57 protein-coding genes (2 of these 57 cut by a window edge) are annotated in these 54245 nt (G+C 73.7%); 35 read left to right on the top strand and 22 right to left on the bottom strand.

Annotated features, from left to right (window positions below; genetic code table 11):
* The 7 genes from ACH34Q_RS37515 to ACH34Q_RS37485 all read right to left on the bottom strand — a co-directional run.
* Positions 1 to 308: the beginning of a GvpL/GvpF family gas vesicle protein gene (locus ACH34Q_RS37515; RefSeq protein ID WP_395987926.1), read on the bottom strand. 511 nt of this gene lie to the left of the window's left edge; 308 of the gene's 819 nt are visible here — the first part of the coding sequence; it begins with the start codon at positions 306 to 308; its stop codon lies beyond the left edge, outside the window.
* Complete coding sequence (locus ACH34Q_RS37510; protein WP_395987925.1) at positions 305 to 778, bottom strand: gas vesicle protein; 474 nt, start codon at positions 776 to 778, stop codon at positions 305 to 307. The genes ACH34Q_RS37515 and ACH34Q_RS37510 overlap by 4 nt, the downstream gene beginning before the upstream one ends.
* A 7-nt stretch (positions 779 to 785) precedes the next feature.
* Entirely contained in the window at positions 786 to 1055 is a 270-nt protein-coding gene (gene gvpO, locus ACH34Q_RS37505; RefSeq protein ID WP_395987924.1) for a gas vesicle protein GvpO, read from the bottom strand.
* A 2-nt stretch (positions 1056 to 1057) separates the two neighbouring features.
* A complete protein-coding gene (locus tag ACH34Q_RS37500) occupies positions 1058 to 1369 on the bottom strand; it encodes a gas vesicle protein GvpG (protein WP_395987923.1) in 312 nt (103 codons plus the stop codon).
* 1 nt (position 1370) lies between these two features.
* Positions 1371 to 2168, bottom strand: a complete 798-nt coding sequence (locus ACH34Q_RS37495) for a GvpL/GvpF family gas vesicle protein (protein WP_395987922.1) — start codon at positions 2166 to 2168, stop codon at positions 1371 to 1373.
* The gene (gene gvpJ, locus ACH34Q_RS37490) at positions 2165 to 2596 is read right to left on the bottom strand and encodes a gas vesicle protein GvpJ (RefSeq protein WP_395987936.1); all 432 of its coding nucleotides are present in this window, start codon (positions 2594 to 2596) and stop codon (positions 2165 to 2167) included. Before gvpJ ends, ACH34Q_RS37495 begins: the two co-directional genes overlap by 4 nt.
* Before the next feature lie 225 nt (positions 2597 to 2821).
* Positions 2822 to 3145, bottom strand: coding sequence for a hypothetical protein (locus tag ACH34Q_RS37485; protein WP_395987921.1), 324 nt, complete (start codon positions 3143 to 3145; stop codon positions 2822 to 2824).
* 234 nt (positions 3146 to 3379) lie between these two features.
* Here ACH34Q_RS37485 and ACH34Q_RS37480 point away from each other — a divergent pair, with 234 nt between their 5' ends.
* Both ACH34Q_RS37480 and ACH34Q_RS37475 read left to right on the top strand, forming a co-directional pair.
* Positions 3380 to 4585, top strand: coding sequence for a hypothetical protein (locus tag ACH34Q_RS37480; protein WP_395987920.1), 1206 nt, complete (start codon positions 3380 to 3382; stop codon positions 4583 to 4585).
* A 298-nt stretch (positions 4586 to 4883) separates the two neighbouring features.
* Complete coding sequence (locus tag ACH34Q_RS37475) at positions 4884 to 6341, top strand: benzaldehyde dehydrogenase (RefSeq protein WP_395987919.1); 1458 nt, start codon at positions 4884 to 4886, stop codon at positions 6339 to 6341.
* A gap of 91 nt (positions 6342 to 6432) precedes the next feature.
* Here the strand turns inward: ACH34Q_RS37475 and ACH34Q_RS37470 are convergent, their stop codons facing one another.
* On the bottom strand, positions 6433 to 7026 hold the full coding sequence (locus ACH34Q_RS37470) for a TetR/AcrR family transcriptional regulator (protein WP_395987918.1): 594 nt from the start codon (positions 7024 to 7026) through the stop codon (positions 6433 to 6435).
* Positions 7027 to 7108: 82 nt separating this feature from the next.
* Here ACH34Q_RS37470 and ACH34Q_RS37465 point away from each other — a divergent pair, with 82 nt between their 5' ends.
* The 5 genes from ACH34Q_RS37465 (at position 7109) to ACH34Q_RS37445 (ending at position 11786) form a co-directional block, all read left to right on the top strand.
* Positions 7109 to 8152, top strand: a complete 1044-nt coding sequence (locus ACH34Q_RS37465) for a saccharopine dehydrogenase NADP-binding domain-containing protein (protein WP_395987917.1) — start codon at positions 7109 to 7111, stop codon at positions 8150 to 8152.
* Between the two features lie 5 nt (positions 8153 to 8157).
* Complete coding sequence (locus ACH34Q_RS37460; protein WP_395987916.1) at positions 8158 to 9039, top strand: NAD(P)H-binding protein; 882 nt, start codon at positions 8158 to 8160, stop codon at positions 9037 to 9039.
* 165 nt (positions 9040 to 9204) lie between these two features.
* Positions 9205 to 10113, top strand: a complete 909-nt coding sequence (locus tag ACH34Q_RS37455; RefSeq protein WP_395987915.1) for an alpha/beta hydrolase — start codon at positions 9205 to 9207, stop codon at positions 10111 to 10113.
* A gap of 87 nt (positions 10114 to 10200) precedes the next feature.
* Entirely contained in the window at positions 10201 to 10548 is a 348-nt protein-coding gene (locus tag ACH34Q_RS37450; RefSeq protein ID WP_395987914.1) for a YciI family protein, read from the top strand.
* Positions 10549 to 10550: 2 nt separating this feature from the next.
* On the top strand, positions 10551 to 11786 hold the full coding sequence (locus ACH34Q_RS37445) for an RNA polymerase sigma factor (protein WP_395987913.1): 1236 nt from the start codon (positions 10551 to 10553) through the stop codon (positions 11784 to 11786).
* A gap of 7 nt (positions 11787 to 11793) precedes the next feature.
* On the opposite strand, the gene ACH34Q_RS37440 is transcribed toward ACH34Q_RS37445, so the two are convergent.
* From ACH34Q_RS37440 to ACH34Q_RS37430, 3 genes are all read right to left on the bottom strand, one after another.
* Positions 11794 to 13467 carry a glycerol-3-phosphate dehydrogenase/oxidase gene (locus tag ACH34Q_RS37440; protein WP_395987912.1) on the bottom strand — a complete coding sequence of 558 codons (1674 nt, stop codon included), beginning with the start codon at positions 13465 to 13467 and terminating at the stop codon, positions 11794 to 11796.
* Positions 13468 to 13548: 81 nt separating this feature from the next.
* Positions 13549 to 15066, bottom strand: a complete 1518-nt coding sequence (gene glpK / locus ACH34Q_RS37435) for a glycerol kinase GlpK (RefSeq protein WP_395987911.1) — start codon at positions 15064 to 15066, stop codon at positions 13549 to 13551.
* Positions 15067 to 15106: 40 nt separating this feature from the next.
* On the bottom strand, positions 15107 to 16069 hold the full coding sequence (locus tag ACH34Q_RS37430; RefSeq protein ID WP_395987910.1) for an MIP/aquaporin family protein: 963 nt from the start codon (positions 16067 to 16069) through the stop codon (positions 15107 to 15109).
* Positions 16070 to 16352: 283 nt separating this feature from the next.
* On the opposite strand from ACH34Q_RS37430, the gene ACH34Q_RS37425 reads away from it, so the two are divergent.
* A complete protein-coding gene (locus ACH34Q_RS37425) occupies positions 16353 to 17120 on the top strand; it encodes an IclR family transcriptional regulator (RefSeq protein ID WP_395987909.1) in 768 nt (255 codons plus the stop codon).
* A 27-nt stretch (positions 17121 to 17147) separates the two neighbouring features.
* Entirely contained in the window at positions 17148 to 18683 is a 1536-nt protein-coding gene (gene glpK / locus ACH34Q_RS37420; protein WP_395987908.1) for a glycerol kinase GlpK, read from the top strand.
* Between the two features lie 45 nt (positions 18684 to 18728).
* Here the strand turns inward: glpK (ACH34Q_RS37420) and ACH34Q_RS37415 are convergent, their stop codons facing one another.
* On the bottom strand, positions 18729 to 19442 hold the full coding sequence (locus tag ACH34Q_RS37415) for a hypothetical protein (RefSeq protein ID WP_395987907.1): 714 nt from the start codon (positions 19440 to 19442) through the stop codon (positions 18729 to 18731).
* Between the two features lie 79 nt (positions 19443 to 19521).
* Positions 19522 to 20289 carry a hypothetical protein gene (locus ACH34Q_RS37410; protein WP_395987905.1) on the bottom strand — a complete coding sequence of 256 codons (768 nt, stop codon included), beginning with the start codon at positions 20287 to 20289 and terminating at the stop codon, positions 19522 to 19524.
* Positions 20290 to 20444: 155 nt separating this feature from the next.
* On the opposite strand from ACH34Q_RS37410, the gene ACH34Q_RS37405 reads away from it, so the two are divergent.
* The 7 genes from ACH34Q_RS37405 to ACH34Q_RS37375 all read left to right on the top strand — a co-directional run bounded on the left by ACH34Q_RS37405 (position 20445) and on the right by ACH34Q_RS37375 (position 26207).
* Positions 20445 to 21455, top strand: a complete 1011-nt coding sequence (locus tag ACH34Q_RS37405; protein WP_395987904.1) for an AAA family ATPase — start codon at positions 20445 to 20447, stop codon at positions 21453 to 21455.
* The gene (locus tag ACH34Q_RS37400) at positions 21452 to 22525 is read left to right on the top strand and encodes a DUF58 domain-containing protein (RefSeq protein WP_395987903.1); all 1074 of its coding nucleotides are present in this window, start codon (positions 21452 to 21454) and stop codon (positions 22523 to 22525) included. Before ACH34Q_RS37405 ends, ACH34Q_RS37400 begins: the two co-directional genes overlap by 4 nt.
* Positions 22522 to 23469, top strand: a complete 948-nt coding sequence (locus ACH34Q_RS37395) for a VWA domain-containing protein (RefSeq protein ID WP_395987902.1) — start codon at positions 22522 to 22524, stop codon at positions 23467 to 23469. The genes ACH34Q_RS37400 and ACH34Q_RS37395 overlap by 4 nt, the downstream gene beginning before the upstream one ends.
* 28 nt (positions 23470 to 23497) lie before the next feature.
* Positions 23498 to 24112: a class I SAM-dependent methyltransferase gene (locus tag ACH34Q_RS37390; RefSeq protein ID WP_395987901.1), complete on the top strand. Its 615-nt coding sequence runs from the start codon at positions 23498 to 23500 to the stop codon at positions 24110 to 24112.
* Complete coding sequence (locus ACH34Q_RS37385) at positions 24109 to 24660, top strand: TrmH family RNA methyltransferase (RefSeq protein WP_395987900.1); 552 nt, start codon at positions 24109 to 24111, stop codon at positions 24658 to 24660. Before ACH34Q_RS37390 ends, ACH34Q_RS37385 begins: the two co-directional genes overlap by 4 nt.
* 57 nt (positions 24661 to 24717) lie before the next feature.
* Positions 24718 to 25524: a glycerophosphodiester phosphodiesterase gene (locus ACH34Q_RS37380; protein WP_395987899.1), complete on the top strand. Its 807-nt coding sequence runs from the start codon at positions 24718 to 24720 to the stop codon at positions 25522 to 25524.
* A gap of 113 nt (positions 25525 to 25637) precedes the next feature.
* Positions 25638 to 26207, top strand: coding sequence for a type II toxin-antitoxin system prevent-host-death family antitoxin (locus tag ACH34Q_RS37375; protein ID WP_395987898.1), 570 nt, complete (start codon positions 25638 to 25640; stop codon positions 26205 to 26207).
* Here the strand turns inward: ACH34Q_RS37375 and ACH34Q_RS37370 are convergent.
* A complete protein-coding gene (locus tag ACH34Q_RS37370) occupies positions 26204 to 26497 on the bottom strand; it encodes a type II toxin-antitoxin system Phd/YefM family antitoxin (protein ID WP_395987897.1) in 294 nt (97 codons plus the stop codon). The two genes, ACH34Q_RS37375 and ACH34Q_RS37370, sit on opposite strands and share 4 nt — an antisense overlap.
* 90 nt (positions 26498 to 26587) lie before the next feature.
* Between ACH34Q_RS37370 and ACH34Q_RS37365 the strand changes: the two genes are divergently transcribed.
* From ACH34Q_RS37365 to ACH34Q_RS37355, 3 genes are all read left to right on the top strand, one after another.
* Complete coding sequence (locus ACH34Q_RS37365) at positions 26588 to 27232, top strand: ClpP family protease (protein ID WP_395987896.1); 645 nt, start codon at positions 26588 to 26590, stop codon at positions 27230 to 27232.
* The gene (locus ACH34Q_RS37360) at positions 27232 to 27846 is read left to right on the top strand and encodes an ATP-dependent Clp protease proteolytic subunit (protein ID WP_395987935.1); all 615 of its coding nucleotides are present in this window, start codon (positions 27232 to 27234) and stop codon (positions 27844 to 27846) included. The genes ACH34Q_RS37365 and ACH34Q_RS37360 overlap by 1 nt, the downstream gene beginning before the upstream one ends.
* Before the next feature lie 327 nt (positions 27847 to 28173).
* On the top strand, positions 28174 to 28518 hold the full coding sequence (locus tag ACH34Q_RS37355; protein ID WP_395987895.1) for an RNA polymerase-binding protein RbpA: 345 nt from the start codon (positions 28174 to 28176) through the stop codon (positions 28516 to 28518).
* Positions 28519 to 28597: 79 nt separating this feature from the next.
* Here ACH34Q_RS37355 and ACH34Q_RS37350 read toward each other — a convergent pair whose 3' ends face one another.
* The 3 genes from ACH34Q_RS37350 to lnt form a co-directional block, all read right to left on the bottom strand.
* Positions 28598 to 29095 carry an FxsA family protein gene (locus tag ACH34Q_RS37350; RefSeq protein ID WP_395987894.1) on the bottom strand — a complete coding sequence of 166 codons (498 nt, stop codon included), beginning with the start codon at positions 29093 to 29095 and terminating at the stop codon, positions 28598 to 28600.
* A 73-nt stretch (positions 29096 to 29168) separates the two neighbouring features.
* Positions 29169 to 29918, bottom strand: a complete 750-nt coding sequence (locus tag ACH34Q_RS37345; protein WP_395987893.1) for a polyprenol monophosphomannose synthase — start codon at positions 29916 to 29918, stop codon at positions 29169 to 29171.
* Between the two features lie 5 nt (positions 29919 to 29923).
* Positions 29924 to 31597, bottom strand: coding sequence for an apolipoprotein N-acyltransferase (lnt, locus tag ACH34Q_RS37340; RefSeq protein ID WP_395987892.1), 1674 nt, complete (start codon positions 31595 to 31597; stop codon positions 29924 to 29926).
* 246 nt (positions 31598 to 31843) lie between these two features.
* On the opposite strand from lnt, the gene ACH34Q_RS37335 reads away from it, so the two are divergent.
* The 12 genes from ACH34Q_RS37335 (at position 31844) to ACH34Q_RS37280 (ending at position 42934) form a co-directional block, all read left to right on the top strand.
* On the top strand, positions 31844 to 32773 hold the full coding sequence (locus ACH34Q_RS37335; protein WP_395987891.1) for a phosphate/phosphite/phosphonate ABC transporter substrate-binding protein: 930 nt from the start codon (positions 31844 to 31846) through the stop codon (positions 32771 to 32773).
* Positions 32770 to 33627: a phosphonate ABC transporter ATP-binding protein gene (phnC, locus tag ACH34Q_RS37330; protein WP_395987890.1), complete on the top strand. Its 858-nt coding sequence runs from the start codon at positions 32770 to 32772 to the stop codon at positions 33625 to 33627. The genes ACH34Q_RS37335 and phnC overlap by 4 nt, the downstream gene beginning before the upstream one ends.
* The gene (locus tag ACH34Q_RS37325; protein WP_395987889.1) at positions 33624 to 35273 is read left to right on the top strand and encodes a PhnE/PtxC family ABC transporter permease; all 1650 of its coding nucleotides are present in this window, start codon (positions 33624 to 33626) and stop codon (positions 35271 to 35273) included. The genes phnC and ACH34Q_RS37325 overlap by 4 nt, the downstream gene beginning before the upstream one ends.
* Positions 35274 to 35391: 118 nt before the next feature.
* Entirely contained in the window at positions 35392 to 36111 is a 720-nt protein-coding gene (locus tag ACH34Q_RS37320; protein WP_395987888.1) for a GntR family transcriptional regulator, read from the top strand.
* Entirely contained in the window at positions 36108 to 36593 is a 486-nt protein-coding gene (gene phnG / locus ACH34Q_RS37315) for a phosphonate C-P lyase system protein PhnG (protein WP_395987887.1), read from the top strand. The genes ACH34Q_RS37320 and phnG overlap by 4 nt, the downstream gene beginning before the upstream one ends.
* Positions 36590 to 37228: a phosphonate C-P lyase system protein PhnH gene (gene phnH, locus ACH34Q_RS37310; protein ID WP_395987886.1), complete on the top strand. Its 639-nt coding sequence runs from the start codon at positions 36590 to 36592 to the stop codon at positions 37226 to 37228. The genes phnG and phnH overlap by 4 nt, the downstream gene beginning before the upstream one ends.
* Complete coding sequence (locus ACH34Q_RS37305; protein ID WP_395987885.1) at positions 37228 to 38322, top strand: carbon-phosphorus lyase complex subunit PhnI; 1095 nt, start codon at positions 37228 to 37230, stop codon at positions 38320 to 38322. Before phnH ends, ACH34Q_RS37305 begins: the two co-directional genes overlap by 1 nt.
* The gene (locus ACH34Q_RS37300) at positions 38319 to 39242 is read left to right on the top strand and encodes an alpha-D-ribose 1-methylphosphonate 5-phosphate C-P-lyase PhnJ (protein ID WP_395987884.1); all 924 of its coding nucleotides are present in this window, start codon (positions 38319 to 38321) and stop codon (positions 39240 to 39242) included. Before ACH34Q_RS37305 ends, ACH34Q_RS37300 begins: the two co-directional genes overlap by 4 nt.
* A complete protein-coding gene (locus ACH34Q_RS37295; RefSeq protein WP_395987883.1) occupies positions 39242 to 40090 on the top strand; it encodes an ATP-binding cassette domain-containing protein in 849 nt (282 codons plus the stop codon). The genes ACH34Q_RS37300 and ACH34Q_RS37295 overlap by 1 nt, the downstream gene beginning before the upstream one ends.
* 2 nt (positions 40091 to 40092) lie before the next feature.
* A complete protein-coding gene (locus ACH34Q_RS37290; protein ID WP_395987882.1) occupies positions 40093 to 40857 on the top strand; it encodes an ATP-binding cassette domain-containing protein in 765 nt (254 codons plus the stop codon).
* Entirely contained in the window at positions 40854 to 42089 is a 1236-nt protein-coding gene (locus tag ACH34Q_RS37285) for an alpha-D-ribose 1-methylphosphonate 5-triphosphate diphosphatase (RefSeq protein ID WP_395987881.1), read from the top strand. The genes ACH34Q_RS37290 and ACH34Q_RS37285 overlap by 4 nt, the downstream gene beginning before the upstream one ends.
* On the top strand, positions 42086 to 42934 hold the full coding sequence (locus ACH34Q_RS37280) for an inositol monophosphatase family protein (protein ID WP_395987880.1): 849 nt from the start codon (positions 42086 to 42088) through the stop codon (positions 42932 to 42934). The genes ACH34Q_RS37285 and ACH34Q_RS37280 overlap by 4 nt, the downstream gene beginning before the upstream one ends.
* A gap of 404 nt (positions 42935 to 43338) precedes the next feature.
* Here ACH34Q_RS37280 and ACH34Q_RS37275 read toward each other — a convergent pair whose 3' ends face one another.
* The 3 genes from ACH34Q_RS37275 to ACH34Q_RS37265 form a co-directional block, all read right to left on the bottom strand.
* The gene (locus tag ACH34Q_RS37275; protein ID WP_395987879.1) at positions 43339 to 43734 is read right to left on the bottom strand and encodes a hotdog domain-containing protein; all 396 of its coding nucleotides are present in this window, start codon (positions 43732 to 43734) and stop codon (positions 43339 to 43341) included.
* Positions 43735 to 43747: 13 nt separating this feature from the next.
* Positions 43748 to 44572, bottom strand: a complete 825-nt coding sequence (locus ACH34Q_RS37270; protein WP_395987878.1) for an OAM dimerization domain-containing protein — start codon at positions 44570 to 44572, stop codon at positions 43748 to 43750.
* Between the two features lie 89 nt (positions 44573 to 44661).
* Complete coding sequence (locus ACH34Q_RS37265; protein WP_395987877.1) at positions 44662 to 46260, bottom strand: lysine 5,6-aminomutase subunit alpha; 1599 nt, start codon at positions 46258 to 46260, stop codon at positions 44662 to 44664.
* A gap of 156 nt (positions 46261 to 46416) precedes the next feature.
* Between ACH34Q_RS37265 and ACH34Q_RS37260 the strand changes: the two genes are divergently transcribed.
* A complete protein-coding gene (locus tag ACH34Q_RS37260; protein WP_395987876.1) occupies positions 46417 to 48471 on the top strand; it encodes a hypothetical protein in 2055 nt (684 codons plus the stop codon).
* Positions 48472 to 48528: 57 nt separating this feature from the next.
* Here ACH34Q_RS37260 and ACH34Q_RS37255 read toward each other — a convergent pair whose 3' ends face one another.
* Together ACH34Q_RS37255 and ACH34Q_RS37250 are read right to left on the bottom strand one after the other, a co-directional pair.
* Entirely contained in the window at positions 48529 to 49860 is a 1332-nt protein-coding gene (locus tag ACH34Q_RS37255; protein ID WP_395987875.1) for a DUF2252 domain-containing protein, read from the bottom strand.
* A 51-nt stretch (positions 49861 to 49911) separates the two neighbouring features.
* Positions 49912 to 50955, bottom strand: a complete 1044-nt coding sequence (locus ACH34Q_RS37250) for an L-erythro-3,5-diaminohexanoate dehydrogenase (RefSeq protein WP_395987874.1) — start codon at positions 50953 to 50955, stop codon at positions 49912 to 49914.
* 205 nt (positions 50956 to 51160) lie between these two features.
* On the opposite strand from ACH34Q_RS37250, the gene ACH34Q_RS37245 reads away from it, so the two are divergent.
* The 3 genes from ACH34Q_RS37245 to ACH34Q_RS37235 all read left to right on the top strand — a co-directional run.
* A complete protein-coding gene (locus tag ACH34Q_RS37245) occupies positions 51161 to 52528 on the top strand; it encodes a KamA family radical SAM protein (protein ID WP_395987873.1) in 1368 nt (455 codons plus the stop codon).
* A gap of 97 nt (positions 52529 to 52625) precedes the next feature.
* Entirely contained in the window at positions 52626 to 53858 is a 1233-nt protein-coding gene (locus ACH34Q_RS37240) for a cytochrome P450 (RefSeq protein WP_395987872.1), read from the top strand.
* 12 nt (positions 53859 to 53870) lie between these two features.
* Positions 53871 to 54245, top strand: partial view of a DUF3616 domain-containing protein gene (locus ACH34Q_RS37235; RefSeq protein ID WP_395987871.1) — the beginning only. 708 nt of this gene lie beyond the right edge of the window; the window shows 375 of its 1083 coding nt (coding positions 1–375); the start codon lies at positions 53871 to 53873; the stop codon falls past the right edge of the window.

The raw sequence follows: 54245 nt of genomic DNA, 5'->3' as shown, positions 1-54245 counted from the left end.
ACGCGGCCGTCGTCGCGGTACAGGGTGGCGATCCGCACGGGTGCGGTCGGCGCGGCGCGGGCGGCGCGGTCGACCACGTCGTGGTGGGCGCGCGCGGTGTCCTCCAGGAACCTCAGGTCCTCCAGGTTGGCGCGCAGCGCCTCCTCGCCGTACTGGTCCAGGCGCACGGTGCTGACCAGCGCGGTCAGGCCCGCGGCGGTGATCTCGCGGACGGGGGCGCCGGCGACCCCGGCGGCGCCGTCCAGCGCGGCCGGGTCCAGGCCGCGCGCCACGCCGTACAGGTACACGGCGGTGCCGTCGGTGCTCACTTGTCTCCGGCCTTTCGGTTGCGCGGTGTGCGGGCTGCCTCGGTGTCGCGGGCGGCCGCCTCCTTCTCACCCTGCTCGCCGACGGCGCCATCGGATGTGGCGGGGTCGAGGGCGCGGGCCTCCAGGGCGTCCAGTCGCTCGCGCAGCCGCCGGTTCTCCTCCAGCAGCGCCTCCTCGGAGGAATCGGCGGTGGAGACGGCCTCGGTCGTGCGGGCGCGCGAGGACAGCGACGGGTCGTGCTCCCACCAGTCGATGCCCATCTCCTTGGCGCGGTCGACCGAGGCGACCAGCAGCCGCAGCTTGATGGTCAGCAGCTCGATGTCCAGCAGGTTGACCCGGATGTCCCCGACGATCACGATCCCCTTGTCGAGGATGCGCTCCAGCAGGTCGGCCAGGTTCGCGGCGGGCGGCGCGCCCGCCGCCGACGTGCGGGCCGGATTGCGGGCCCCGGTCCAGGAGATGTCGCTCACGTGTCGTTCAGTCCTTTCCGGCTCGTCCCCGCGGGTAGCGCCTGACCCTGCGGTAGGAGACCAGCTCGCCGTCGCCGTCGACCTCGGCCTCGTAGACGGCCAGGATGTCGGCGGAGTCGGGGATGCGGTGGGTCTCGACGACCTCGACGGTGACGCACCAGCCGTCGCCGTCGCCTTCGCCGGTGCGGTGGATGCCGACGACGCTCTCGGCATTGCGGCCGGTCATCTCGGTGACGTGGTGGACGGCGCGCTTGGCGGCGTCGGCGGCCGACAGCATGCTCAGCCCCCTCCGCCGGTGTCCCCGGGCGGGCCCGCCGGCCCGGGGACACCGGCGGGCCCTGCCGGACCCATCGGGCCGGCCTGGCGGCGGTGGTGGGTGAGGCGGTCGATCAGCTCCTCCTCGCGCGCGGCCGCCTCCTCCTCGGTGATCTCACCGGCGGCGACCGCGTCGGCCAGGTCCTGCATCTCGGCGGCGATACGGCCCGGGTCGTACAGCCGCGCCTCGGCCTGCTCCTGCAGGACCTCGGCGATCCACACCACGCCCCGCACCGGCGCCAGCGGCAGCGTCACCAGCCCGGTGAACAGGCCCACCTCAGGCCTCCGGGACGAAGTCGTAGGGCGGCAGCGGCCCGATGAGGCGGACGGTGATCCGGTCGGCGTGGGCCTGGGCGAGCTCCTGCACGGCGCGTTCGAAGTCGGCGTGCCGGTCGCGCTCGACCAGGAACGCCGCGTCCACGACGTCCTCCTCGCGGGCGGGCGGCTTGCGGACCAGCGCCTCGGCCGCGGGCGCGAGCGCCTCCAGCAGCGTCTGCCCGTCGTGCTCGCGGCGCGCCTCCAGCGACTGCGCGATCAGCTCGCCGAGCCGGACCCGCTCGTAGTAGGCGGCGTCGGCGGCGTCCTCGGGGACCTCGCGCAGCCGGGCGCTGAGCTCGGCGATCTGCGGATCGGCGGCGATGACCTCGCGCAGCACGGTGTCCTGGACGTAGGTGCCCTTGACGCGCAGCTCCACGCGGCCGTCCAGCTCGTCCACCACCTGCGACAGGCGGTCGGCGTTGGCGGCCAGCAGTTCCTTCTCCACCGCCTCGGGCCCGGCGAGCGCGGCACCGAACCGGAACGGCAGGATCACGGTGCCCGCCTCCAGCAGCGCCTCCAGCACCCTCTGATGGGCCAGCAGGTCCGCGCGGGCGCCCAGCGGGCGGTCGGAGGGCAGGTCGCTGGTCACGGCGGCGCAGCGCTCATGGGTGACCAGCGCGACGGGCCGCTCGTCCAGGCCTGTGAGGCCGGCGGGCAGCGCGGCGCCGGCGCGCGTGACGCCGTACACGTACTGCGCGGCGGCCGGTGCGCCGGTCCCCTGCCGGGGCGTGTCGCCGGGGGTCTGCGGGGTGGTCATTCGTCGTCCTCCTTACGGGCCGAGCGGCGCCGCGACGGCTGCTTTTCCTTGTCCTTGTCGTCTCCCTCGGAGGAGCCGAACGTCTCCTGGAGCTTCTCCTGCGCGCCCGACAGGGCGCCCTTGGTCTTCTTGTTCGCGCCGGACTCGGTGATGCCGCCGACCATCTCCGGCAGCCCCTTGGCGGTACCGGTGTTGGTCAGGTCGAGCCGGTTGCAGGCCTCGGCGAAGCGCAGGTAGGTGTCGACGCTGGCGACCACGATCCGCACGTCCACGGTGAGGATCTCGATGCCGACCAGCGCGACACGGGCGTACAGGTCGATGACCAGGCCCTTTTCCAGGATCAGGTCGACCACGTCGGCGAGCCCGCCGCCGTGGTTGCCGCCACCGCCCTGCTGCTGGTAGGTGGTGCCGGAGGTCTGCTGGGCGATCGGCCCGCTCATGTCATCCCACTCCTTATCCGGATTGCTCGCTTTTCTCCCGATTCGCGGTCAAGCCCGATCCGTACCCCCGCGCACCGCCCTAAACAGGGCACCAAGAAACGGTCCCGCACAAGGCAAGGGAGCCCGGGCCGCGACATCGATGCCCGCGGCCCGGGCTCCCCTGCGATCAGTGACGACCCGCGCGCCCGCCGAACGCGGCCGCGCGGCCCGCCGTCAGCGCCTGCGCATCAGGCGGCGCCCGACGATGACGGCCACACCGGCGGCGGCGACCGCGGGCGCCGCGCGCAGCAGCTTGCCCAGCGTCATCACCTTGGTCAGCTTCGCGACCTGCCCCGGCACGGCGGCCACACTCCCGGCGGCCTTCCGGGACGTGTCACCGGCCTTGCCGGCGACATCCCCGGCCTTACCGGCGGTCTTACCTGCGGCGCCCTTGGCCGCTCCGCCGGCCGACCCGCCGGCCTGAGCCGCACCATCCTTGGTACGAGCGGCGCCCTGCTTCACCTTGCCGGCGCCATCGGGAATCGAGGGGGTTGGCATGGGGGGTTCCTTTCACTGGTGACACTTCCAAAGCCGGCGGCCCCACAGCACAGGCAGGACCTCCCGGCGAAAAACTCGGCTCGCCTCCTTGCGGCTCTACCCCGCCCGCCTCGGGCAAACATCCCGCCCGGCCCGGCGCGCACCAACAGCCCCGGCCCCAAGGGTTGAAAGCGGGCCCGCGCACACGGCACCCTGTGGGGTCCACGCCACCAAGGCCGCGAGAGGACAACCGAGATGGCGCCAGGCCCACGCGGACCCCGCCTGGCCCTCATCACCGCAGCCGTCCTCACCGCCCTGGCCCTCACCCCCCTGCTCGGACCCTCCGCACCCCCACGCCCCACCGACGCGCCACCACCAGCCCGCCTGCTCTCGCGGTACGAGACCGCCGCCCCCGGCAACCACATCAACCGCGACTGCGGCTACTCCATCCCGCTCCCCGACCGCACCGGCCACACCCTGTGGCTGTTCTGCGACTCGGTCTGGACCGGCACCGACCGCGGCCTGCTGCTGGGCGCCACCGCCGCCACCGCCGCCTACCGCCCCGGCCGCGTCCCCACCGGCCTCACCGAACTGCCCGCACCACCCGCGCCCCCGGCCACCACACCCGGCGACCACCCGCCCCAGGCCATGCTCCGCACACCACCCGGACTCGTCCTGCCCGGCCCGCAGGTGCTCCCCGGCACCCTCGGCGCCCCGCCCGCCGGCACCGGCGCCCGCTGCCACATCCCCGGAAACGCCTACAGCGCCTCCTGGATCTCCGGCGCCGCCCGACGCCCCGGCACCTCCACCCTCCTCATCGCCTACACCGACGTGTGCGTACGCGACGACGCCATCAGCACCCAAGGATTCGGCCTCGTCGAATACCACCCCGCCACCAACGCCCTGGGCGGCCAGTCCCGCGTGTTCGCCGTCCCCGGCGGCCTGCCCTTCCAGCACAACCTCGGCTCACCGCTCTTCTGGCGCGGCCACCTCTACCTGTACGGGTCGATCTGCGACCGCGAGGCCTTCGGCGTCTGCCAAGGCGGACGCGTCACCCTCGCCCGCGTCCGCGCCGACCCCGGCGCATGGACCGACCCATCGGCCTACCGGTACTGGACCGCTCGCGGCTGGACCCCCGACGCCTCACACGCCCAGTCCGTCCTGCACGGCGCCACCCCCAGCGGCGTCGTCCACGCCGCCGACTACACCACCCTGGGCAAGGGCTACGCGCTCATCGAGCAGCACGGCGTCAGCGGCGACTTCCGCGTCTGGCGCGCCCCCACCCCCGCAGGCCCCTGGAAACCCGGCCGCCGCGCCACCGTCCCCTGCGCCGGCCAATCGGGCTTCGACCTGTGCCGCGCCTACATCGGCCACCCCGAACTCAGCACCGGCCGGCACCTGCTCATGTCGCACTACAACCCCGCCGACGACCACATCAGCGTCACCGCCGTCCCCTGGTGACCCAGGCGGGAAGGCAAGCCCCGGGTGGGACAACTCAGCCCCGGGTGGGACAAACAAGCCCGGGACCGTACGAGGCGAACCGGCCCGCACGGCCCCGGAGTCTCCGGATACGACCGAGCATCTCCCCACCCCGCGCACACCCGCAACGCATTAAATCCGCCCGCCCGCCCCGACACCTTCCACCCAGCGGAAACCTGATCCCCGCACACCCCCTGACGTCCAGCAACTTGGGGAAAGGAGGCCACGCCGCCGCCCACCCACCCCGCGGCCCGCCCGCACCCCGCGCCAAGGAGGAACGATGACGTTGCTCGACCCCGCCCTGTGGACCGGCAAGATCTTCGACGGGACCTGGAACACCGCAACGGCGGGCACCTACGACGTCGTCGAACCCGCCACCGGCGCCACCCTCGCCAGCCTCGGCCAGGCCGGCGCCGACGACGCGGCCCGCGCCGCCGCCACCGCCGCCACGGCCCAGCGCGACTGGGCCACCCGCCCCTACGAGGAACGCGCCGCCGTCCTGCGCCGCGCCGGCGCCCTGTTCGAGCAGCACGCCGAACAGATCCAGGACTGGATCGTCCGCGAGGCCGGCTCCATCCCGCCCAAGGCCGAACTCGAAACCCACTTCGCCGCCAGCCTGTGCTACGAGGCCGCCGCCCTCGCCTCCCACCCCCAGGGCCTGGTGCTGCCCTCGTCCCAGCCCCGCTGGAGCCTGGCACGCCGCCGCCCCGCCGGCGTCGTCAGCGTCATCGCCCCCTTCAACTTCCCCCTGATCCTGTCGATGCGCTCGGTCGCGCCCGCCCTGGCGCTGGGCAACGCCGTCCTGCTCAAGCCCGACCCCCGCACCGCCGTCTGCGGCGGCGTCGCCGTGGCCCGCATCTTCCAGGAGGCCGGCCTCCCCGAAGGGCTGCTGCACCTGCTGCCCGGCGGCGCCGACGTCGGCGCCGCCGTCATCACCGCGCCCGAGGTCCGCGTCGTCTCCTTCACCGGCTCCACCGCCGCCGGACGCAAGATCGGCGAGACCTGCGGCCGCCTCCTCAAGCGCGCCCACCTGGAACTCGGCGGCAACAACGCCCTGATCGTGCTGCCCGGCGCCGACATCGCCAAGGCCGCGTCCGCCGGCGCCTGGGGGTCCTTCCTGCACCAGGGCCAGATCTGCATGACCACCGGCCGCCACCTGGTGCACCACAGCGTCCACGACGAGTACGTCGACGCCCTGGCCGACAAGGCCGACAAGCTCCCCGTCGGCGACCCCGCCACCGGCCACGTCGCCCTCGGCCCCATCATCGACCAGCGCCAGCTCGCCGGCATCGACGCCCTGGTCCGCGCCACCGTCACCGCCGGCGCCCGCCTCGCCGCCGGCGGCACCCACGAAGGCCTGTTCTACCGGCCGACCGTCCTGGCCGAGGTCACCCCGAGCATGCCCGCCTACGCCCAGGAGGTCTTCGGCCCCGTCGCGCCCGTCGTCCCGTTCGGGACCGTCGAGGAGGCCATCGCCCTCGCCGCCGACAGCGAGTACGGGCTGTCGCTGGGCATCCTCGGCGACGTCGGCCAGGCCATGCGCATCGCCGACGCCATCCCCACCGGCCTGGTCCACATCAACGACCAGACCGTCAACGACGAGCCCGTCGTCCCCTTCGGCGGACTGGCCGCCTCCGGCAACGGCTCCCGCTTCGGCGGCCCCGACGCCAACATCGACGCGTTCACCGAGACCCAGTGGGTCACCATGCGCGGCGACATCGCCCCGCACCCCTTCTAGAAGCGGCTCTTCCCAGCTGAAGCTTGTGTGATTGAGGCGGTGATGTTCAGCATCACCGCCTCAATCCTTGACGTTGTAAGGTTCAGTACGGTCACGCCTGAGCGGCGGTGTTCAGCAGGCGTTCGGCCTCCGCGAGCATCGTCGGGAAGGCCGCCTCGGGGTCGTCTGAGCGGGCCAGCAGCATGCCCGCCTCGCACAGTGCCCCGAACATCAGCTGGGCGCGCGCGGCCACCGCTCCCCCGCCACCGTCCCCCTCGGCGGCCACGGCGGCGATCCCCCCGCTCAGCACCCGCAGGACGTGCTCGTACTCGATCGCGCGGACGATGTCCCAGCCCAGCACCGCCGGCCCGTCCAGCAGCACGATGCGGCGGAACCCCGGATCCAGGCAGCGCTCCAGGAACGTCCGCACGCCCCGCCGCAGCGCCGACCACGCGTCCGGCTCCCCCGCCGCGACGCGCTCCAGTTCGGCGGAGATCTCCTCCTGCTCGCGGACGAACACCGCCCGCAGCAGTGCCGCCTTGCCCTGGAAGTGGTGGTACGCCGCGCCCTTGGTCAAGCCCGCGGCGGCCGCGATCGCCTCGATCGAGGTCCCGGCGTACCCGTCCCGGCCGAACAGCTCCTGCGCGGTGGTGATCAGCAGGGACGTCGTCGCGTCCGACCGCTGGGCCTGGGTCCGCCGCACCATGCACCCTCCCCTTGACGTACATACTCCGAGTATGTAACTTTCGGAATTGTTACATACCCAAGGTATGGAAATGAGCCGGCCCATGACCGCACCGCTCATCGCAATCTACGGAGCCTACGGCCACACCGGACGCCTGGTGGCCGCCGAACTGCTCGCCCGCGGCCAGGACATCGTCCTGGCCGGCCGCGACCCCGCCGCCCTGGCCGAACTGGCCGCCGAACTCGGCACACCCGGCCGCGTCCGCACCCGCACCGTCCCCCTCGACGACCCCGGCGCGCTGCGCGAACTCACCACGTCCGCCGACGTCCTGGTGCACTGCGCCGGGCCGTTCTCCCGCACCGGCGACCCGGTCGCGGCGGCCGCCGTCGCCGGCGGCTGCCACTACATCGACCACGCCATCGAGTCCCACCACGTCAAGCACCTCTTCGACACCTACCAGGAACCCGCCGCAGCCGCCGGGATCACCGTGATCCCCGGCCTCAGCTTCTACGGCGGCCTCGGCGACCTGCTCGCCTCCGCCGTCACCACCGGCCTCACCGCCGTCGAACGCCTCGTCGTCGGGTACGCGGTGACCGGCTGGCGGCTCACCACCGGCGCCAAGGACACCGCCGCGCAACTGTTCGCCGAGCCCGAGCGGATCACCTTCGGCGACGGCGCCCACCGCGTCGGGTACGTCGAGCCCCGCAACGCCGTGTTCGCGTTCCCGCCGCCGATCGGCCCCCGCACGATGATCACACCGCTGCCGTCCTGCGAGATCGTCACCATCCCCCGGCACGTCGCCGTCCGCGACGTCGACCTGATGCTGACCGCCGCCACGTTCGAGGAACCCGGCGTCTTCGACTCCGAGGACGCCGACGCCGCCACCCGCGCCGGCAGCGACTTCACCGTCGCCGTCCAGGCGGTCGGCCCGCCCGGCACCGGCGGCGCGAGCGGCCACCTCACCGGGCACGACCTGTGGCGCGCCGCCGCCCTGGCCTCGGTGGAGGCCGCCGTACGCATCGCCGCCGGGAACGGGCCCGCCAAGGCCGGCGTCCTCAGCGCCGCCGAGGCCTTCCCCGCCGCGCCCTTCCTGCGCGATCTGGAACGCCTCGGCGCGTTCACCCTCGACCTGCCCGCGGCCAGGTGAGCGCGATGGAACCGATCCTGGTCACCGGCGCCGGCGGCGGCACGCAGGGAGCGACCGGCCGCCTGGTCACCGAGATGCTGCTGGAACGCGGCCTGCCCGTCCGCGCCTTCGTCCGCACCGACGACGAACGCGCCGCCCGGCTGCGCGGCCTGGGCGCCGAGGTCGTCACCGGCGACCTGCGCGAGATCACCTCGGTCCTCCCGGCGCTGCGGGGCGTGCGCCGCGCCTACTTCACCTATCCCGTCACCGAAGGGCTGCTGACCGCCACCGCCGCGTTCGCCGCGGCCGCCCGCCAGGAGGGCCTGGAACGCGTCGTCGCGGTCTCGCAACTGGCCGCCGACCCCTACGCGGGAACCCCGCACATGCGGCGGCACTGGCTGGCCGAGCAGGTCCTGGACCGCGCCGAGGTGGGCGCGGTGCACCTGCGCGCGGCGGTGTTCTTCGAGAACATCGACTTCCTGGCCCAGGCCGGCGGGCGCCGCGAGCTGCCGATCCCGCTGGGACCGCCCGGCACCGTCGTCCCCCTCATCAGCGGCACCGACGTCGCCCGCGTCGGGGCCGGCCTGCTGGCCGACCCCGCCCTCGACCCCGGTCCCGTCTGCCGGCTGACCGGGCAGATCCTCACGGTCGCCCAGATCGCCGAGGCCTACGGCGCCGCCGGCGCCCCGCTGGAATACCTCGCCCTGTCCCCCGAGGAATGGCGCCGACGCGCGCGGCCCCTGTACGGGGACGACGTCGCGGTCGAGCACCTGGACCACCTGTGGGCGCTGTTCCGGGCCATCGGATCCCAGCACGAGCTGTACGAGGTGACCGCCGCCATTGAAGAGTTCGGAGGCACGAAGCCGCAGACACTCGAGGAGTTCGCTGCTTCCCGGCCCCGACCTTGACAAAGTAAGGTTCAGTCAACGTCCTGGAAGCCGTGCATGGCCCGGACCGGGTGAGCCACTGATCAGGGTGAACGTGGGCCACCGCCATCCCCCGGTCCAGGCCCGCCGCCAACGGCCGCGAGGCCGTCCCGCCTCATCTCCAGCGCCTCCCGTACGCTGAGCGGCATGGGCCGCGACCCCGAGTACCTGGCGTTCATGCGGCGGCGCCTGGCGGCCGCGCCGCCGCCCGGGCCCCGGCCGATCGAGCAGATCCGCCGCGAGCACGCCGCCGACCTGGCCCCGCTCCCCCGCCCCGCCGTGGACGTGGTCAAGGACCTGACGCTCGACGGCCCCGCCGGTCCCCTGCCGGCCCGGCTGTACGCGCCCGCGTCCGGCACCCCGGTGCCCGGCCTGGTGTACCTGCACGGCGGCGGGTGGGCCTTGGGCGACGTGGAGTGCTACGACCCGGTCGTACGGGCCCTGGCGGTCGCCAGCGGTGTCGCGTGGGTGTCGGTCGGCTACCGCCGCCCGCCCGAGGACCCGTTCCCCGCCCCGCTGGAGGACGCCGTCGCCGCCGTCCGGCAGGTCACCGCCCGCGCCGGCGAACTCGGCCTGGACCCCGCCAGGATCGGCGTCGCCGGCGACAGCGCGGGCGGTCAGCTGGCCGCCTCGGCCGCCCTGCGGCTGCGCGGCACCGGCGCCCCGGCGCTGCAGGTGCTGCTCTATCCGGCCGTGGACCTGCGGGAGATCCCGCCGGACCTGCCCGACCCCGACGGCCTGGAGTTCGCCCCGTCCGGCCTGGCCCGCATCGTGCGGCTCTACCTCGGCGGCACCGACCCGTCCCGGCCGGAGGTGTCCCCGCTGCTGGAACCCGACCCGGCCGGGCTGCCGCCGGCGATCATCGCGACCGCCGAGTACGACCGGCTGCGCCCCCAGGCCGAGCGGTACGCGCGGCGGCTGCGCGCCGCCGGCGTCCCCACCACCCTCATCACCGGCACCGGCCTGGACCACGGGTTCCTGGGCTGGGGATCGTGCGCCCGCGCTCCCGCCGAGGCCGTCGCCCGCATCGGCGCCGCCGTACGCGCCGCGATCTGAGCCCGGCGTCGTGAAGCGGCTGTCGATTCCGGCGCGGGCCGTTCGTCATATGAGCGACAGCGCACCCCAGCGGGAAGGGACACCGCGATGAAGTACATGCTGATGCTGTACGAGGCCGACAAGGACTGGCTCGCCGCGCCCGAGGACGAACTGAAGCGGTCCATGGCCGAGCACGAGGAGTTCGCCGCGTACCTGCGTGAGCGCGGGACGCCCTTCAGCGGCGGGGCGCTGCGGCCCTCGGCCACCGCGACCACGCTGCGCCCGGCGGCGGGTGCGGCGCCCGTGGTGACCGACGGGCCGTTCGTGGAGCTGACCGAGCACCTGGGCGGCTACTACATCGTCGAGGCGCGGGACCTGGACGAGGCCCTGGAGATCGCCCGGCACTGCCCGATCGACGCCGGCACCGAGATCAGGCCGCTCTGGGAGGCACCGTAGCCGTGCCGCCACCGCCCGGGCCGGACATCGCCGCGGCGGTCGCGCAGGCGCACCGGCGGGGGTGGGCGCGAGCGCTCGCCACCGTCGTGCGCCTCACGCGCGATCTGGACGAGGCCGAGGACGCCGTCCAGGAGGCCTTCGTCGCGGCGCTGCGGACCTGGCCGCGCACCGGCGTGCCCGGCAACCCGGTCGGGTGGATCACCACGGCCGCGCGCCGCAAGGCCCTGGACCGGATGCGCCGCCGTACCGCGCTGCAGCGCAGGCTGCCGCTGCTGATCGTCCCCGACGGCGACGGGGCGGACGGGGACGCCGGCGGCGCGTACGGCGACGACCGGCTCCGGCTGGTGTTCACCTGCTGCCATCCCGCGCTGGCGCCGCACGCGGCCGTCGCGCTCACCCTGCGGCTGGTGTGCGGGCTGCACGTGGCCGAGATCGCGCGGCTGTTCCTGGTCACCGAGGCGACGATGGCCGCCCGCGTCACCCGCGCCAAGAAGAAGATCCAGCAGGCGGGCATCCCCTACCGGGTCCCCGCCGACCCCGCCGAGCGGCTGCCCGCCGTGCTGGCGGTGATCGCGCTGCTGTTCACCGAGGGCCACACCGGCAGCCGCGGCACCACCCTGGTCCGCCCCGAGCCGCTCGACCAGGCGCTGCGGCTGGCGCGGCTGCTGGCCGCGCTCCTGCCCGGCGAGCCGGAGGTCCTGGGACTGCTGGCGCTGCTGGTCCTGAACGACTCGCGCCGCGGTGCCCGCGTCGACGGCGGCGGCGCGCTGGTGCTGCTGGCCGACCAGGACCGCTCCGCGTGGGACACCGCCGCGATCGCCGAGGGACGGGCCCTGACCGAGCGCGCCCTGCGGCTGTCGCGGCGGGCCGGGCCGTACGCCGTCCAGGCCGCCATCGCCGCGCTGCACGCCGAGGCGCCCACCGCCGACGCGACCGACTGGCCCCAGATCGTGGCGCTGTACGACATCCTGCTGGAGGTGCACCCCTCGCCGGTGGCCGCGCTGGGCCGCGCGGTCGCGGTGTCGATGGCCGCCGGGCCGCGGGCGGGCCTGGCCGAGCTGGACCGGATCGCCGCCGACCCCGCGCTGGAGCGCTACCACCGGCTGCACGCCGCCCGCGCCGAGATGCTCGCCCGGCTGGGCCGCCGCGAGGAGTCCCGCGCCGCCTACCGCCGCGCCGCCGAGAGCGCCCCCAATCCAGTGGAACGCGACTTCCTCGACCGCGCGGCGGGGTGCTGACGCCGGGTCAGGCCGGGGTGGCGAGTGCGGCGGGGTCGCCGGCGGCCGGGGCGTCCTCGCCGCGTTCGGCCTGGACGTAGCGGACGTAGCGGTCCAGTTCGGCGGTACGGTCGGCGGCGTCCCAGCCCAGGACGGGGCCGATGAGCCCGGCGACGTGCCGGGCGGCGGCCAGGCCGCCGTCGCGTTCCTCCATGCTCACGCGCAGGCGTCGCGCCAGGACGTCCTCCAGGGTGAGGGCGCCCTCGTGGGTGGCGGCGTAGACGGCCTCGGCGCACAGGTAGTCGGGGGCACCCGGCAGCGGCTCGCCCAGGGACGGGTCCTGCGCGATGAGGGCCAGCAGTTCGGGGATGCACGACCCGTAGCGCTTGAGGAGGTGCTCGACGCGCGCCACGTGCAGGCCCGACCCTTCGGCCAGGTGGCGGCGCTCGTTCCACAGCACCTCGAACCCGACCGCGCCCAGGATCGGCAGCCGGGCGGTCGCTGAGGGCGGCACGGCCTCCTCCAGCCCGCCGGCGGCTGCGTCGACGGCGTCCTGCGCCATCACCCGGTAGGTGGTGAACTTCCCGCCGGTCACCACGACCAGGCCCGGCACGGGCTCGGCGACGGTGTGCTCGCGCGACAGGCGCGTGGTGTCGTCGGTCTCGCCCGACAGCAGCGGCCGCAGACCCGCGTAGACCCCTTCGACGTCGTCGAGGGTCAGCGGCGTCCGCAGCAGCGCGTTGACCTCATCCAGCAGGTAGCCGACATCGCCAGGGGCGGCGACCGGGCCGTCGGGGCCGTCCTCCCACGGGGTGTCGGTCGTGCCGATGATCCAGTGCCGGCCCCACGGGATGACGAACAGCACGCTCTTGCCGGTACGGCAGATCAGGCCGGTGTTGAGCGGGATCCGGTCGCGGCGTACCAGCAGGTGCACGCCCTTGGACGCGCGGACGCTGAACGGCGTGCGGGTCTGTGCCATCCGGCCCGCGCCGTCGGTCCACACGCCGGTGGCGTTGACGACCCGGCGGGCCCGCACGGGGATCTCCACGCCGGTCTCGGTGTCCAGCACCGCGGCGCCGGTCACCCGCTCCCCCTCGCGCAGGAACCCGGTGACCTCGGTACGGGTCGCCACGCAGGCGCCGTAGTGCGCGGCGGTACGGGCCACCATCATCGTGTAGCGGGCGTCGTCGACCTGCGCGTCGTAGTACTGCACGGCGCCGACCAGTGCGTCGCGGCGCAGCGCCGGGGCCTCGCGCAGGGCGGCGCCCCTGCTCAGCTGGCGGTGCCGCGGCATCACCCGCGAGCCGCCCATGGTGTCGTACAGGGTCACGCCCGCGCCGACGTAGCAGCGTTCCCACAGGCGGTGCCGCAGCGGGTACAGGAACGGGACGGGCCGTACCAGGTGCGGGGCCAGCCGGGTCAGCAGCAGGGCGCGCTCGCGCAGCGCCTCGCGGACCAGCCCGAAGTCGCGCTGCTCCAGGTAGCGCAGCCCGCCGTGCACCAGCTTGCTGGAGCGGCTGGAGGTCCCCGAGGCCCAGTCTCGCGCCTCGACCAGCGCGACCGACAGGCCGCGCGAGGTGGCGTCCAGGGCCGCTCCGGCGCCGACGATGCCGCCGCCGACCACCAGCACGTCGAACTCGGTGCCGGCCAGCCGCCGCAGGGCGTCGCGCCGGTACGGGGGACCCAGGGATACGGGTTTCACTGCGTGCTCCTCATGCGGATGGGGGGCCAGGTGGCGGGGGCGGGGCCGGGCGCCGGTCTCCGGCCCCGCCCCCCGTTCTCATCAGGTGACGTCGACCCAGTCCAGGGTGCGCCCGACGGCCTTCTTCCAGCCGGTGTAGCCGCGCTCGCGCTGCTCGCCGTCCCAGGACGGGTGCCAGCGCTCGTCCTCGTTCCAGTTGCCGGCCAGCTCGGCGGTCGACTTCCAGAAGCCGGTCGCCAGGCCGGCGGCGTACGCGGCGCCGAGCGCGGTGGTCTCGGCGACGACGGGCCGCGACACCGGGACGCCCAGGACGTCGGCCTGGATCTGCATGCAGAGCTTGTTGGCGGTGACGCCGCCGTCGACCTTGAGGACGTCCAGGGAGACGCCGGAGTCCTCGCGCATCGCCTCCACGACGTCGCGCGTCTGGTAGCAGATGGATTCGAGCGTCGCGCGGGCCAAATGGGCGTTGGTGTTGAACCGCGACAGCCCGACGATCGCGCCGCGCGCGTCCGAGCGCCAGTACGGGGCGAACAGCCCCGAGAACGCCGGGACGAAGTAGACACCGCCGTTGTCCTCGACCTGCCGCGCCAGCGATTCGCTCTGGGCGGCACCGGAGATGATGCCGAGCTGGTCGCGCAGCCACTGCACCGCCGACCCCGTCACCGCGATCGACCCCTCCAGCGCGTACACCGGGGCGTCGTCGCCGAAGCGGTAGCAGACGGTGGTCAGCAGCCCGTTGGAGGAGCGGACCAGTTCGGTGCCGGTGTTGAGCAGCAGGAAGTTGCCGGTGCCGTAGGTGTTCTTGGCCTGCCCCGGCTCGAAGCACACCTGCCCGACGGTGGCGGCCTGCTGGTCGCCGAGCGCCGCCGTCAGCGCGACCTGCCCGCCCAGCGGCCCGTCGGCGCGGGTGAGTCCGTAGCCGGCCGGGTCCGAGGAGGGGCGGATGGCCGGGAGCATCGCGCGCGGGATCCCGAAGAACGACAGCAGCTCCTCGTCCCAGTCCAGCGTCTCCAGGTCCATCAGCATCGTGCGGCTGGCGTTGGTGACGTCGGTGACGTGCACACCGCCGTCGGTGCCGCCGGTCAGGTTCCACAGCAGCCAGCTGTCGGTCGTACCGAAGATCGCGTCACCGGCCTCGGCGGCCTCCCGCACGCCGTCGACGTTCTCCAGGATCCACTGGATCTTCCCGCCGGAGAAGTACGTCGCCGGCGGCAGGCCCGCCTTGCGGCGGATGACGTCGCCGCGCCCGTCGCGGTCCAGCGCGGAAGCGATCCGGTCGGTCCGGGTGTCCTGCCACACGATCGCGTTGTAGTACGGCCGCCCCGTGCGCCGGTCCCACACCACGGCCGTCTCGCGCTGGTTGGTGATGCCCAGCGCGGCCAGGTCCGAATGCCGCAGGCCCGACTTCGTGAGCGCGGTCTGGATGACCGCGCGGGTCCGCTCCCAGATCTCGGTCGGGTTGTGCTCCACCCAGCCCGCCTGCGGCAGGATCTGCTCGTGCTCCAGCTGGTGGCGGGCGATCTCGTTCCCGCCGTGATCGAAGATCATGAACCGGGTACTGGTCGTACCCTGGTCGACCGCACCGACGAAGTCGCTCATAAGGGGTGATCCTCCTGAAGGGGGACGGGTGGCGGGGGTCTCAGGCCGCCTCGGCGGGGACCCGCGCCGGGGACGGGGCGGGCTCGGGCACCGGATCGCCGGCGGGCGGCAGGAACCGCCCCACCAGGACCTTGTACAGGCCCGCGCCCAGCACACCGCCCAGCAGCGGCGCGATGATCGGCACCCAGAAGTACAGCTGGCCGTACTGGTCGCGCCAGGCCCCGCCGTACCCGGTCAGGAACGAGGCCAGCCGCGGCCCGAAGTCGCGCGCCGGGTTGATCGCGTACCCGGCGTTGGTGCCCCACGCCATCCCGATCGCCACCACGACCAGGCCGATCACCACCGGCGCCAGGTTGGCGGCCGGGCCGTCGTTGCGGGCATCGGTGATCGCCAGCACCAGGAACAGCAGGATCGCGGTACCGATGATCTGGTCGCGGAACGCGCCCCAGGTCCCGACCGGCAGCTCGCCGTTGCCCGGCAGGGTGGAGAACACCCCCTGGGTCTTGATCGTGTGCTCGGGGTCGGCCTTGGCCAGTACCTCCGCGTAGTTCCACCGCACGATCAGCGCGGCCACGAACGCCCCGGCCGTCTGCGCCAGCGCGTACGGCGCCACCCGCCGCCAGGGGAAGTCGCCGAACGCCGCCAGCGCGACCGTGACGGCCGGGTTCAGGTGCGCGCCACTGGCCCGCGCCGCCACGTACACCCCGAGCGTGACGCCCAGGCCCCACGCCCAGGCGATGCTGTCGTGGTTCCCGATCCCGGCGGCCGCGACCTGCGCGACCACGCCGACACCGAACAGGATGAGGATGAGCGTCCCGGCGAACTCGGCCGCCAGCGCGCCCAGCGCGCCGCCCGGCATCGGGTCCGGTTCCGGCTGGACGCCGCTGGGCGGCGCGCCCTTGCCCTTGTCCGGGGCCGTACCGGCCTGTGCTGCGACGGCCTGTGCTGCGGCCTGTGTGCTGGATCGTGCTCCGCTGGATTCCGCCCTGCTGGTCTCCGCCATGAGCATTGCCTCCCTTGGCAAGCCGGGGTGGGGCTGGTCGGGCGACGCTCGCGGGCCCGGCGAGCGGCTGGGCAGGACGCTAGGTCGGCCCCGGAAGGGGGTCAACGGACGGGTGCCGACAATGTCGAACACTTTCCCCGCGGCACGGCGCCCATTACGCTCCCCGCATGCCCCAGATCACAGGGTTCGGGCAGATGTTCGGGCAGATCGGTGCGGTGCCTGCGGCTATGACGGCAGGTGCCGACATTGTCGGCACACTTCCGGACGTTCTAGGATCGGCCGCATGCCGGGACCGGTGCAGTCGATCGAGCGGGCCGCCGCCATCCTGCGGATGCTGGCCAGCAGCTCCGGACGGCTCGGCGTGGGCGAGCTGGCCGGCTCCCTCGGCCTGGCACGCGGCACCGTCCACGGGATCCTGCGCACCCTGGTACGGGTCGGGTTCGTCGAGCAGGACGAGGCCAGCGGCAAGTACCAGCTCGGCGCCGCCCTGCTGCACCTGGGCACCAGCTACCTCGACGTCAACGAGCTGCGCTCGCGCGCCATCAACTGGGCCGACGCGCTGGCCGCCCGCAGCGGCGAGGCCGTACGGATCGGGACGCTGCTGGAGGGCAAGGTCCTGGTCGTCCACCACGTCTTCCGCCCCGACGACTCACTGCAGGCCATGGACATCGGCACCCTCCTGCCGCTGCACGCCAGCGCCCTGGGCAAGGCGCTGCTCGCGCACGACGCCAACGCCGCCGCCTCCATCCGCGGCGGCGAACTGGAGTCGTACTGCCGGCGCACCATCACCGACCCCCGCTCGCTGGCGCGGGCGCTCACCCGCGTCCGCGAGCAGGGCTGGGCCGCCGAGATCGAGGAGTTCTCGCTCGGCCAGGCCTCCATCGCCGCCCCCATCCGCGGGTACGGCGGGCTGGTCGTCGGCGCCATCGGCGTCTCGGGCGCCGTGGAGCGCCTGTGCGGCACCGGCCGCGTCCCCGAACCCGCCCTCGTCGGCTACGTCCGCGACGCCTCCCGCGCGGTGTCGCGCGACCTGGGCGCCGCCCGCTGGTGACCGAACCGGACCGACGGGGGCACGCCGATGACCGAGCGCTACATCCTGTCCATCGACCAGGGCACCACCTCCACCCGCTGCATCCTGTTCGACCACGGCGGCCGGCTCGTCTCGGTCGCCCAGCGCGAGCACCGCCAGCACTTCCCCAAACCCGGCTGGGTCGAGCACGACGCCCTGGAGATCTGGCGCAACCTGGAGCGCATCGCCCCCGAGGCCCTGGCCCAGGCCGGCGCCTCCCCCGGCCAGGTCGCCGCCGCCGGCATCGCCAACCAGCGCGAGACCACCGTCCTGTGGGACCGCATCACCGGTACCCCCATCGGCCGCGCCATCGTCTGGCAGGACACCCGCACCGACTCCCTGGTCGAGGAGATGGCCCGCACCCCCGGCGCCGCCCTGGTCCCCGAACGCACCGGCCTGCCGCTGGCCTCCTACTTCTCCGCCCCGCGCATCCGCTGGCTGCTCGACCACGTCCCCGGCACCCGCGAGCGCGCCGAACGCGGCGAGGTGCTGTTCGGCACCATGGAGAGCTGGCTGATCTGGAACCTCACCGGCGGACCCGACGGCGGCGTCCACGTCACCGACGTCACCAACGCCGGCCGCACCCTGCTGATGGACCTGGCGACCCTGGACTGGGACGGCGACCTGCTGGCGTTCTTCGGCGTCCCCCGCGCCATGCTCCCCGAGATCCGCTCCTCCACCGAGATCTACGGCACCGCCACCCGTGTCTTCCCCGGTGTGCGGATCGGCGCCGCCCTCGGCGACCAGCAGGCCGCGCTGTTCGGCCAGACCTGCTACTCCCCCGGCGAGACCAAATGCACCTACGGCACCGGCGGATTCCTGCTGATGAACACCGGCACCGAGCCCGTCCGCTCCCGCAACGGCCTGCTCACCACCGTCGGCTACAAGATCGGCGACGAGCCCGCCGTGTACGCCCTGGAAGGCTCGATCGCCATCACCGGCGCGCTGGTCCAGTGGTTCCGCGACGGCCTCGGGCTGATCGGCACCGCGCCGGAGATCGAGACGCTGGCCCGTACCGTCGACGACAACGGCGGCTGCTACATCGTCCCGGCCTTCTCCGGCCTGTTCGCCCCGCACTGGCGCCCCGAGGCGCGCGGCATCATCGTCGGCTTGACCTCCTACATCACCAAGGGGCACCTGGCGCGCGCCGTCCTGGAGGCCACCGCATGGCAGACCCGCGAGGTCGCCGACGCCATGCACCTGGACTCCGGCCTGGCGCTCAAGGAGCTCAAGACCGACGGCGGCATGACCGCCGACCACCTGCTGATGCAGTGCGTCGCCGACGTCCTGAACGTCCCCGTCGTCCGCCCCATGATCGTCGAGACGGTGTCGCTGGGCGCCGCGTACGCCGCCGGACTGGCGGTCGGGTACTGGGCCGACCTGGAGGGACTGCGCCGCAACTGGCACCGCGCGGCCCGCTGGGTCCCGGCCATGGACCCCGGCCGCCGCGCCGCCGAGTACCACAACTGGAAACGCGCCGTCGAGCGCACCCTGGACTGGACCCGCCCCGGCACCGCGCCCGCCGAGGACCACGGCCCCACCTGACCCGCGCCGCGCCGCGCCACCGGCCGGTCACGTCCCCGGGTACGGTCAGCGCGGGCAGTCGGGGATATCGCGCCCGGAGTTGTCCTTGGCCTCGTCGTTGCCCCAGCGCGACAGATACAGCGCCGGAACGTACGCCTTCGGCGCGCCACCGGCGTAGACCTCGTCCAGGTTGGTCAGCAGCCACCAGTGGTTGTAGGCCTTGCCGCCTTCACGCTGCATCCGCTGCCCCTGCTGCTTGCAGAAGACGTAGTGGGTGCCCTTGGCCAGCCGCCCGACCGCGCCGCCCGCCGTCCCCGGCTGCGCGTACCCCTCGGCCGCGGTGAACGTGTCGACGTAGAACTTCTCCCCCGACGCCACCGGCTCCGACGAGGTCTCCGCGGGCTCGGGCGGCCCCGAGGACCCCGCGCCCGCCGCGTTCCGCCCCGAATCCCCCGACGGCCACAGCACGATCAGCGCGCCCGCCAGCGCCAGCGCGAACCCCCCGGCGATGGCCCACCCGAGATACCCCGGCAGGCCCGCCCGCCGCGCCGGCGGCGGCCCGTACGGCACCGGCACGGCCGGCGGGATGTCGGCGAACCGCGTCTCCATCAGGTGGGGATCGTCCTCGGGGCCCGGCGCCCGCCGCTCCACATGCCAGCCCTCAGAGGTGAAACCGAGGGGATCCGGCGAGAACCCGGCCGCGCCTGCCAGGGGCGCGTTGCACCGCGCGCAGGTGGTCAGGTCCGTTCCGGTGTCGCTGCCGCACGCCGGGCATCGCATGACCCTGCCTCCCCAACTCCAGCCTGATTTCCCGACATTGTTCACCCGTGCGGGCCCCAACCGGAAATCGCGGCGGGACTCAGAGCGGGCCGCCCCCGCCGCCGCCACCGGTCTCGCCCGGGCTCGGCGTGGGCGGCGGGGTCGTGGGAGTCGGGTTCGGCGACGGCCGCCGCGTCGTCCGCGACGGCGTCGGAGTCGGCTCCGCCGGCGTGGTCTGCCGCCCCGGCGGCGGCGGAGGCGGCTCCTCCAGGCTCGGCTGGCACGCGAACAGCAGCAGCATCAGCAGCGCCAGCGCCGCCAGGATCCCCGCCAGCGTCAGGATCGCCGCGACCAGGCCCCGGTCCGCGCGCTCCGGCGCCGCCGGACCCGCCGGAACGTACGGGGCGGGCGGGCGCTCCAGCGCCGGACCCTCGCCGGCCCCCAGCCAGTACGGCTGGAACTGCGGCCCCCGCAGGCGCCCCGCCCAGCGGCCCCGGGACGAACCCGCCAGCGTCACCGGCTCCAGGAACCGCTCCGCACCCGCACGGCCGGAACGATCGGCGTCATAGGACGTCGCCACCCACGGCGCCTCGCCCTCGGGCTGGGCCGCCACGATCGGCGCCGGATCCGTCGCCCCCAGCCGCGGCGGCCGCCCCGGACCCGGCAGCTCGGAGGTGATCGCGGCGCGGAACCGGTCCCGCGCCGCGGCGTCGCCCGCCGCGCCGCGGTTGAGCACGGCCACGCTCGCGCGCTGACCGGAATCGTCCATCCCGAGATACACGATCCCGGCGGAGGACTCCGACAGCCGGGCGGACAACCGGAACGGACCCAGCCGCGCGGGGTCACCGGGTGGCAACGGCCTGGACATGGCCGCAACCCTACCGCCGCGCGCGGGCATCGGGCTCACCATGAGGCGCCCACGCCGTCCCCCTCGGCGGTACGTTCGTCCCGAACCAACGGGTACATGTGATCGCGTAGGGTCGGAAAAAGCGCCCGCCAGCACCCGGAGGACAGGACTCCCTGATGACCGTCGCAGCCCACGATGTCGACCAGGCCGCCGCGCTGCTGCAGCACACCGTGGCCGAGGTCAAGAAGGTCATCGTCGGCCAGGAGCACATGGTCGAACGCATGGTCGTCGCCCTCCTCGCCAAGGGCCACTGCCTGATCGAGGGCGTCCCCGGCGTCGCCAAGACGCTGGCCGTGGGCACCCTCGCCCAGGTCGTCGGCGGCACCTTCGCCCGCCTGCAGTTCACCCCCGACCTGGTGCCCTCCGACATCGTCGGAACCCGCATCTACCACCCCTCCACCGAGCAGTTCGACGTCGAGCTCGGCCCCGTCTTCGTCAACTTCGTGCTGGCCGACGAGATCAACCGGGCACCGGCCAAGGTCCAGTCCGCGCTGCTGGAGGTCATGGCCGAACGGCAGGTCTCGCTGGGCGGCAACACCTACCCGCTGCCCCGCCCGTTCATCGTCCTGGCCACCCAGAACCCGATCGAGTCCGAGGGCGTCTACCCGCTGCCCGAGGCCCAGCGCGACCGGTTCCTGATGAAGATCGACGTGCGCTACCCCGGCGCCCACGAGGAACTGCAGATCCTGCGCCGGATGAGCGTCGACCCGCCCGCCGCCGAGACCGTCCTCGACCTGGACCAGCTGGCCTCCCTGCAGCGCGCCGCCCAGGAGGTCTCGGTGCACGAGCTGGTCGCCGACTACATCGTCCGGCTGGTGATGGCCACCCGCGAGCCCGAGCAGTACCGGCTGCCCGACCTGCGCCAGGTCATCGAGATCGGCGCCAGCCCCCGCGCCACCCTCGGCCTGGTCTCGGCCGCCCGCGCGCTGGCCCTGCTCAGCGGCCGCGACTACGTCCTGCCCGACGACGTGCGCGCCGTCGCCCGCGACATCATGTCGCACCGCATCGTGCTGACCTTCGACGCCCTGGCCGACGGCGTCGACACCGGCGACGTCGTCACCCAGATCCTCACCGCCGTCCCACCGCCCCGCGTGGTGTGGAACCACGGTGCGGTGACCGCCCAGTGAGCCCCGCCCGCCCCCGCGGCGAGCGCGGCGGCAAGCTCGCCGCCCTCGCGCCCGAGCGCACCCTGCGCCGCCTGGAGCTGACGGTCACCCGCCGCCTGGACGGCCTGCTCAACGGCGAGCACCTCGGGCTCATCCCCGGCCCCGGCACCGAGCAGGCCGAGGCCCGCGTCTACCAGCCCGGCGAGGACGACGTCCGGCACATGGACTGGGCCGTCACCGCCCGTACCACCACCCCCCACGTCCGCGACCTCATCGCCGACCACGAGCTGGAGGCGTGGGCCCTGATGGACCTCACCCCCAGCATGGACTTCGGCACCGCCGCCATGGTCAAGCGCGACCTGGCCGTCGCCGCCCTGGCCGCCGTCGGCTTCCTGACCGTACGGCTCGGCGACCGCGTCGGCGCCTACCTCCTGCAGCCCGAGGGGATGCGGCGCTGGCCCGCCCGTACCGGCAAGGCCGCCATGTACGGCCTGCTGCAGGCCATCCTGGACGCCGCGCCCGAGGCCGGCCGCGCACCGGGCGGCGTCCAGGGCGGCCACCGGATCGGCGCCCGCACCTTCAGCGACCGGCCCGTCAACGGCCTGGCCGACGGGATCGCCGCCCTCGACCGCGGCCAGACACGCCGCGGCCTGCGCGTGGTCATCTCCGACTTCCTGCCGCCCGCCGACCAGGCCCCGCCCGGCCCGGACGCGCCCGGTTCCGCGGGCACCGGGCGCCAGGCCCTGGACTGGGAGCGCCCGCTGCGCCGGCTGGCCGCCCGCCACCAGGTCCTGGCCGTGGAGATCATCGATCCGCGCGAGCTGGACCTGCCCGACGTCGGGCTGGTGGAGATGACCGACCCCGAGACCGGCGCCGTCCACGAGATCGTGCTCAACCGGCGCGTCCGGGAACGCTACGCCGCGGCCGCCGCCGCCCAGCGCGAGCGCACCCGCACCGCCCTGCGCGGCTGCGGCGCCCACCACCTGGTGCTGCGCACCGACCGCGACTGGGTCGCCGACGTCGCCCGCTTCGCGCTGCGCCAGCGCCGCGCCGCCGGGCGCGCCGTCGCCACCGCCGGAGTGCGCCCATGACGTTCCTGTCGCCCGAGCGGCTCTTCCTGCTGGTCCTGGTCCCGCTCCTGACCGCCGTCTACGTCGTCCTGCAGCTGCGCCGCGGCCGGTACGCGGTCCGCTTCACCAACCTGGCCCTGCTGTCGGAGATCGCGCCCAAGCGGCCCGGCTGGCGGCGGCACGTGGCCGCCGGGCTGTTCCTGGCGATGCTGCTGATCATGATGATCGGGTTCGCCCGCCCCGCCACCGAGGTCAAGGTCCCGCGCGACCGCGCCACGATCATGGTCGCCGTCGACGTCTCGCTGTCGATGATGGCCAAGGACGTACCGCCCGACCGGTTCGAGGCCGCCAAGGACGCCGCCAAGAAGTTCATCCGCGACCTGCCGGGCCGCTTCAACGTCGGCGTCGTCGGGTTCGCCGGCAACGCCAACCTGGTCGCCGCGCCGTCGGCCGACCGGCAGGCCGCCATCGCCTCCATCGACCAGCTCGCCCTGGCCAAGCGCACCGCCATCGGCGAGGCCGTCTTCACCTCCCTGCAGGCCGTCCGGTCCTTCGACACCCAGGCCAGCGAGGACCCGCCGCCCGCCCACATCGTGCTGCTGTCGGACGGCGACAACACCACCGGCCGCTCGGTCAGCGAGGCCGTCGACGCCTCCCGCACCGCCCAGATCCCCGTCTCGACGATCGCGTTCGGTACCCCGTACGGCACCGTCGACATCGAGGGCGAGACCACCAGCGTCTCGGTCAACAAGGAGACGCTGCGCGCGCTGGCCGAGGGCAGCGGCGGCAAGCCCTACGAGGCCGCCGACGGCGGGCAGCTGTCGGAGGTCTACTCCAGCATCGGCAGCTCGCTCGGCTTCAAGATCGAGCACCGCGACGTCGCGGCCCGCTTCACCGGCATCGCGCTGCTGTTCGGGCTGGCGGCCGGCGGGGCCTCGCTGGCCTGGTTCTCCCGGCTCCCGTAGGGTCCGGGCGCTGGTACGGTCATCCGACGTGGGGGAACACTACTTCGCGCCGCGCCCGGGATCCGCCGGCCGGCCGCGCACCGTCGATCTGGTCCTGCCGGATCTGCATCTGCGCCTGGGGACCGACAGCGGCGTCTTCTCGCCCGACCGCGTCGACCTGGGCACCCGGATCCTGCTGGAGACCGTCCCTCCTCCCCCGGCAGCGGGGGATCTGCTGGACCTGGGCTGCGGGTACGGCCCGATCGCGCTCACGCTGGCGCGGCGCTCGCCGCAGGCGAGGGTTTTCGGGGTGGACGTCAACGAGCGAGCGCTGGAGCTGGCCCGGGAGAACGCCACGGCCGCCGACCTTGACAATGTAAGGTTCAGCTTGGCGGATGAGGTCGACCCGGCGCTGCGCTTCGCGGCGATCTGGTCCAACCCGCCCATCCGGATCGGCAAGGCCGCCCTGCACGAGCTGCTGCTGGCCTGGCTCCCCCGGCTGGCCCCCGGCGGCCTGGCCCACCTGGTCGTCCAGAAGCACCTGGGATCGGACTCCCTGCAGCGCTGGCTCGCCGGCCAGGGCTTCCCCACCGAACGCATCGCCTCCCGGTCGGCCTACCGCGTCCTGGCCGTCTCACCCCGCACCGAAAGCGAACCCGCATGAGCACCGACCAGCAGCCGGCCCGCAGGCAGCTGCGCCCCACCGACGTCAAGCGCCTCAACCGCGACTGGCGCCGGCGCACCGAGGGACGGCTCGGCCTGCTGGTGGAGTCGGTCACCCAGCCGTTCAACATCGGCTCGATCCTGCGCAGCTCCGCCGTCTTCGGCGTCGAGCGCCTGTGGCTGGCCGGCAACGCCACCGAGCCCACCAACCGCAACGTCAGCAAGACCGCGCTCGGCACCGAGCGCCTGGTCCCCTGGGAGCACGCCGGCACGCCCGCCGCGGCCGCCGCGGCCATCCGCGCCCAGGGGATGCGGCTGGTCGCGATCGAGCTCACCGGCGACGCCGTACCGCTGCACGAGGCCCCGCTGGACGGCGCCGTGTGCCTGGCCGTCGGCGGTGAGGACCACGGCTGCTCCCCCGCCCTGCTGGCCGCCGCCGACGCGGTCGCCTACATCCCGCAGATGGGCCGGGTCGGGTCCCTCAACGTCGCGGTCGCCACCGCGATCGCGCTCGCCGAGGCCCGGCGGCGCGAATGGGCCGCTCCTTGACATAGTAAAGTTCTGCCTGGATCGCGGGACGGCGCCGGTACCGCCATAATCGGAGGAGTGCCGCGCAGCTACGAATTCCTGGACCATCCCGCTCCCATCCCCTTCGCCCACCGCGGAGGCGGCGGCCGCCCCGAGAACTCCATGGCCGCGTTCCAGCACGCCCTCGACCTGGGCTACCGCTACCTGGAGACCGACGCGCACGCCACCGCCGACGGCGCCGTGATCGCCTTCCACGACCGCACCCTCGACCGGGTCACCGACCGCACCGGCACGATCACGCAGCTGCCGTACGCCGAGATCGCCCTCGCCCGCATCGACGGCACCGAGCCCATCCCCCGCCTGGAGGACGTCCTGGGCTCCTTTCCCGGGGCCCGCGTCAACATCGACATCAAGGACGCCCCCGTCATCGGCCCCCTCGCGCGCGTCCTGCACCGCACCCGCGCGTGGGACCGGATCTGCATCACCTCGTTCTCGACCCGGCGGCTGGCCCAGATGCGCGCCCGGCTGCCCCTGTACACCGACAAGGACGTCTGTATGGCCCTGGGGCCGCGCGGGGTGATGGCACTGCGCGCCAAGTCCTACGGAGGCCCCACGGCCAAGCTCGTGCGCCTGGCCGCCACCGGCGTCGCCTGCGCCCAGGTGCCCTACGGCCTGGGGCGCCTGCCGTTCGTCACCGAGGCCTTCATCGCCCAGGCGCACGCGCTCGGCCTCCAGGTGCACGCCTGGACCGTCAACGACCCCGCCCAGATGGAACGCCTGCTGGACCTGGACATCGACGGCATCATGACCGATGAGCTGGAGACCCTCCGCCACACCATGACCAGCCGCGGCCTCTGGCCCCGCTCGGCCCCGGCCGTCGGCTGACCCGACACAACACACCGACATCCAGGTACTCCCGGTCATGGAACGACCACCAATTGTCACGATCATGACTAAGCTCGGGTGCGAACGCCGTCCCCTCTCCCCGAGGATCTGACATGCGCCCCCTCGATCCGAACGCCGAACCCTGTGACCTCGCCGTCCCGGCCGAGATCAGGGAGGGCGTTCACCTCCAGTACGTCCTCTACCGCTTCCACGACGCCTCACGGCGACTTCTGTACGTGGGCATCACCACCGGCAACCCACGCGCCCGCTGGAGGGCTCATCAGCGCAAGTCACCGTGGTGGCAGTACGTGGCCTTCGTCAGCGTCGAGCACATGCCCACCTGGAAGGAGGCCCGCGCCGCAGAGCGCGCCGCCATCCGGTCAGAGGATCCGCTGCACAACATCGCCGATCGCCCTGGCTGGTACCCGGCGCGCGATGCCGGCGAGAGGCGCAGGGCACGCCATGGCGAGCGGGCCGATGGAGAAGGCGGCCGCGAAGAGATCCCGGTGACCCAGGCGCGAATGATGTTCAAGGAGCTGGTGGACCAGGTGGCCTATGGCGGCCGGCCGGTGATCATCACCCGGCGGGACAAGGCCGTGGCGGGCGTGATCTCGGCGGAGGACTTCGAGTTGCTGATGAACCATGCCCACGGGAGTACGCCGCCTCGCAGGCCTCTTCGCTAAGGCCGGCGGCCGAAGCCGGGAGGCTGCGGGCCTGGAGGCCGGTACTGGGCGGCGATGGGGAGCGGGACACTGTCCGGTACGTGTCGCGGGCCATCGTCGGCGATGGTCTCCGCCAGCCTGAGCTCGACCCGTCCCGCGCGGACCCGGCGCAGCAACTCCAGATCGTCGGCCGAGACGATGCCGGCCACCGTCTTGCCGTGGCGAGTGAGGACGACCTCCTCGCCTCCGTAGACGACCCGGTTCACCAGCTCGGCGAAGATCTTCCGGGCCTTCGTCACCGCGATTTCCACGTATTCATCCTATAGCGAACTAGCTCCACGGCTCTCGCTCTGGCCTGTACTTAAAATGTACAGTTTGTACATACCCTCAAGGAGGCCCAGATGCGCGAAGAACCCAAGCCGGACCTGCTCCAGAACCGGCCCGAGACCTACATCGGCCGCACGCACGCCTCGGTGAGCGCGCCCGAGCTGATCGCGAACGAGGCGCTCTTCCAGCGGCTGCTGTCGCAGCGGATCGTGTTCCTCGGGCAGGAGATCGACGACCAGCTGGCCAACAAGGTCTGCGCCGAGCTGCTGCTGCTGGCCGCGCAGGACGGGCGCCGCGACATCACGATGTACATCAACTCCCCCGGCGGGGTCGTGGACGCCGGAATGGCGATCTACGACATGATGGAGTTCGTCCCCAACGACATCTCCACCGTCGCCATGGGCATGGCGGCCTCCATGGGCCAGACGCTGCTGTGCGCCGGGACGCGGGGCAAGCGGTACGCGCTGCGGCACGCGCGGGTGATGATGCACCAGCCGCACGGGGGCATCGGCGGGACGGCGTCCGACATCAAGATCCAGGCCGAGCAGTCGCTCTACCTCAAGTCGGTCCTGGCCGAGCGGCACGCCTTCCACACCGGCCACACCCTGGCCGAGATCCAGGCCGACTCCGACCGGGACCGCTGGTTCACCGCCGAGCAGGCCCGCGAGTACGGCATCGTCGACCACGTCATCGACAGCACCGACCGGGTGGGCTCGTGATGGAGGGGAACCGGCCGCAGAGCCGCTACATCATGCCCTCGTTCGTGGAGCGGACGTCGTATGGCACCAAGGAGATGACCCCGTACAACAAGCTCTTCGAGGACCGCATCGTGTTCCTCGGGACGCCGGTCGACGACACCTCCGCCAACGACGTGACCGCCCAGCTGCTGGCCCTGGAGGGCATCGACCCCGACCGGCCGATCAGCATCTACATCAACTCGCCCGGCGGCTCGCTGACGGCCATGCTGGCCATCCACGACACCATGCAGTACATCAGGCCCGAGATCGAGACCACCTGCGTGGGACAGGCCGCCTCGGCGGCCGCCATCCTGCTCGCCGCCGGTACCAAGGGCCGCCGGGCGGCGCTGGCGCACTCGCGCATCCTGCTGCACGAGCCCGCCGTGGAGGGCGCGATGCGGGGCCAGTCCAGCGACATGGAGATCCAGGCCCGCGAGATCCTGCGGCTGCGCGCCCAGATGGAGCGCATCGTCGCCGAGGCCACCGGCCGCGATGCCGACGAGGTGCGCCGGGACCTGGACCGCGAACGCTACTTCACCGCCGAGGAGGCCAAGGAGTACGGCCTGATCGACGACGTCCTCACCACCCGGGGCTAGTAGGGCCTGTCTCAAAGTGGCCTCAGCCACCGCGCGAGCGCGCTACCTGGCCGGAGAGGCAAAGCCGAAGGCGAGCCTCACCGGCCAGATCGCGAAGCGATGCCGCGCTCGCCCAAGAACCGGTCACGGTGCGAGCCGCCAGGCGAGCACCGTGAGCCGGGTCTTCGGAAACACAGCCGCCAGGCGAGCACCGTGACCGGGACTTTGAGACAGCGGGCGAACAGAGCGCGCCGAGCAGGGTTGGACCGCCCTCCGGGCGGGAATCTTGTGCAGGTATTCAGCGTTGGGCAGGACGAGACCGCAAGCCGTCTTGGGAGGCACGTAACGATGGCCGAGCGCGCACTTCGCGGCACTCGACTCGGAGCGACGAGCTACGAGAACGATCGCAACACCGACCTGGCCCCTCGCCAAGAGGTGGACTATACCTGCACGAAGGGCCACCGGTTCACCGTGACGCTCGCCGCCGAGGCCGAGGTGCCGATGACCTGGGAATGCCGCAGCTGCGGCGCCACCGCACTCAGGGTGGACGGTGAACTGCCCCAAGCCAAGAAGGGCAAGACACCGCGCACCCACTGGGACATGCTCATGGAGCGCCGGACGGTGGAGGACCTCGAAGAGGTGCTCGCCGAGCGCCTGGAGATCCTCCGGGCCGGCCGGAGGCGGAGCGCCTGACACTGCCTGACCTGTATTGACCGGAATCGGAGCCCGTGCCCCCCAGGGGGCGCGGGCTCAGGTCATGTCAGGGCCGGGGTCACTTCGGGGCGTCGTCGTCCTGGACGACCTCGCCCCGGACCACCCGCGGCGACTCCTCGGGCGCGCGGGTCGCGTACGGGGTGAAGGCCTCGCGGGTCATCCCGGGCGGGAACGCGCGGGCCTCGGCCTCGCGCAGCCGCCGGGAGCCGTAGGCGGCCAGCGGGCGCCGCACCAGCGGCCGGGTGAACGGCAGGACCAGCAGCAGGCCGAGCAGGTCGGTGAGGAACCCCGGCGCCAGCAGGAGCAGTCCGCCCGCCAGCACCAGCGCCGAATCCGACAGCTCGCGCTCGGGCGGCACGCCGCGCCTGCCGGCCTCCTGCAGGACGCGCCAGGCCCGCCGGCCCTCCCGGCGGGTGATCCAGCCGCCCAGGGCGCTGGTGGCCAGCACGGCCGCCAGCGTCCACCACCCGCCGATCAGGCCGACGGCCTGGGCGATCACCACGATCTCCAGGATCGGCGTCAGCAGGATCACCAGGAGCAGTACGAGTGCCGGCATGGCTCCATCTCAGGTTCGTGGAACGGGCTTCCGTCCTGTTCAACGCCGGGACGGCCGCGAACGTTTCCCCGGCTCAGCCGCGAGCGCGGCGCAGCCGGTCCACCCGCTCGGCCATCCCCCAGTAGGTGATCCGCCACATCGCCTCGGCGGCGACGTCGCGGCTCATCTTGCTGCTGCCGTGGGTGCGCTCCAGGAACGTGATCGGCACCTCGACCACCCGCAGGCCCTCGCGCAACGTGCGCAGCGCCAGGTCGATCTGGAAGCAGTAGCCGCGCGAGTCGACGTCGGCCAGGCCGATCTTCTGCAGGGTGGCGGCCCGGAACGCGCGGAACCCGCCGGTGGAGTCGTGCAGCGGCACGCCCAGCATCAGCCGGGCGTAGGTGTTGGCGCCCCGCGACAGCGCCTGGCGCCGCTTGGACCAGTTGCGGACCTCACCGCCGGGCACGTACCGGGCCCCGATCACCAGGTCGGCGTCGCTCAGCGCCGACAGCAGCCGGGGCAGCTCCTCGGGCTGGTGCGAGCCGTCGGCGTCCATCTCGACCATGACGTCGTAGCCGTGGTCGGCGGCCCACCGGAACCCGGCGATGTAGGCGGGGCCGAGGCCCTCCTTGCCGGTGCGGTGCAGGACCCTGACCTGCTCGTCGGCCTTGGCCAGGCCGTCGGCCAGTTCCCCGGTGCCGTCGGGGCTGGCGTCGTCGACGACCAGGACGTCGGCGGTGGGCACCGCCTGGCGCACCCGGCCGGTGATGGCCTCGATGTTGTCCCGCTCGTTGTACGTCGGGATGATCACGAGCACCCGGCCGAGGCCGGCTGGGATCTCCATCGGCGTCAATTCCCCTCGTTCTTCCTGCCGGTGAGCCACGCGGCCCAGCAGGCCGCCCCCGCGGCCAGTACGGCCAGCGCCCACTCCGGTAGGGCGCCGGCCCGGTCGGCGAGCGTCGTGGACGTGCGCGCCGGGACCGAGGCCACCTGGATGTCGGGCACGAACTCGCGCGACTTGTCGATCATCCGGCCGTCCGGTGCCACGATCGCGCTGATGCCGCTGGTCGCCGCCACCAAGATCGTACGGCCATGCTCGACCGCGCGCAGCCGGGACATCGCGATCTGCTGGGCCGGCAGGCTGGTCCTGCCGTAGGTGGCGTTGTTGGTCTGCACGACCAGGAGTTCGGCGGCGGCCACGTCGCGGACCTCCTTGTCGTAGGCGACCTCGAAGCAGATCACGTCGCCGATGGTGGTACCGCCCATCCGCATCACGCCGGAGCGGGTGCCGCGGGCGAAGTCGCGCGGGATCCGCTCGAACCGGGTGATCAGCCGGGTGAGGATGTCGCGGAACGGCAGGTACTCGCCGAACGGCACCGGGTGCCGCTTGACGTAGTAGTCGCCGGGGCCGCTCTGCGGGTTCCAGACGATGCCGCGGTTCTCGACCTGCTCCCCGTCGGGGGTGTCGGTGAGCGCGCCGACCAGCACCGGGACGCCGATCTCCTTGACCACGGCGTCGATCGCGGTGTAGGCCCCGGGGTCGGAGTAGGGGTCCAGGTCGCTGGCGTTCTCGGGCCAGACCACCAGCTCGGGCTTGGCGACCTGGCCGGACCTGACCCGGGCGGCCAGCTCGCGGGTGGCCTTGACGTGGTTGTCCAGGACGGCCCTGCGCTGGCTGTTGAAGTCCATGCCGAGCCGGGGGACGTTGCCCTGGATCACGGCCACGGTGACGGGCCGGCCGGCCGTGGGCGTCGGGATGAGCAGCCCGCCGCCGATGATGGCGGCAGCGGCGGCGAGGCAGACCGCGAGCGGCTTGATCAGCGCCCGGCGGGCGGGGCCGCGGCCCGAGCCGTCCTCGGCCCGGGCGGCGCGGCGGCGGGCCCGCAGGACGGCCAGGGCGCCGTACGCCAGCAGGCCGCCGACCAGCGCCGTCATGAACGTGACGAAGGGCGCCCCGCCGACCGAGGCGTACGGGGTGAGGGGCGTGGCGGTCTGGCTGAAGGCCAGCCGCGCCCAGGGGAACCCGCCGAAGGGCACCCGGCCGCGGACCAGTTCCTCGGCGACCCACATCGCCGCGGCCCAGACGGGCCAGCCGGGCAGCCGGGTGACCAGCGCGATGCCGGCGCCCATCGGTGCGAAGTAGAGCGCCTGGACGGCGGCCAGCAGCAGCCACGCGTCCGGGCCGATCTTGACCAGGCCCTCCAGCACGGGGACGAAGAACGCGACGCCGGCCACGAAGCCCAGCCAGGCACCGGTCCTGGCGGGCATCCCGTGCAGCGTCAGGACCAGCAGCGCCACGCCGGGGAAGATCAGCGGGGTGAGGTCGGCGGGCGGGAACGCCAGCCACATGCACAGCCCGGAGGCCACGGCCAGCAGCGTGCGCGGCCAGCCCGCCCGGCCGCCGCCGCGCAGCCGGTCCGTCCGGGAGCGGGACGGGACCGCGGCGGCCTGATCGGCGGCACCGGCGGCGCCCGCGGTGGCCGCGGCGACCGCCGTCCGTTCCGGCAGGATCTCCTGCGCCAATTCCGCTCCCTGTTCCGTGACCGGGGGCGGCCCGTTCCGGGCCGCACCGCTTTCCGGAACGCTACCGGGCCGCGGCGCCCACGGCGACCTGCGCAGGTCCCCGGCGAGGCCGCGCGGAGTTCACCGGCCCGTTCCCGCAGGGAAAGCCGGTCCTGCCACGTTCCTCACCGGGAACGCGCAAGTTGCGGGGCGTCGGCCGGCGATCCCCCGCCCGACCTACGCCATCGCACGCTTGGAGCCTGGGAAATGACGCGATTCACGCGCGCCGCCCTGCTGGCGGGGGCGGCCGCGGCCGCCCTGACCGCCTGCGGGTCCTCCGCGGCCTCGGACGACACCGCCGGCGAGCTCACGTTCGCGGCCGTGCCCTCGGAGCAGAACATCGACCCGAACGTGGAGTACAAGGACATCATCGCGCTGATCGAGAAGAACACCGGCAGGAAGGTCACGTTCGTCCGGTCCACCGACTACAACGCGGTGATCGAGGGCATGGTCTCCGGCAAGATCGACATCGCCGAGTTCGGCCCGCTCTCGTACGTGCTGGCCCGCAACAACGGGGCGCGGATCGCCCCGGTGGCGGCGATGATCAAAAAGGGCGAGGCGCCGACGTACCGCAGCTACGGCGTCGTGCCCAAGGGCAGCGCGATCACCGATCTGGCCGGGTTCAAGGGCAAGAACGTGTGCTTCGTCGACCCGAGCTCGACCTCGGGCTACCTGTTCCCCTCCGCCGGGCTGCAGTCCCAGGGCATCGACCCCAAGACCGGTGTGCGGCCGGTCATGGCGGGCGGTCACGACAGCTCGGCCCTGTCGGTGAAATCGGGCAAGTGCGACGCTGGGTTCAGCCTGCAGACGATGGTCGACTCGGTGCTGCCCGCCAAGAAGGAGCTGGCGCCCGGCGATCTGAAGGTCGTGTGGAGGTCCCCCGCGATCCCCGCCTCGCCGATCGCCGTCCGCACCGACCTGCCCGGCGGCCTCGGTGCCGCGCTGACCTCGACGTTCACCAAGGACGCCAACAAGGACCGCATGGTCGCGCTGGGCGTGTGCAAGGACGCCGCGTCGTGCAAGGTGACCTCCGACCCCTCCTACTGGGGCTACCAGGCCATCGACGACAAGGCGTTCGATCCCGTCCGGCAGGTGTGCGCCGCCACCCGCAACGACCAGTGCTCGAAGTCCGCATGAGCGCCCCGCATCCGGCCCCGGTCGTGGAGGTGCGCGGGCTGGTCAAGGCGTTCGGCTCCGTACGGGCCTGCGACGGCGTCGACCTCACCGTCCAGCAGGGCGAGCTGCTCGGGCTGGTGGGACGGTCGGGGTCGGGCAAGTCCACGCTGCTGCGCCACCTGAACGCCCTGGCCCGCCCCGACTCCGGCAGCGTGCAGGTGCTCGGCACCGATCCGGCCACCGCGCGCGGGAGCGAGCTGCGCGGGCTGCGCCGCCGGGTCGGGGTGGTGTTCCAGCAGTTCAACCTGATCGGCCGCCTGACGGTGATGGAGAACGTGCTGACCGGCGCCCTCGGGCAGGTCCGGGTGCCCCGGTACGGCATCGTGACCTGGCCCAAGGCGATCAGGCGTGAGGCTTTGGAGCAGTTGGACCGGGTCGGCCTGGCCGACCGGGCCTACCAGCGCGCCGACAGCCTCTCGGGCGGCCAGCAGCAGCGGGTGGCGATCGCCCGGATGCTCATGCAGCGCCCCGAACTGGTGCTGGCCGACGAGCCGGTCGCCTCGCTCGACCCCGAGAGCGCCGCCACGGTGATGGGGCTGCTGTTCCAGATCTGCCTGGAGGACCGGCTCACGGTCATCTGCACCCTCCACCAGACCGAACTGGCCCTGGCCTGGACGCGCCGCATGGTCGGGCTGCGCGAGGGGCGCGTCGTCCTGGACGCCGCCACCGCCGATCTGGACCGCGACCAGGTGCGGCGGGTCTACACCGACGGCTGCGAGCCCGCCGTACGCCCCGTACCGGATCGCCAGGGCCGGGCGGGCCGCCCCGGCCACGCGGAACGGCAGGATGAGGCGACCGTCAGGGCGGCCTCGTGACGGCGGTGCCCTCGGCCCCCTCCCGGGTCCCGGGTCCGCCGCTGACCGCCCGGCGCGCCGCCGCTTGGCTGTTCCCCCTGGTGTTCTGCGGGCTCGGCCTGGCGGCGGTGGCCCACACCCGGGTGAACCTGGCGACGCTGGCCGACGGGATGGGCGCCGCGGCCGGGCTGCTGGCCCGGTCGTGGCCGCCGACGCTCGCCGATCCGGCGGTGACGGCAGCGCACGTGCTGGACAGCCTCTGGATGGCGGTGGCCGGGACCGCGCTGGCCACGGCGTTCGCGATGGTGCTGGCGGTGGGGGCGGCGCGCAACACGCTGTCGTCGTTCCCCCGGGCGGCCCGGCCCGTCCGGGCGGTGTCGCTGGGCATGATCGTGGCGTGCCGGGCGATCCCGGACGTGGTCTTCGCGGTGTTCTTCCTGGCCGCGCTCGGGATCGGGCCGCTGGTCGGCGTGCTGGCCCTGGGCCTGCACTCGGTGGGGATGCTGGGCAAGCTGTTCACCGAGGCGGTGGAACGCTCCGACGAGGGCGTGCGGGAGGCCGTGGCCGGCACCGGCGCGGGACCGCTGCAGCGGCTGCTGACCGGGGTCCTGCCGCAGGCGGTGCCGTCCATGGTCGCGCACGTGCTGTTCCGGCTGGACATCAACTTCCGCGGCTCGGTGCTGCTGGGCGCCGTCGGGGCGGGCGGCATCGGGCTGGACCTGAAGACGGCGTTCGGGTTCACCGACTACCAGGAGGCGACCGGGATCGCCCTGGTCATCGTCGCGGTGGTGCTGGCGGTCGAGGCGGTCTCCATGGGGCTGCGCCGCGTCCTGCTGGGCGGCTCCCCCGGACGGCGCGGCTCCTCGCTCCCGCCCGTACGGGGGACGCGGGCGCCGTGGACCGGCGGGCGGCGGGCCGTGCACCTGGCCGGCTGGGGCGGCCTGGTCATCGTGATCGTCGCGTGCGCGCGGACCGGTCTCACCCCGCAGGCGCTGCTCGAGCTCGTGCCGCGTACGGCCGAGGCCGCGAGCCGCTTCGTCCCGCCCCGGTTCGATCCGATCGCCGCGACCCTGGTGGCCGGGCTGATCGAGACGTGCGCGATCGCGATGACCGCCACGTTCCTCGGCGTGATCGCGGGCATCCCGCTGGGGCTGCTCGCGGCCCGCACGGTGGTCGCGAATCCGGTGCTGCGGCTGCTGTCGCGCGCCATCCTGGTGGGCCTGCGCTCGATCCCCGACCTGCTGCTGGTGCTGGTGTTCGTGGCCGCGCTCGGCGTGGCGCTGGGCGCCGTGGCGGGCAGCTGCGCGCTGGCGGTGTTCACCACGGCGCTGGTGGCCAAGCTGACCGCCGACGCCGCCGAGGAGCTGCGGCCGGGGCCGCGCGAGGCGCTGGACTCCACCGGCGCGTCCGCTACGGCGGAACTGGCCGTCTCGGTGCCCGGACAGCTCGCCCCGGGCCTGGTCGGGACCGTCCTGTACGCGCTGGACCACAACCTGCGGGCGTTCTTCGTGCTGGGCATCGTGGGGGCCGGTGAGCTGGGCTTCGCGCTCAGCCAGAACATCCGGACGCTGAACTTCGACGTCGTCACCGCGATCGTGCTGCCGGTGTTCGCGGTGGTGCTGGTCGTCGAGCTGGTCTCGACCGCGGTCCGCGGTGCCCTGCGTTGAGCCGGCCGGATCAGCCCGGCCAGGCGCGCGGACGTGTGGCCCGACGGCCGGGTGCGGGCGGGTGCGGCGCAACCGCGCATTCACCGGGCGGACATCTGCCCAGCTCAGGGTGGTTGTCATGACAACCGCGCAGCTGTATCTCGAGATGGCCGACAGGCTGGAGAACGAGCTTCAGCCCGTCCCGGTGGGCTCCCGCGTCCCGAGCGAGCACGCGCTGGCGGCCCGGTTCCAGGTGAGCCGGCCCACCGCCCGCGCCGCGCTACAGGAGCTGGAACGGCGGCTGCTGGTCCGCCGGGTCCAGGGCCGGGGCACGTTCCGGCGGGGCCGGGTGGAGTACCTCATCGCCGCGCACCGCGCCCCCTCGTTCAGCGAGACCGTCCGCCGGGCCGGCGCCGAGCCGGGATCGCGGCTGCTGGCGTGCGGGGTGCGGCGGGCCGTCGAGCAGGAGCGGCGGCCCCTGGAGCTGGCCGCGGGCACCGCGGTGTGGGCGGTGGAACGGCTCTTCACCGTGAACGGGGAGATCGCCGCGTTCGCCACCAGCCTGCTGCCGCACCGCCCCCTGCCGGGCCTGGACGGCGTCCTGGGCGACGAGGTGTCCCTGCACCGGGCGCTGGCCCGCCGGTACGGCCTGGCCGTCGGGCGGCACCGCTACCGCCTGGGCCTGAACGTCCCGCCCCCGGCGGTGGCCGGCCATCTGGCCGGCGGCGACCGCAGTCCCGTCTGGCTCGCCGAGAGCGTCAACCGGACCGCCCGGGGCCACCGGATCGAGTACGCGCGCACCTACCTGCGCCCCGACGTCCTGGACGTCGTGTTCGAGATCGAGGAGGAGACATCGTGAATCCGCCCACGAGCGGCACCCCGCCCGAGCGGGGCCCGTCCGGGCCGCCCGAGCCGGCCGCGGCGCGCCGGGCCCGGCTGCTGGCCGCCGCCGAGCCCGCCGAGCTGGTCCCGGTCGCCGAGCGGCTGCTGGACGGCGGCGCCCTCGGCACGCCGCGGGTGATCCACCCGCCGGAGGTCGGCATGGTGATGCTGCAGGTCCGCGAGCCGGTCGCCGAGGAACGCTTCTACCTCGGCGAAGTGCTGGTCACCCACTGCACCGTCGAGGTCGCCGGCGCCACCGGCTGGAGCATGCGCGGCGGCGACGACCGGGTGGCCGCCCTGGCGGCGGCGCTGCTGGACGCCGCCGCCTCGGCCGGGCTGCCCGAAGCGGGCCGCGTCGAAGAGGTGTGCGCGGCCGTCGCGGCGAGACGGGCCGCGCAGGACGCGGCCGAGTGGGCCGCGCTCGTCCCGACCATCGTGGAATTCGAGGAACTGCTATGACCGCCGTCACCCACGAGGCGACCCGTCCGGCCGGGGGGATCGGCTGGGCCGCTCAGGCGGTACGGCGCTCGCCCTCCCAGGCCCGCCGCGACTTCCGCTCGCTGCTGGACGTGCTGGCCCGGCCCGGCCTCACCGCGCGGCTCGTACCGTCCCCGGACGTCCCGGCCGCGACCGTCCCCGCCGCGTGCCTGGCCGACGTCGAGGTACCGCTGGCCGTCATCGGCGGCGAGGACTGGGCGCGGGCGCTGGCGCTCGCGACCGGCGCACCGGCGGCCGATCCGGAGAACGCCCGCATGGTCCTGGCGCTGCGGCCGCTCACGCCGGCGGAGATCGCCGCGCTGCCGCGCGGTGACGCCCTGCACCCCGAACTGGGCTGCCGGCTCGTCCAGGCCGTCGACGGGCTGTCGGAAGGCCCCGACGCGGGCGGCGTCGTCCTCACGCTGAACGGGCCGGGCGTCCCCGGCGAGCGGCGGCTGACCGTCAAGGGGATGCCCGCCGAGTCCTTCCACGCCCTCGCCGAGGCGAACGCGGCGTTCCCCGCCGGGACCGACACCTTCCTGGTCGCGCCCGACGGCACGGTCGCGGGCCTGCCCAGAAGCGTCCGGATGACCATCGAGAACGGAGGTACGGGCTGATGGGGTACTCCAACGCGCGCGGCGGGGAGCAGGCCATCCTCGCGGCGGAACGGCTCGTACGGCACGAGCGGCAGGCGGGCGCCAGCCCGTGGCTGCGGCTGGACCAGATCACCGAGCGGATGCGCCTGGCGGTCGACCGGGTGATGGGCGAGGGCGGCCTGTGGGCGCCGGAGCTGGCCGCCCGGGCCGTCCGGCAGGCCGAGGGCGACGTGCTGGAGGCGGCGCAGCTGCTGCGCGCGCACCGGTCCACGCTGCCGCGGCTGGCCTACTCCGAGCCGGTCGCGGCCGGGGAGCTGATGGTGCTGCGGCGCATCTCCTCCGCGTTCCGCAACCCGCCCGGGCGGCAGCTGCTGGGCCGCACCCTCGACTACGTGGGGCGGCTGCTGGACCTCATGCCCGACGGCCAGGCCCCGGCGCAGGACGTTCATCACCACGGGCACGTCCCCGAACCCGCACGGAGTGAGCACGAGGAGGAGGACGTACGGCGGCCGGCCCGGCTGCTGGACCTGCTCCGGGAGATGGACATGGTGGTGGAACGGCGCGGGGACACCGACCCCGAGCCGTACGACATCACCCGCTCCCCCGCCCGGCCCGGCGCGCCGCGCTCGGCACGCCTGACCGCGATGGCGCGGGCGGAGACCGGCGCGCTGGTCAACCTCTGGTACACCAACACGTTCCAGCCCACCAGGCACGACCACGAGATCCCCGGCGAGGTCCGGCACGGGCGGCTCCCGGTCCGGGTCCGGCACCCGCTGACCGGCGATCCGGTGCAGATCGCGGAGGTCCGCGTGACCGAGGTCGAGACGATCGACGACCTGGACGGGCCGGAGGAGGACCGCACCCGGCTGGACGTCGGCTACGGGCTGTGCCTCGGCCACAACGAGCGCAAGGCGATCGCGATGGCCGGGCTCGACCTGCTGGCGCACCGCGACCGCGGCCGTACCGACGTGGAGCAGCGCATCCTCATCACCCTCGACGGCATCGAGGCCTCCGGGTTCCTGGAGCACCTCAAGCTGCCGCACTACGTGGACTTCCGTTCCATCCTCGACCGCAAGCGCGCGGTACGCGCCCGCGCCCAGGGAGACGCCCGATGACCCCCGCCACCACCACCGCCCCGCCCCTGCCGCCGGGCGCGCCCGTACCGGCCGGAACGCCGGCACTGGAGGGCCTGGCCGGGGACGGCGGCCCCGGCGGCATCTTCGACGAGCTGTCCAAGCGGGAGGTGCGCCGCGCGGCGCTCACCGCGGTGGCCGTCCCCGGCTACCAGGTGCCGTTCGGCTCCCGCGAGATGCCGGTCGCGCGCGGCTGGGGCTCGGGCGGCCTCCAGGTCACCCTCGCCGTGGCCGGCCCGGACGACGCGCTCAAGGTGATCGACCAGGGCGAGGACGCCGGGGTCAACGCCGCCAACCTGCGCCGCCTCATCATCGGCGACATCGGTGCCGAGCAGGTGACCGACACCCGCGCGGCCACCGTCGTCCAGTCCCGCCACCGCATCCCCGAGACGCCGCTGCGCGCCGGCCAGACGCTGGTCCTGCAGGTGCCGGTGCCCGAGCCGCTGCGCGCGGTGGAGAGCGACATGACCGAGCAGCGGCGCATGCACGCCGAGGCCGACTACGCCAAGATCTGGGTCAGCCTGTACGAGGACCTGGTCCGCAACGGCGTCATCACCCAGGCGGCGGGCTACCCGTGCCTGGTGAACGGCAGGTACGTCATCTCCCCCACGCCGATCCCCCGCTTCGACGTGCCGAAGCTGAGCGGCGCCGACCATCTGACGCTGTTCGGGGCCGGGCGGGAGAAGCGGATCTACGCCGTGCCCCCGCACACCCGCGTCGAGCCGCTGGCGTTCGACGACGTGCCGTTCCAGGTGGAGCACACCCCCGGCGCCGCCTGCGCTTACTGCGGCAGCGAGGCCACCTACCTGGTGGAGGAGCCAGCCACCGACGGCACCGTCCGGTGGCTGTGCAGCGACACCGACTTCTGCTCCCGCAACCGCTCCGAAGGGGGGACCCTGTGATGACGGCCGCACCCGGCGCGGTGGCGACCCGCGCGCTCTCGGTGGAGGGCCTGGGCAAGATCTACGGCGATCAGGGACCGGCGTCGCTGCCGGGGACCGGACCCGCACACGGCACCCCGATCTCGCCCGCGACCGGCGCCGTCGTCGCGTGCTGGGACGTGTCGTTCCAGGTCGCGCCGGGCGAGGCGCTCGGCGTGATCGGCGAGTCGGGGTCGGGCAAGTCCACCGTGCTGCGCTGCGTGGCCGGGGACGAGCGCGCCACCGCCGGCGCCGCCCGGCTGGCCGGCGGGGACGACATCCTGGCGCTGGACGGCTCCGCGCGCCGCCGGCTGCGCGTGGACCGGCTCGCGGTGGTCTACCAGGACCCGGCCGCCGGCCTGGACCTGGACATCTCCGCCGGCGGCAACGTCGCCGAGCGGCTGACCGCGGCGGGCCGGCGCGACTTCGGCCGGATCCGGGCGCGCGCCGCCGAGCTGCTGGAGCGGACCGAGGTCCCGCTGGACCGCATGGACCACGTCGTCCGCAACTTCTCCGGCGGGATGCGCCAGCGCGTGCAGATCGCCAAGGCGCTGGCGAACGATCCGCCCGTGCTGCTGCTGGACGAGCCGACGACCGGCCTGGACGCCTCCGTCGCCGCCGGGGTCCTGGACCTGCTGCGCGGGCTCCTGGAGGAGCTGGGCGTCGCGGCGGTCGTGGTGTCGCACGACTTCGCGGTCGTGGAGGCCCTCACCCGCCGGGTCGTGGTGATGCAGCACGGCCGGATCGTGGAGGCCGGCCTCACCGACCAGCTGCTGGAGGACCCGCAGCACCCGTACAGCCAGCGACTCGTCGCGGCGGCAAGGGGATGACCATGCAAGAGACACCGGAGGCGGTGCTGGCGGTGCGCGGGCTGGCCAAGTCGTTCACGCTGCACACCATCGACGGCCGGGAGGTGCCCGCGCTGCTGGGCGTCGACCTCGACCTGCGGGCCGGAGAGCACCTGGCGCTGGCCGGAACGTCGGGCGCGGGCAAGTCCTCGCTGCTGCGCTGCGTCTACCGCACGTACCGGCCGGGCGGCGGGACGATGCTGTTCCGTACCGGGACGGGCCGGGTCGTCGACCTGGCCGCGCTGCCGGACGCGGCCGTGGCCGACCTGCGCGGCCGCGAGATCGGGTACGTGTCGCAGTTCCTGCGGGGCGAGCCGCGCCGCGGCGTCCTGGACCTGGTGGCGCGGGCGGGCGCCGCGCGCGGCATGGACGCCGGAACGGCGCGGGAGGCGGCCGCGGCCGCGCTGCGCCGGCTCGGCATCGACGAGCGGCTGTGGGCCATGCACACCACGGTGCTGTCGGGCGGGCAGAAGCAGCGGGTCAACCTGGCCGCCGGAACGATCTCGCCGCCCCGGCTGCTGCTGCTGGACGAGCCGGTGTCGGCGCTGGACCCGGTCAACCGGGAGGCGGTGCTGGAGATGATCGCCGATCTCGGCCGGACCGGCACCGCCGTGCTGTCGGTCTTCCACGACCTGGACGCCATCGAGCGGCTGGCCACCCGGGTGGCCGTGCTCGAAGGCGGCCGCGTCATCGCCCAGGGCGCGCCCGCCGCCGTGCTGCGCGCCCACGACCTGGAGGTGGCCCGATGACCCCGAGCCCGGCTCTGAACCCGACGAGAAGGATCTTCGCGCACGCGACCGCGGTGCTGCCCGGCCGGGTGCTGGAGGACGCGCTGGTGGCCGTGGAGGACGGCGTGATCACCGAGGCGGGCCCGTGCTGGCCCGGCGCCGTACCGGCCGAGGCCGAGGACCTGCGCGGGGCGCTGCTGCTGCCCGGCCTGGTCGACACCCACAGCGACGGGCTGGAGAAGGAGATCAACCCCCGGCCCGGCGCCCGGTTCGACGTGGACTTCGCGGTCGGCAGCTTCGAGGGCCGGGTGCGCGCGGCCGGGGTGACCACGGTGTTCCACGGCATCGGGTACGAGGTCGACGTCCGCAAGGGCCGTACCGTCGAGGGCGCTGAGATGATCGCCGGCGCGCTGCGGCGGCGCGCCGCCGGGGGCCGCGCGCTGGCCGACCACCGGATGCTCTACCGGCTGGACGCCCGCGACCCGCAGGCGCTGCCCGCGCTGCGGGCCCAGCTGGAGCGGCCCGGACCGGAGCAGGCGCCGCCGCTGGTGTCGTTCGAGGACCACACCCCCGGCCAGGGCCAGTACCGCGACCCGGCGTACTTCCGCCGCTGGCTGCAGTCGGAGGAGGGGCTGACCGAGGAGCAGGCGCAGGCGCGGCTCGAGGCGATGGTCGCCGACCGCGACACCCGCGAATGGCACCGTCCCGTGGCACTGCGGTGGCTGGCCGGGCAGGCCGCGGCCGGGCGCGCCCGGCTGCTCGCGCACGACCCGGTGACGCGGGCCGAGGTCGCCGACGCGCACGGGCACGGCGTCGCGGTGGCCGAGTTCCCCACCACGATCGAGGCGGCACGCGCGGCACGCGAGCTGGGCATGCACGTCGTCGCGGGCGCGCCGAACGTCCTGCGCGGCGGCTCGCACTCGGGGAACGTGGCGGCGGCCGAACTGGTCGCCGAGGGCCTGGTGGACGCGCTGTCGAGCGACTACCTGCCCTCGGCGCTGCTGGCGGCCGTGGTGCTGCTGGAACGCGACGGCGCCGCCACCCTGCCCGCGGCCGTCCGGCTGGTGACCGCCGGCGCCGCGGGCGTGGCCGGGCTGCAGGACCGGGGCGAGATCCGTCCCGGGGCGCGCGGCGACCTCATCGTCGCGACCGTCGACGGCGGCTGGCCCACCGTCCGCCGGACCCTGTCGGCCAACGACCTCACCGCGCACGCCGGCGGCACCGCAGGCCTCGAAGCGGCGGTGGCCCGGTGAGCCGGGACGCCGTGACCTGGGACACGGCGAGCCGGGACGCGGTGAATCCGGCGCTGCGGATCGCGGCCCAGGCGGCGCGGTCGGCGTTCCAGGAGGCGCTCGCCGCCCACACCCGTGAGGCGCTGGCCGAGTACGTGGCCGATGGCGCCGACGGCACCCCGACGATGCTGATCGACCAGCTGGTGGAACCGGCCATCCTGGCCGCACTGGAGCAGGCAGGCCCGCTCGGGCGGGTCAACGTGGTGTCGGAGGAGGCCGGTTTCGTCGACCGTGGCGCGGCGGTGACGCTGGTGATGGACCCGGTGGACGGCTCGGCCAACGCCGCGGCCGGGGTACCGCTGTGCGCGTTCTCGGCGGCGGTGGCCGTGGACGGGGCGTTCACCGAGGCCCTCACCGTCTGGCTGGACACCGGCCGCTCCTGGTGGGCCGCACGCGGCGCGCCGACGCCGCTGCGGACCTCGGGGCGGCGGGAGCTGGACGGCGCGGCGGTGTCGCTGCTGCGCCCCCGGACCGACCTGCCGCATGCGTGGGCGGCCTGGCGGGCCGTGGCCGGGCGCGCCGGGCGGATCCGGATCCTGTCCAGCTCCTGCCTGGAGGCCGCCCTGGTCGCCGAGGGCGCGACCGACGCGTTCGCGGACGCCGCCAGCGATACCCACCGCCTGGTGGACCTCGCGGCGGCCGTCGTGCTGGCCGAGGCGGCGGGCGGCGCCGTACGGGACGTGCACGGGCGGCCGATCGAGCCCGGCACCGACCTCACCCTGCGGTGGAGCGGTGTCGTGGCCGCGACGCCGGAACTGGCCGACGAGCTGGCCGCCACCCTGCGCGCCGCCGCCGCCGGCGGCTAGGCCGGGACGGGCGGGCACGGAAAAGGGCCCGTGACATCCCTCGGGCCGAAGTCGCCTCACAGGCGGTGAGAACGATGCTCCGTTTTCTACTGGATGTCCGGGCCCTTTACCGGGTCCAAGCCCCCGCCCGACCGGGCGGCTCCGCCCTGGCACGGTTCCCGGTCACCACCCCTGGCTCCGACGGGCGTCGCGTGCTCCGCCGTCGATCCCGTCATGGCGCGGTCCGGTGGCGCCGTGGGCGGCCGATCGGTGAGTCCTGTGCTGGACTGCAGCAAAACTACCGAAGTCCCCGTCCTTGTCAACCGCCGCATGTTCTGCGGCGACTCCACGTTCCGCCAGCTCAGCACCATGATCGGTACGGTGCCGGGAAATCCCGCCGGTCACAGGGGTCACGGCCGTCCCGATCACCCCCGCGGCGGGGGCACCACCACGGTCCCGGTCGCGGTGACCGCCACGATCGGCTCGGCCAGCACCTCGGCCGCCGACTCCCCCTTGTCAGGGCGTCCCCGGCATACCACCCGCGCCTGGAAGTCCATCACCCGGCTCCGGCGGCCCATCCTGGTCACCGTCACGACGGTCTCCAGAACGTCCCCGGCCCGTACGGGCGCGCGGAACTGGACGTCGGAGTAGGAGGCGAACAGGCCCTCGTCCCCGTCGGTGCGGATGCTCGCCTCGGTCGCCAGGTCGCCGAACAGCGCCAGCACGTACGCGCCGTCCACCAGGTCACCCGCGTAGTGGGCATGCGAGTACGGGATGTAGCGGCGGTGGGTGACGGTCAGGCCCTCGCGGGAATCGCTCATCGGGTCTCCTGGCTCATCGGGTCTCCCTGTCCTCCTGCTCGGCGGGAAGCAGCGCGTGGACGACGAAGCTGGCGACCTCGGCGGGCGTGGTGCCCTTGCCGAAGACGCGGTCGACGCCGAGGTCCTCGGCCGTGACCGTGTCGAACCGGGGGCCGCCGACCACCAGCAGGGGCCGTCCCATGCCGGCGGCCACCGCCGTCGGGTACTCGGCGTGGAAGGCGGCCGCCATCTGCTTGGTGTTGTGCAGGTGGGCGTTCTTCTGCGTCACCACCTGGGAGACCAGGACGGCGTCGGCGTCCTCGGCCTTGGCGCGTTCGACCAGTTCCTCGACGGTGACCTGGGCGCCCATGTTCACCACCTGGATCTCCCGGTAGTACTCCAGGCCCTTCTCCCCCGCGAACCCCTTGACGTTGAGGATCGCGTCGATGCCGACCGTGTGGGCGTCGGTGCCGATGCAGGCGCCCACCACCACCAGCGGCCGGTTCAGCGCCTGGCGGATCGCCAGGTTGACCTCGCTGGACGACAGCAGCGGGTACTCACGCCCGGGCGGTACGGGGATGGCCGCGTAGTCGATGAGGTGGTTCACCCGCCCGTACACGATGAAGAAGGTGTAGTCGGGCCCCATCGGCTTGGCGTGCACCACGCTGGCCGGGGACAGCCCCATCTTCCCCGCCAGCTGGAGCGCCGCGGCTTCGGCGCGCTTGCCCGCCGGCACCGGAAGGGTGAAGGAGACCTGCACCATGGCGTCGCCGGTGGTGTCACCGTACGGCCGGATCACCTGCCGGGTGTCGGCCGGCTCGGCGGGCGCCTGCGTGGACGCCGTGCTCCGCTCGGTCATGCCGCCTCCACTCATAGTGCCTCCTTGTGGGGGGACGACCCCCCACACCCCCCGGTCAAGAACCGCCCGCATACCCTCGCTCCGCTCGGTCATGCGGGCACCTCCTCATGCTCGTGTACGGCGTGCGGGTCCTCGTCGTCCAGGATCTCGATGGCGGGGTTGAAGTACCCGCCGGCGCGGGCGACGACGCCGTCCAGGCCCTTGCCGCCGTCCGGGGGGCGGCGGGTGACGCCGAACGTGCCCTCGGCGATGGCGTTGAGCAGGCCGTCGCGCTCGACCCGTTCCAGCAGCTCGACGGATTCGCCCAGCACCCGCCGGGCGCGCTCGGCGACGAACCCGCCGGGCCGGGGCATGAAGTCCTCGGCCAGGCCGCCGCAGGCGTCGCGGACGTAGCGGACGTTCTCCAGGGCCAGGTCGCGGTCCGACAGCCAGGGCGTGTGGATGCCCTCGGTCATCATCCCGATCAGGATGATCGACTGCTCGGTCATCACCCCGGCCAGGTTGAAGAACGCGTCCAGCAGGTAGCCGGCGAAGATGTTGCCGGTCATGTGCTTGGTCGGCGGCATGTACTTCAGCGGCGCGTCCGGGAACAGCTCCCGTACCAGCTGGGCGTGCGCCAGCTCGAGCCGGAACGACTCGGGGACGGACGGGTCGATCTCGAACGCGTGCCCCAGCCCCAGCTGCCCGTCGGCGAGCCCGGCCTCGTGCCCGAACCGCTCGTTCAGCAGCTGGCTGACCACGACCGTGTGCGCGGCGTCGACCGCGTCGGCGGTGGTGAGGTAGTTGTCCTCGCCGGTATTGATCATGATCCCGGCGCGGGCGTGCACCTGCCGGGAGAACCGCTGGTCGATGAACGTGCGGCGGGGGTTGATGTCGCGGAAGATGATCCCGTACATGCAGTCGTTGAGCATCATGTCCAGGCGCTCCAGCCCGGCCAGCGCGGCGATCTCGGGCATGCACAGCCCGGAGGCGTAGTTGGTCAGCCGCACGTAGCGGCCCAGTTCCCGCGACACCTCGTCGAGGGCGGCCCGCATGAGCCGGAAGTTCTCCTGGGTGGCGTAGGTGCCGGCGTAGCCCTCCCGGGTGGCGCCCTCGGGCACGAAGTCCAGCAGCGACTGCCCGGTCGAGCGGATCACCGCGACCACGTCGGCGCCCTCGCGGGCGGCGGCTTGGGCCTGCGGGATGTCCTCGTAGATGTCGCCGGTGGCCACGATCAGGTAGATCCAGGGCCGGGGCGGCTCGCCTGCCTCGGCCAGCATCCGGTCCCGCTCGGCGCGGCGCCGGTCGATGCGCCCGATGCCCGAACGGGCCGCGCGCCGTGCCGCGTCCCGTGCCTCCCGCGCGTCCGAGCCGCCTGGCAGCCGGAACCGGGCCTCGCCGCGCGCGGCCGCGCGCGCGAGGTCGGCGGGCGTCCCGTACGGGCCGCGCAGCAGCGCGTCCCAGACCGGCAGCGCCACGCCGTGCTCGAGGCCGACCTGGTCGCGGACGTTGTCGGCCAGGTGGTTGACCCAAGGCCTGCCCTCGGCGTCGGCGCCGGTGAGCCCGGCGATCCGCAGCAGCGCCCGCTCCACCGACACCGTGGTGTGCGTGCGGGCCATCTCGATGATCGGCTCGGCGGCGCGGGCGGCCAGCGCCCGGGCCCTGCGCACGACCACCGGATCGAGATCGAGTTTCCCCTGCGGCGCCATTGCCGCCTCCCCTCCCGCTCGATCGTTCACCAATATCTACTCCATCTTCCGCGCTACCCCAGAGATCTTCCTGCCTTGAGCGACTGATACGCAAGACCCTTCACCTTGACGATCAAGCTCTCCCATACCCTTCCCACTCCGGGCAAGATTGCCCTCATGTCGGACTGGGGGCTCAGCGAGCCGGAGGAACTGTTGTGGTCGGCCTTCCCCCGCGGCGGCTGGGCCGACCTCCGTACAGGCGACCCCGGCTCGGACGACATCGCGGGCGCCGCGGACTGGGGTCCGGAACGCACCATCCGCGCCGAGATCATCACCGCCCTGCTGCTCGGCGCGGTGGAACCCGATCCCGGCCGGCGCCCCGCGATCCGGCTGCGCGGCGTCCGCGTCCAGGGCCGGCTCGACCTGATCGGCGCCGAGGTCCCCTACACCCTGGTCTGCGAGGACTGCCACTTCGCCGATCCGATCCGGCTGGTGGAGGCCACCACCCGGACCGTACGGATCACCGGCTCCGACGTCCACTCCATCAACGCACCCCGGCTGGCCATGGACGGCCTGCTCAACCTGCACCGCAGCACCGTCCGGAACGGGCTCAGGCTCGACCGCGCCAAGGTCAACGGCGAGATCACCCTGCGCGGCGCCCGGCTCGGCCCCGATGCCGACGGTGTGGCCCTCGCCGCCGACGGACTGGTCGTGGACGGTGCCATGGAGGCCAACGACGGCTTCCGCGCCGACGGCGCGGTCCGGCTGCGCAACGCCCGCGTCGAGGCCCGCCTCGGCCTGGAGAACGCCACGATCCGCGCACCGGGCGCCGGGCAGGAGGCACTGGCCCTCAACCGCGCCGTGCTCGGCGGCGGGCTGCTGGCCACCGGGATCACCGTCGAGGGCCAGACGACGATGCGCAGCACCCGGATCGAGGGGGAGGCGGGGTTCGACGGTGCCGCCCTGCGCAATCCCGGCGGAATCGCCCTGGCCGCCGGCGGGCTGGTCGTCGAGGGACCGTTCTTCGCCCGGGGCGGGTTCACCGCGGAGGGCGAGGTCCGCATGCCCGGCGCCCAGATCCGCACGTTCCTCACCATCACCGGCGCGTCGCTGTCGGCGCCGGGCGGCACCGCGCTGTGGCTCTCCCAGCTCGCGGTGAACGACATCGACGCCACCGGCCTGACCGTCGCCGGCGGCAGCGTGAACCTGGCCGGCGCTCAGGTGGGCAACGACCTCACGCTGGCCGATGCCCACCTGGACGGCGGCGACGTGGCGATCGCCGGCGAGAACCTCACCGTCGGCGGCACCTTCGACTGCCGCGGGCTGCGGGCGCGGGGCGAGTTCCGCGCCGCGGTCGCCCGGATCACCGGCCGCCTCCTGCTCACCGGTGCCCGCCTGGAGCATCCCGACGGCACCTGCCTGCGGCTGTCGCGGGCCGAGATCGGCGCCGACATGTTCTGCCGGGAGCTCACCGCGATCGGCCGGGTCAAACTCGAGGGCGCCCGCGTCGGCGGCCGCGTCGACCTGGAGGGCACCCGTCTCGGCGACCCCCGCGGAACCGCCCTGGACGCTCGCGCCCTGCAGGCGGGTGAGCTCTCCCTGTGCCCGGCCGAGGCCGTCCAGGGGGCGGTCAGCCTGGAGCACGCGCGGATCGGCCTGCTGCGCGACGATCCGGAACGGTGGCCGGAGGCCCTGTCGCTCAACGGCCTCACCTACGAGGCCCTGGAGCCGCGCCTGCCCGCCCGGCGGCGCCTGCGCTGGCTGGCCCTGGACCCCGGCGGCCACCAGCCCCAGCCGTACGAGCATCTGGCGGGCGTCTACGGCGCCCTGGGCCAGGCCGCCGAGGCCCGCCGGATCCTGCTGGCCAAGGAACGGGCGCACCGGCGCGGCAGCACCCCGTTCGGCAAGGTCTGGAGCGTCGTCCAGGACGCGACCGTCGGCTACGGCTACCAGCCCTGGCGTGCGGTGCTGTGGCTCGGCCTGCTGGTGACGGCCGGGAGCCTGGTGTACGCCGCGACGCCTCCCCCGCCCCTCAAGCCGGGCGAGGCACCGCACTTCAACCCCGTCGTCTACGCCCTGGACCTGCTGCTGCCGCTGGTCGACCTCGGCCAGGAACGCGCCTACAACCCGGCCGGTGGCCACCAGTGGTTCTCGTACGCGCTGGTGGCCGCCGGCTGGATCCTGGTCACCGTCATCGCCGCCGCGGTCGCCCGCGTCCTGACCCGGCGCTGAGACCGGCACCGAAACGGCACTGGAACCGGCGCCGGACTCCGGGCCTGGCCGCGGCCGCTACAGGCCGGGGATCTGGTTGTTGCGGAACGCGTCGACGAAGAGGCGGTGGTCGTCGCGGACGATCGCGGCGTACTCGGTGCCGAACTCGACCATGGACTCCACGAAGCCGTTCTCGTCGGGGCCGATGACCGCGTCGATGGCGTCCTCGACCTGGAAGCCCACCAGGGTGTGGTCGGAGTCGGAGTCGGACACGCAGTGCACCTTGGCGGTGGCGCGGCCCAGGTCGTCCAGGACCGAGAGCATCTCCTCGGGCTCGGTCAGGCCCGACCAGTCCAGGTCGGCCTCGTACGGCGACAGTTCCTGGACGACGTAGCCGACGCCGCCGATCTCGGTGTAGCCCAGCCACGGGTCGGTGTTGGCCTGCAGGGCGCGGCGGGAGACGGCGGTGCGGTGGCCGTGGTGCTGGAAGTACTCGCGGATGCGGGCGTCGTCGACGACGCGGCTCGGCGCGGCGACGTTGCCCTGCTTCATCGACAGGATGACGTCGTTCTCCAGGGCCTGGCTGTGACCCTCCACCAGGATGTTGTACGCCGACAGCCCGGCCGAGCCGATCCCGAAGCCGGAGGCGCCGACGACGTCCTTGACCTGGTAGGTGAGGCTGCCGAAGCGCTTCTCCTTGGGGATGGTCTGCAGGTACTCCAGGTAGGCGCGCTCCACCTGGGCGCGCTCCTCGTCGCCGAGGCGGCGCACGCCGGAGCGGTCACGGAAGCGGCGCTCGTGCTGGTCGACCAGCGTCATGCCGTCCAGCAGGTCGATCCGGTTGGACGACAGCGCGGAGATCAGCACCTCGCGGATGTAGCCGTCGGCGGTGTCGAGCGTCAGGGCGAACTCGTGGTCGCCGTCGTGGGCGGCGAACCGGCGGACCTGGTCGACGTAGGCGCGCACGTAGGTCTCGATCAGCCGGCGGATGTCGGCGTCGGAGATGGCCTTGCTCCAGGCCAGCAGGGCCAGGCTGGCCACCAGCCGCTTGACGTCCCAGGTGAAGTGGCCGACGTAGGCCTCGTCGAAGTCGTTGACGTCGAAGACGAAGACGCCGTCGTCGTTCATGTACGTGCCGAAGTTCTGCGCGTGCAGGTCGCCCTGGATCCAGACCCGGGCGGTGCGCTCATCGGCCCACTCGTCGTCCTCGTTCACGATGTCGGCGTAGAACAGGCAGGCGCTGCCCCGGTAGAACGCGAACGGGTCGGAGGCCATCTTGCGGAAGCGCCGCCGGAACTCGGCCGGGCTGCCCTCCATCAGGTCCGAGAAGGCCTCGACCAGCACGTCGACGATCCGGCCCTGCCGTTCCTTCGGGTCCAGCTCGCTCAGGGCCCGGGTGATGCTCGCCATCACTGCTCTCCTTGGTGCTCAGGTGCGCTCCGCCGTCGGGGCATACCCGCGTCATTGTGCCGAATCATCACCGGCCCGCGCGGTGAACAGGGAACGAACCCCCGATTCGGCGCGCAGCAGGTCCAGTGCCAGTTCGGCGTGCCCGGGGACGTAGCCGTTCCCGATGAGCATCGTGACGTCGGCCGCCAGGCCCTCGGCGCCCAGCGCGGCGGCGGGGAACGAGGTGGCCATCGAGAAGAAGATCACCGTGCCGCCGGCGGCGGTCGCCAGGATCGCGCCGTGCTCGCAGCCGGGCACGTCCACGCAGACGACCGTGACGCCGGCCGGTTCGCCGATGGCGGCGGCGACGGCGACGGGGTCGCGGGCGTCGGCCCGTACGACCCGCTCCGCCAGGCCCGTCCCGGTCAGGCGCCGTTCCTCGTCCTCGGTGGGGACCAGCCCGATCGTGCGGGCGGCCCCGGCGCGGCGGGCGGCGGCCAGCGACAGCGATCCGCTCTTGCCCGCGGCGCCCAGGACCGCGACCACCGGCGGGGCCCCGCTCGCGACCAGGCCGGCGACGACGCGGTGGGTGAGGGCGGGCGCGCCGCACACGTCCATGACCGACAGCGCCAGCGGTACGGGCAGGTCGGCGGGGAGCACGGCGGCGATGGAACGGGCGAACAGGATCGCGTGGCCGGAGGCGGGGATCTGCTCCGAGCGCCCGTCCCAGCGGGCCAGCCCGTCGTCGACGGCCAGCGGGGTGAGGGTGAGCGAGACCAGCGTCGCGATCCGGTCGCCGGGCTTGAGCCCGAGCGGGGAGTCGGGGCCCGCCTCGTCCACGACGCCGACGAGCATGCCGCCCGAGCCGGTGACGGGATTGTGCATCTTGCCGCGGGCTTCGATGATCTCCAGCACCTCGCGGCGGATCGCGTCCGGGTCGCCGCCGTGCGCGGTGTGCAGCTGGCGGTACGAGGCCGCGTCCAGGTTGAGGCGCTCCACCCGTACCCGCACCTCATCGGGCCGGATCCGGGGATCGGTGTCGAGCCGCCGCGCGGCCTGGGGCAGCACGCCCCCCGGCTCCAGTACGCGATGCAGTCCCACGGCCGTTCCGGTCATCCGCCGCCCCTCTCGCCGGTCACCAGCGATCCTTCCGCAGGTCACGGAAGATATACATGAGATCACTGGTTAGATCGAAATTCTTCCCGTAACGTCGGCTTCGTACAAGAGTTTTACGGCACCCATCGCTAGATCCCACCGCTGACCCACCGCTCATCCCACCGACAATCACCTGGCACCGGCGCACCGCGAGGAGGGGTCGACGATGACCACCGCCCTACACCCCGACCTGGACACCTCCCCCCAGCCCTACGCCTACCGGCGTACCCCGCTGCGGGAACCCGACTGGCGGAGGTTCCCGGGCTGGCGGGACGTGACCACGGCGGAATGGGAGTCGGCGCAGTGGCAGCGCGCCCACTGCGTCAAGAACCTCCGGCAACTGCGGGCGCTCATGGGCGATCTCCTTGACGAGGCGTTCTACATCGACCTGGAGCGCGACCAGAAGGAACGCGCCACCATGTCCATGCTGGTGACGCCGCAGATGCTCAACACCATGGACACCGGCTCCACCGAGGCCTTCTACCGCGACCCGGTGCGCCGCTACATGATCCCGGTCTTCAGCGACCGCCGTACCGACTGGCCCTCGCACCCCTACGCCACGCGCGACTCCCTGCACGAGGCCGAGATGTGGGCGGTCGAGGGCCTCACCCACCGCTACCCCACCAAGGTCCTGGCCGAGCTGCTGCCGACCTGCCCGCAGTACTGCGGGCACTGCACCCGCATGGACCTGGTCGGCAACTCCACCCCTGCGGTGGACAAGCACAAGTTCACGATCAAGGCCCCCGACCGGCACGGCGCGATGCTGGACTACCTGCGCCGCTCCCCCGGCGTCCGCGACGTCGTCGTCTCCGGCGGCGACGTGGCCAACCTGCCCTGGCCTCGGCTGGAGTCGTTCGTGGACGCGCTGCTGGACATCGGCAACGTCCGCGACATCCGGCTGGCCACCAAGGCGCTGATGGGGCTGCCGCAGCACTGGCTGCAGGACGAGGTCCGCGCCGGGATGGAGCGCCTGGCCACCAAGGCCAACGCGCGGGGCGTCCAGATCGCCGTGCACACCCACGTCAACGCCGCCCAGTCGGTGACGCCGCTGGTCGCGCGGGCGTCCCGGGCGATGCTCGACACCGGCATCCGCGACGTCCGCAACCAGGGCGTGCTGCTGCGCGGCGTCAACGACAGCCCCGACGCGCTGCTGGACCTGTCGTTCGCGCTGCTGGACGAGGCCGGGATCCTGCCGTACTACCTGTACATGTGCGACATGATCCCCTACAGCGAGCACTGGCGGGTGGCCGTGTGGGAGGCCCAGGAGCTGCAGCACGCGATCATGGGCTACCTGCCCGGGTTCGCCACCCCGCGGATCGTCTGCGACGTCCCCTACGTCGGCAAGCGCTGGGTGCACCAGCTCGCCGGCTACGACCGCGACCGCGGCGTCTCGTACTGGACCAAGAACTACCGCACCGGCCTGGAGGCCGCCGATCCCGACGCCCTCACCCGGCGGTACGAGTACTACGACCCGATCCACACGCTGCCGGAGTCCGGCCGCGAGTGGTGGCGGCACGCCTCCACTGCGGCCTGACCTGGACCGCTGAACGAACCTGGATCTTCGGACCGGCCGACGCCTTTACGTTGTAGATCAGTACGGGGTGATCGGCCGGACCGCATACCCTTCGGTCGTGGATTCCGACCCGATCGACCGGTTCCCTCTCGGCGCGGCCGTCACCGTCGCCGATCTCGAGGGCGACGCCCATCCCCACCTGGCCCGCCTGCGCGCGCACGAGCCCGTCTCCTGGCTGCCCGCGCTCGGCGGCTGGCTGGTGACCGCCCGCGAGCCCGCCCTGCGCGTGATGCGCGACGCCGCCACGTTCACCGTCGACGATCCCCGCTTCTCCACCGCGCGGCTGCTCGGGCCGAGCATGCTGTCGCTGGACGGCCGCGCGCACACCCGCCACCGCGAGCCGTTCGCCCGCCCCTTCCGCCCGGCCCGGACCCGCGAGCGCTTCACCGCGTTCGTCCAGGACGAGGTGGACCGCCTCGTCACCGGCCTGGCGCCCGCCGGGAAGGCCGAGCTGCGCGGCGATCTGGCCGGGCCGCTGGCCGTGGCGGTGGTGGCCGAGGCCCTCGGGCTGCAGGGGGCCGACGCCACGACGATCCGGTCCTGGTACGGGGCGTTCGTGGACGCCCTGTCGGCGATCACCGCCGGGCAGGAGCCCTCCGCGCGGGCGGACGAGGCGTACCAGCGGCTGCGCGCCGCCGTCCAGGAGGCCGCCGGAGCCGAGCCCCTGTCCCCGGGCGGGGCCCGTTCGCTGCTCGCCGAGGCCGCCCACCAGGACGAGGGGCTCGCCCCCGACGAGGTGGTCGCCAACGCCGCGGTGCTGATGTTCGGCGGCATCGACACCACCGAGGGCATGATCGCCAACGCGGTGCTGCACCTGCTGGGCCATCCCGGCCAGCTGGAGCTGGTCCGCTCCGATCCCGGCCTGCTGGACGCCGCGATCGAGGAGTCGCTGCGGCTGGAGCCCTCGGCCTCGGTCGTCGACCGGTACGCCACCACCGACGTGGACCTGGCCGGCGCCGGCATCCGCAAGAGCGACCTGGTCCGGGTCTCCATCACCGGGGCCAACCGCGACCCCGCCGCCTTCCCCGACCCCGACCGCTACGACGTGCGCCGGGACAACTCCGGCGAGCACCTGTCGTTCGCGCACGGCCCGCACTTCTGCTTCGGCGCGCATCTGGCCCGGCTGGAGACGCGGACGGCGCTGCAGGCGCTCCTGGCCCGCCTGCCCGGCCTGCGGCTCGAGCCGGGCCCGGTCCCCGAGGCCCGCGGCCTGGTCTTCCGCAAGCCCGAAACCCTGGACGTCCGCTGGAACGTTCGACCGGCCGGCGGGACCCTTCGCCCCGGAATGTGAAACCATCGCCGAATGATCGTGGAACGCCGGGTCGAGCTCCGCTTCGCGCAGGAGAGCCGTGAAGCCGAGACGCACACCAACCTTTCCGCCGTACGCCAGGACGGCCGCTGCCTGTGGGTGGCCGGTGACGAGACGGCCACCATCGAGCGGCTGACCGCCACCACCGACGCCGAGGGGCACGTCACCGGTTACGACGGCCAGCGCACGGTCCGCCTCGCCGACCTGGTCCCGCTGCCGGCCGGGCCCGAGGAGGAGGCCGACATCGAGGGGCTGGCCCGTACCGACGGCTGGCTCTGGGCGATCGGCTCGCACAGCCTCAAGCGCAAGAAGATCAAGGCGGGCCAGTCCGACGCCAAGTCGCGCAAGCGGCTGGCCACCGTGGTCCGC

It is taken from the genome of Actinomadura sp. 9N407 (assembly GCF_044326315.1).
In the GTDB taxonomy this organism is placed as follows: Bacteria; Actinomycetota; Actinomycetes; order Streptosporangiales; family Streptosporangiaceae; genus Spirillospora.
Note: the sequence above shows the minus strand (reverse complement) of the source record. Positions and strands in the feature narration are given on the sequence as shown.

What these genes read in the sequence shown, in the direction of transcription:
- phnH (WP_395987886.1), top strand. Translation starts at nt 36,590, where the DNA reads ATGACCGCCGTCACCCACGAGGCGACCCGTCCGGCCGGGGGGATCGGC.
- ACH34Q_RS37270 (WP_395987878.1), bottom strand. Translation starts at nt 44,572, where the DNA reads ATGACCGAGCGGAGCACGGCGTCCACGCAGGCGCCCGCCGAGCCGGCC.
- glpK (WP_395987908.1), top strand. Translation starts at nt 17,148, where the DNA reads ATGACCGAGCGCTACATCCTGTCCATCGACCAGGGCACCACCTCCACC.
- ACH34Q_RS37275 (WP_395987879.1), bottom strand. Translation starts at nt 43,734, where the DNA reads ATGAGCGATTCCCGCGAGGGCCTGACCGTCACCCACCGCCGCTACATC.
- ACH34Q_RS37485 (WP_395987921.1), bottom strand. Translation starts at nt 3,145, where the DNA reads ATGCCAACCCCCTCGATTCCCGATGGCGCCGGCAAGGTGAAGCAGGGC.
- ACH34Q_RS37345 (WP_395987893.1), bottom strand. Translation starts at nt 29,918, where the DNA reads ATGGAGATCCCAGCCGGCCTCGGCCGGGTGCTCGTGATCATCCCGACG.
- ACH34Q_RS37430 (WP_395987910.1), bottom strand. Translation starts at nt 16,069, where the DNA reads ATGGCGGAGACCAGCAGGGCGGAATCCAGCGGAGCACGATCCAGCACA.
- ACH34Q_RS37410 (WP_395987905.1), bottom strand. Translation starts at nt 20,289, where the DNA reads ATGTCCAGGCCGTTGCCACCCGGTGACCCCGCGCGGCTGGGTCCGTTC.
- phnC (WP_395987890.1), top strand. Translation starts at nt 32,770, where the DNA reads ATGAGCGCCCCGCATCCGGCCCCGGTCGTGGAGGTGCGCGGGCTGGTC.
- ACH34Q_RS37460 (WP_395987916.1), top strand. Translation starts at nt 8,158, where the DNA reads ATGGAACCGATCCTGGTCACCGGCGCCGGCGGCGGCACGCAGGGAGCG.
- ACH34Q_RS37395 (WP_395987902.1), top strand. Translation starts at nt 22,522, where the DNA reads ATGACGTTCCTGTCGCCCGAGCGGCTCTTCCTGCTGGTCCTGGTCCCG.
- ACH34Q_RS37415 (WP_395987907.1), bottom strand. Translation starts at nt 19,442, where the DNA reads ATGCGATGCCCGGCGTGCGGCAGCGACACCGGAACGGACCTGACCACC.
- ACH34Q_RS37450 (WP_395987914.1), top strand. Translation starts at nt 10,201, where the DNA reads ATGAAGTACATGCTGATGCTGTACGAGGCCGACAAGGACTGGCTCGCC.
- ACH34Q_RS37385 (WP_395987900.1), top strand. Translation starts at nt 24,109, where the DNA reads ATGAGCACCGACCAGCAGCCGGCCCGCAGGCAGCTGCGCCCCACCGAC.
- ACH34Q_RS37350 (WP_395987894.1), bottom strand. Translation starts at nt 29,095, where the DNA reads ATGCCGGCACTCGTACTGCTCCTGGTGATCCTGCTGACGCCGATCCTG.
- ACH34Q_RS37365 (WP_395987896.1), top strand. Translation starts at nt 26,588, where the DNA reads ATGCGCGAAGAACCCAAGCCGGACCTGCTCCAGAACCGGCCCGAGACC.
- ACH34Q_RS37495 (WP_395987922.1), bottom strand. Translation starts at nt 2,168, where the DNA reads ATGACCACCCCGCAGACCCCCGGCGACACGCCCCGGCAGGGGACCGGC.
- ACH34Q_RS37305 (WP_395987885.1), top strand. Translation starts at nt 37,228, where the DNA reads ATGGGGTACTCCAACGCGCGCGGCGGGGAGCAGGCCATCCTCGCGGCG.
- ACH34Q_RS37295 (WP_395987883.1), top strand. Translation starts at nt 39,242, where the DNA reads ATGACGGCCGCACCCGGCGCGGTGGCGACCCGCGCGCTCTCGGTGGAG.
- ACH34Q_RS37285 (WP_395987881.1), top strand. Translation starts at nt 40,854, where the DNA reads ATGACCCCGAGCCCGGCTCTGAACCCGACGAGAAGGATCTTCGCGCAC.
- ACH34Q_RS37480 (WP_395987920.1), top strand. Translation starts at nt 3,380, where the DNA reads ATGGCGCCAGGCCCACGCGGACCCCGCCTGGCCCTCATCACCGCAGCC.
- ACH34Q_RS37470 (WP_395987918.1), bottom strand. Translation starts at nt 7,026, where the DNA reads ATGGTGCGGCGGACCCAGGCCCAGCGGTCGGACGCGACGACGTCCCTG.
- gvpO (WP_395987924.1), bottom strand. Translation starts at nt 1,055, where the DNA reads ATGCTGTCGGCCGCCGACGCCGCCAAGCGCGCCGTCCACCACGTCACC.
- ACH34Q_RS37335 (WP_395987891.1), top strand. Translation starts at nt 31,844, where the DNA reads ATGACGCGATTCACGCGCGCCGCCCTGCTGGCGGGGGCGGCCGCGGCC.
- ACH34Q_RS37265 (WP_395987877.1), bottom strand. Translation starts at nt 46,260, where the DNA reads ATGGCGCCGCAGGGGAAACTCGATCTCGATCCGGTGGTCGTGCGCAGG.
- ACH34Q_RS37260 (WP_395987876.1), top strand. Translation starts at nt 46,417, where the DNA reads ATGTCGGACTGGGGGCTCAGCGAGCCGGAGGAACTGTTGTGGTCGGCC.
- ACH34Q_RS37300 (WP_395987884.1), top strand. Translation starts at nt 38,319, where the DNA reads ATGACCCCCGCCACCACCACCGCCCCGCCCCTGCCGCCGGGCGCGCCC.
- ACH34Q_RS37405 (WP_395987904.1), top strand. Translation starts at nt 20,445, where the DNA reads ATGACCGTCGCAGCCCACGATGTCGACCAGGCCGCCGCGCTGCTGCAG.
- glpK (WP_395987911.1), bottom strand. Translation starts at nt 15,066, where the DNA reads ATGAGCGACTTCGTCGGTGCGGTCGACCAGGGTACGACCAGTACCCGG.
- ACH34Q_RS37255 (WP_395987875.1), bottom strand. Translation starts at nt 49,860, where the DNA reads ATGGCGAGCATCACCCGGGCCCTGAGCGAGCTGGACCCGAAGGAACGG.
- ACH34Q_RS37360 (WP_395987935.1), top strand. Translation starts at nt 27,232, where the DNA reads ATGGAGGGGAACCGGCCGCAGAGCCGCTACATCATGCCCTCGTTCGTG.
- ACH34Q_RS37375 (WP_395987898.1), top strand. Translation starts at nt 25,638, where the DNA reads ATGCGCCCCCTCGATCCGAACGCCGAACCCTGTGACCTCGCCGTCCCG.
- ACH34Q_RS37455 (WP_395987915.1), top strand. Translation starts at nt 9,205, where the DNA reads ATGGGCCGCGACCCCGAGTACCTGGCGTTCATGCGGCGGCGCCTGGCG.
- ACH34Q_RS37245 (WP_395987873.1), top strand. Translation starts at nt 51,161, where the DNA reads ATGACCACCGCCCTACACCCCGACCTGGACACCTCCCCCCAGCCCTAC.
- ACH34Q_RS37465 (WP_395987917.1), top strand. Translation starts at nt 7,109, where the DNA reads ATGACCGCACCGCTCATCGCAATCTACGGAGCCTACGGCCACACCGGA.
- ACH34Q_RS37355 (WP_395987895.1), top strand. Translation starts at nt 28,174, where the DNA reads ATGGCCGAGCGCGCACTTCGCGGCACTCGACTCGGAGCGACGAGCTAC.
- ACH34Q_RS37290 (WP_395987882.1), top strand. Translation starts at nt 40,093, where the DNA reads ATGCAAGAGACACCGGAGGCGGTGCTGGCGGTGCGCGGGCTGGCCAAG.
- ACH34Q_RS37425 (WP_395987909.1), top strand. Translation starts at nt 16,353, where the DNA reads ATGCCGGGACCGGTGCAGTCGATCGAGCGGGCCGCCGCCATCCTGCGG.
- ACH34Q_RS37475 (WP_395987919.1), top strand. Translation starts at nt 4,884, where the DNA reads ATGACGTTGCTCGACCCCGCCCTGTGGACCGGCAAGATCTTCGACGGG.
- ACH34Q_RS37320 (WP_395987888.1), top strand. Translation starts at nt 35,392, where the DNA reads ATGACAACCGCGCAGCTGTATCTCGAGATGGCCGACAGGCTGGAGAAC.
- ACH34Q_RS37250 (WP_395987874.1), bottom strand. Translation starts at nt 50,955, where the DNA reads ATGACCGGAACGGCCGTGGGACTGCATCGCGTACTGGAGCCGGGGGGC.